Genomic DNA, 57671 nt, shown 5'->3' on the forward strand with positions numbered 1-57671 from the left:
GGGGGAGCAGGGGAGGTGGGTTACTTTTTGCTAGGGGGTACACTGTTTGTTTTGCCTGCTTTGTAGTTGTCAATACTGGACTGGTTTAAGGATTATGCCAAATAGTTTAGAGACAGAAAAGATAAAACTATCTGTGATTATTCCCTTCTGGCAACAGGGGGATTTTTTATTAGATATAATTAGGAGTTTAGAGTATAATTTAGAGATCAGTTATGAATTTATTGTTTTAGTAAATCGAAATTTACTTGATTTTGAGTTAGCTGATATTCTGAATTATTTAAACTTGCAAGAGCATCAGATTTTATATTTTGAACCTGCTTTTAATAGTCAGGATATTTTTAATCAAGCCATTGCCCAAGCCCGGGGTAATTATATTGTTTGGCTACAATATCCGGTGATCTTGTATCCGAAAGGTTTGGCAGAAGCTATTAATATTTTAGATAATAATTTAGAGGTTGATGGAGTTAATCAGATTCAACAATTCATAGATTTTGAAGATGAGCGAGAAGGGGTAAAAATTGGATCTGTTTTTAGAAAGGCAATTTGGGAAACGGAAATTATATTAAAAACTCGGTTTCTTGAAGAAACTGGGTTTTTGGGATTTAGAAATAGTCAAAAAGATTTAATTATTAATCAACTTTCTGAAAAAATATGTGAGGTTAAATTTAATTATAGTTTTAATCCAGAATTACCTTTAGTTAGTGTTTGTATTCCGAGTTATAATGGAGAAAAATTTATTGCTGAAGCGATATCTAGTATTTTATCTCAAACCTATTCAGCAATAGAATTAATTATTTCTGATGATCATTCCTCCGATAATACGATCGCGATCGCCCAATCTTTTAAAAATCAAACTTCTATTCCCATTAATATTTTAACTCATCAGACTTTAGGATTAGCTGAAAATAGCAATTTTTGTATTAATCAATCCCAGGGTAAATATATTAAATTTGTCTATCAAGATGATATTTTAATGCCTAATTGTATTGAAAAAATGGTTGATTTAGCCGAAACTGATCCCGATATTGGATTAGTTTTTTCCCCTAGGGAAATGTTTTTTCTTGAGCAAGAAAATATTAATTTAGAATTAATTGCAGTTTATCAACAATTTGCTAATTTACATCAAAGTTGGTCTAATTTAAAATCAATTCAATGGGGAAAAGAACTTCTAAACGATCCGAATTTATGGCAACATCCGATTAATAAAATTGGAGAACCCAGCACCGTTTTATTAAGAAAATCCTTATTTAAAACCGTCGCAGGTTTTGACCCGCAATTAAATCAATTAGTCGATTTAGATTTATGGTGGAGAATATTGGCACAATTTAAAGTCGGTTTTGTCGAAGAAACTCTATCTTATTTTCGACTCCATACTCAACAAAAAACCTGTCAAAATATGTTTGAAGGACAAGCAAACGATCAAAATTTTTATGATAAAATCTATTCCCATCCCGATTATCAGCTATTTCCTCCCCAATTTCGAGCCTCAAGCGGTATTGATCTATAATTCTATCCCATGGGGTTTGCTAACCTAACCAAAACCCTGTAAGGTTTATTCAGAAATAACTTAGGACTGTTTTAACTATGGCTAATTTTCTCACTCCTAGCACAATTCCTGGTGTATTTGCCCTTTTAGCAAGTCCCCAAGATGATAATGTTCTTCTATTTTCTGGACAGGTTTCCGCCTATCCAGACGGTGTACTATTATTGGCAGGAAATGATAATTTACAGAGTTCTAACATCAGCGATAATTTACTAATTAATGGCAATCAAGGAAATGATACTCTGGTGGCATCCAATGGATTTGATACCCTCTTTGGTGGACAAGATAATGATCGGATTTTTGCAGGTGCTGGTAATGATTTAATCTTCGGAAATTTCGGGGATGATGTCTTAGAAGGTGGGTTTAATGCCGATAGTATTTATGGCGGTCAAGGTAATGATAGTCTTTATGGTGACGAAGATGGAGATATACTATTTGGTGACCTGGGAAATGATATTGTAGATGGGGATGCCGGGGTTGATACATTAATCGGTGGTTTAGGAAATGATACCTTTATTTTTGACCCGGGTGAAGCCAGTGTTCGGGTTCGGAATGTGGATGAAATTCAACAATTTGAACCGGGAACCAGTCCGTTTAATGGAGATAAAATTGCGGTTCCGCTAGGAACTCAAATTGATCCGAATTCCTTATTTAGAGATCGGTTTGATTTGTTACCCCAAGAAAATGATCTCAATGGCGATGGCTTAAATGATATTATCGTGGAATTATTAGACGGACGAATTTTGGGTGTAGTGATTAACGATGGATTTTTACCTGCCCAGTTAACCTTCGATTTGGATTTCGTTTTTAGTAACGGATTTGATTTTAATTTATAAACAAAATTTGGGAACTTTTTATGGAAACCAACACCAAATTTAATGGGTTTTATTCCGCAAAACTAGCATTATTATGTTTATCAATGGTGCTATTGTTTGCAGGGAAAGCTCAAACCCAAGCTATGACCACCACGGCGGTGATTGATCAGTTACAAAAATTAACTGATACTAACCGACACAACCGTTTAGAAGCCATCAAAACCTTAAAAACCTTGGGTTCTCCGGCGATTCCGATTTTAGTCGAAGCCTTGAGCGATGACCACGAAGGCATTCGTCGGGGGGCGGCTTTTGCCTTGGGGGCGATGGCCCAGGATGCGGTGGATGCGGTTCCGGCGTTGCTGGCGACCTTAAAAGATCCGGTATCGGCGGTGCGGATGGATGTTGCTGTTGCCCTGAAACAAATTACCGTAGCCTCCCCAGAGGCTTTACAGCAAGCGGTTCAGGAGTTGACAGCCGGATTAAACCATCCTGAGAGTGCCGTTCGTCAGGGGGCAGCTTTGGGCTTGGGAGTCATCGGTTCCGAGGCCCCAAATACCATCCCTCCGTTAATTCAGGCGTTACAAGATACCGATGAGGAAGTCCGACTGGCCGCCGCAATCGCCCTTAAACGCATGGGTACGGTGGCGGTTCCGGCTTTGAAAGAGGCGTTGAATGACCCGGATGCAGGAGTGCGGGCTCGGGCGGCGTTTGCTTTGGGGAATATTCAGGCGTCGGGGATTACGGGTGTAACCCAAGCCTTACAAAATAGCGATCGCCAAATTCGTCAAACGGTGGCGATGAAGTTGGATCAACTCACCTCCGATCAATTACTGGTTCAACGGCAAAATCAGCCTGGGGTCAGTCCTCAAGGAAATCAACCCGGAAATCGACCCCTGGGAAATCGACCCCTAGGAAATCGCCCTGTGCCTCTGGGGAATCAGCCCCAGCGTATGGGTTCTTAACTTTTTTGGTATAGCAGTTGCCATCAAGATTAGGACAGGGTGCGTGTACTTTTTTGACGTACCCTATGAATGGTTTTCAGAATATGAATGATCCTCGATCTAGTATTATTCAAGGGCTATATGCCTCGGCATTAGCCTTAGAACAGGCGGGATATTTTGAGTCTGCACAGGCGAAATATCAAAGTATTTTAGAGTTGGATAAGGATAATATTCAGGCGTTGCAAGGTTTGGCTAGGGTATATTTTTACTATGAGAAATATGATCAAGTATTGGAAATTTTAGAACGTTGCTTATTGTTAGATGGAACCCAAGGAAGTCAATATTATAGTCTGGGTTGGGTTTGGGAAAAACTGGGGAATATTACCGAAGCAATTTCAGCCTATAAATGGGCGATTGATTTAGACAAGGAAGGGATAGATGGGTGTTTGAAATTGGGTGATTTGTTAGCAGAATTGGGAGAATTTCAAACCGCACAATTCTATTATCAGCAAGGGATAGATCGACAACCCTATACAGCTAGGGGATATTTAAAGTTAGGGAATCTTTTTTTAGGACAAAATCGGGTAGAAGATGCGATCGCTCTTTATGAAACAGCCTTAAATATTCATCCCCATGATTCTGATTTATTATATCAGATGGGATTAGCATTCAGGGTTAATCAAAATTCTGAAAGGGCGGATTTCTATTTGGGATTGGCGGCGGAATTTCAAGATCAGTATGAAACAGCTATTCAATTTTATCATAATATTTTACAGACTCCATTAGCAACAGTTGAAATTTATTTAAGATTGGGAAACTGTTATCAAAATTTAGAGCAATGGTGGGAGGCGGTTGCTATTTATGAACAGGCTTTGCCACGGTTTCCTGATGGGATAGAATTATATTTAGCTTTAATTTCAGCTTGGCAAAATTTGGGAGAAATTCAAACGGCATTGCAAATAGCTGAACAGTCTATTGATAGGTTTCCGAATCATATTTCTGTCAAATTTGCCAAACAATCTTTGTTACCGATTTTATATGATCATTCTCCAGAAATTTTTAAGTATCGACAACATTTTACTGAAGAATTAGTTAAATTAATTGAACAAACAGATTTAGAGGATTCAGAAGTTAAACAACAGGCGTTAACCGCTATTGCTAGGGGAACTCATTTTTATTTACAATATCAGGGATATGATGATTTAGAGCTACAAAAACAATATGGTGGATTTGTCCATCGAATTATGCAAGCAAATTATCCTGAATGGACAAAACCTTTATTATTGCCCCCTTTAACTGCTAGTCAAAAAATCAAAGTTGGTTATATTTCCTCCCATTTAACCTGGCATACGGTCGGGTTAGTATTTTTAGGATGGTTGAGAGATTGCGATCGCACTAAATTTGAAATCCATTGTTATTATACCGGAAAAGAAACCGATGCCATTACTAATTTATTTCAGCTTTATAGTGATCAATTCTATCATAATTATGGCAATTTAGAGCCGATTGTTGAGCAAATTTTAGCGGATCAAGTCCAGATTCTGGTATTTTTAGATATTGGGATGTGCCCTCAACTAACCCAGATAGCCGGGTTACGAGTTGCTCCAATTCAATGTGCGGCTTGGGGACATCCGATTACTACGGGTTTACCGACGATTGACTATTTTATTTCTGCGGAATTATTAGAACCTCCCAGGGCTGAAAACCATTATTCAGAGCGGTTATTTTGTTTGCCGAATTTAGGAATTAATTATGCTCAACCTCCGTTATTAGAACTGCAAAAAACCCGTTTAGATTTTGGATTAAAAGAGGATGCTATTTTATACTTATCCTGTCAATCTTTATTTAAGTATTTGCCAGATTTTGATTTAATATTAGTGGCGATCGCTAAACAGATAAAATCCGCTCAATTTGTATTTATAGCCCATTGGAATGCTGCAATTACCGAAAAGTTTAAACAACGGTTAAACCGCTCTTTTGCCGAACATAACTTAGATATTCAAGAATATTGTGTGATTTTACCCCGTTTAGATAAACTAGATTATTTACAACTTAATAACTTAGCTAATATTGGCTTAGATACTCTGCAATTTACTGGTTTTTTAACCACTTTAGATAGTTTATCCTGTTGTCTTCCCCTAGTTACCTGTGAGGGAGAATGGATGAGAAGTCGTCAGTCTGCGGGCATATTAAACCGATTAGGAATCACAGAAACCATTGCCCAAAATCGAGAAGATTATATTAAAATAGCAATAAAGTTAGGATTAGATTTAGAATGGAGATTAGCAATTAGAGAAAAAATCAAACAAAATCAATGGAAACTCTATGAGGATAAAAGTTGTGTCCCAGCATTAGAAAAATTTTATCAACAAACTATTCACAATTTTAATAATATCCCCCTAAATCCCCCTAATTAAAGGAGACTTTAACAACTAATTCGCCCTATTCCCTGTTCCCTGTTCCCTGTTCCCTGTTCCCTTTTTATATGAGTCAAGCAATTTTAATTAACCTCAAAGAAGCATTTTTTCATGCTCCAGGATTTTGGCAAACTCGGTTTTTAATCAAAACTGGAAATTGGTGTAAATTAGTCGATGGTTTGGATAAAAGTCGCACCGATGGTTATTCTATTTTAGGTAGTTTTGTGAATCAATGTGATCAATTATCCACCCAACAACCCGGATTATATTTATTTTGTGAAAAAAAGAAACAAAAACAGAATGTTACGGAACGATTATATACTTTATTTATCTTAGAACCCGATGGAAGTGTGGAAGTATTAAACGAATTAAAAACCGGGAGTAAAGATTGGGGGGTGCAATTATGGCCTGAAATTGATGCCTATTTTATTAGACAGCAAGACTCTGGAGAAAAAAGACGTCAACAATTAATGCAGGAAATTCAACAACTAGAGTTTGAATTAAAACAACGTCGCGCCGAATTAGCTGCGTTAGATAGGTAAAGGATTAAATTAAACCTATTAGGGACTGGGTTGCTTTTTCAGCGTATTGACAATTGAATCCGCAACAAAATTCGATAAAATATTTTCTCCTATTTTCTGATAATGGCAACAGTTATCAATATAAGCTGGTTCTTTAGTATCATCGAGAATAGATACCCCATCAAAGAAATTAATTTGATTAGCTTTGAGTTCTTTCACCTCTTTTAACAAAAAGGGATATCCTTTTTTGACAGCATCTTGATAGGGACTATCTTGACTAAAGGCAACTTTTTTTTCCGCTTCACTAAACACTCGCTGGGTGGGATAATATTGATTAGGTTGTAAAATATGGAAATAGGGAATATTATTTTCTTTTAAAACTTCATGGATTAAAATAGAACTTTTAGCCCAATGATTAGCAATTTTTGGGAATAGTTTGGCATCGGTTAAAATGGGATATTGCATATAAAAATAAATCACACTCTCCGCCGAACTACCATCCTCCGAGGGTTTCTGGCGATACCGTTCAAATCGTGCCACATCTCGGCGATAGTTGTTAACTAAGTCTTCAACATACAGGGACATGACCGCATTACAAGAAGCCAGGGGACAATCTTTTAAGGTCTCTAAGGCATTTTTGATTTTAGGTTTATTATCTTTAATTCTTAATAGGGTTTTGAGTGCCCGAGTGGATAGACTATTATTAGCTAAACCCGTTAAGGCTTGAACATGGGATGAACTGGGCATGGCAAATTCTAATCCATTTTGATTATTAATATTAGCGAGGGCAACTTCATTAAAGCCATCAATATTAATCACCAGATCAAATTTTTGCCCCAAGGAGAGTAGATAATTTAAAGTAATTAACTGTTGGGGTTGTTTATACCCGCCAATGGCTAAAGAGATAATAATTAATTCTTTGCCTTTAAATTGAGGGAGTTGTTGGAGTTTTTTCTCTAAAATCTTATTTTGAACTTCATAAATTGAGTAATTACCCGCAACGGAGCCACCCAAAACTCCAACAATTACTTGATTTTTATTGGTTTTTATGTAGGGGTAATCGTAGGGAGAAATAAACCCATAGTTATTATACTTAAATCCGGGTCTAAAATCGGGGCCGGGTTTCTGCACATAACCAAAATAAGGATGTAATCTCTCGACTACAGATTCCCCAACTCTCACCCCTTCTAAATTAATCCCTAAGTTCTGTAAATCCTCTGTACGTTCCCGGGTATAGTAGAATTGTTTATGCTTGGAATAATAAAAAATTAATGAGCCAATTTCTAAAAGAACGAATAAAACAACTAAGTTAATTAACCCTATTTTTAGACCTTGTTTAACTTGAGGCAAGAATTTAAAATTTTTCATAGTAATAAGAGAAAATTAAAACCAAAACAATTAAAATTTTTGACGAGGCACAAACACCGTTACATTATTATATAACAATTACGAGAGCAATTTTAATTTTACGGTTGAGACTTTTGGGTTTGACCCATCAGTTGTTGACAAACTTGACTAGCCATTAATTCCCCTGCGACGCGATTTCCTTGAACGTTCCAATGTCCTCCACAGACTTCTGCATTCTCAAATCCATGTAAACAATTTCCGGTTCTTTCTGCTTCTTTTCGTAGGGGTTCTGCTAACTGTAAAACCGGAAATCCCTTTTGTTTTCCTAACGCTTCAATTCGCTTATTCGGGTAGAATAAATCTTGAATTTGATGTTTCTGCATAAATTCTTGACGTTTTTTGGGGTCGGGCAGAACTTGAAAAGAGTCACTTACCATTATTAGCATAAAATCCTTTCCCTGAGCTTTAACTTCATCCTTGAGTAGTGTAATTAACTGTTCTGTAATTTTCCAAGCTTGTTGCCAATTTTGATCGGGGGGTTCCTTATAAAAATTAATCTCCGTTTCCCGATAGTCTTTTTGCAACTGACGACGTTTAGATTCCATTTCCGCTTGTCTCATCACTTGTAATATTCGAGAATTTGTCATTAATGGATAAGGTAATTGATCCATTTTAGAAAATAAATAATAATCTCGTTCAATACTATTAGGGTTTAATTTTCTAAAGGATACATCTTCCACAAGCTGACCATTTGTTTCCACAAAATAGGGACGTAAATGATCATGTTCTAAGGCACGAAAATTATTGGTGATATCATTCCCAGGATAGAAACCCAAAATTACTAAATCGGGAGAAAATTGTTGGGCATGATGTCGCCAAGTCATTAATTCTTGGGCAGTCCCGTAACCCTGAACTCCAAAATTTAAGACTTCAATGTTTTTTCCCTTTAAAATGGGGCAGGTTTTTAATTGAGTCTCCATGATTGATAATGCCGTTTTTTCTAGGGGAACGTGCAATGCTTCCATAAAAGAATCCCCTAGTACAGCAATGCGATAACTATTAGTGGGTTTTTCTAAAGTTCGTTCGCGATCGCGCATTCCAAAACTGTTCATTTTCACTTCTGAAACCTCTCCTTCCCCCGCCCAAACTGTTTTAGCATTCGGTCGAGGTGACCAACCCCGCTCGGGATCATTGACGGTGTAAGCGAGAGATTTTGAGTCCGCCGGAAGGGGCGGTTGATGTTCAATTCCCGCAATTCTTAATCCCACTTCTCCCAAAACAATTGCTAAGACTAAACTCCCAAAAACTAGGCTCGTATTTAAAATTAACGATTTCCAAATCTTCATAATCCAGTTTTATTTTCACACAATTGATTAGCAATTAATTCTGCGGCTAAACGATGTCCCTCTGGATTCCAATGTCCCCCACAAAGCGTACCATTTTTTTCAAACCCATGTAAACAGGTTTGATTTTTGGTGGCATAGGATTGAAAAGCGGGGGCTAAGTCTAAAACAGGGAAATTATGCCGTTTCCCGATATCTTTTAATCGTTGATTGGGATAATATAAATTATCAATTTTATTAGAGACTTGAAAGAATTTTCTTGTGGCTTCATCTTTATAAACTTGCATCGGATCGGCAATAATGACTAATAAAAAATTAGCTTCTTTATTTTTGACTTCTTGCTGCATTGAGGTGAGTAAATCTTCTGTAATTTGCCATGCTTCTTTCCAATTCGCATCTTTAGGTTCTCGAAAGGTGCTAACACTTAATTCGTTAGAGTGTTTAACTAAATTATTTTTGCGATATTCTAATTCGGCTTTTTTTGCCACCTGTAAAATTCGAGAGTTATTGACTAACCAATCGGGAAAATGATCAACGGTTGTAATCAAATAGCGATTACTATACCCCATTGGTAAATTACGGAACGAAAAATCCGGTTCTAATTGACCATTTTTATAGACAAAAAACGGCCGATAATAGTTATTTTCTAATTTTCGGGAATTATCAATCACATCATTGCCAATAAAAAAGGAAACAATTACTAAATCGGGGTGATATTTTCCTACTTTTTCCCGCAAGGTGATTAATTCTTGGGCTGTGCCATAGCCATCGACTCCAAAATTGAGAACTTCAATGTTTTTACCTTGGAATTTGGAGCAGTTACTCAAGGTTTTTTCTAATACCGAAGTATAGTTTTTTTCGGCGGGAACTTGGGATGCCAAGGTAAAAGAATCTCCTAAAATTGCAATTCTAAAGGTGTTTTTAGGTTTAGCGATCGCATATTCCTTATCCCTCAAACCATCACTATTAACTTCAACATAGGATTCACCTTCATACTGCCACAATCCCCTAGCCCCAGGTCGATTCGACCAACCGCGATCAGGATCGGATTGGGTAAAAAAGGAAGGAGAAAAAACTGCATGACCCGGTTCAGGAAGTTTTTTTAATCCCTGAATATTGGCTAACCGTAAACCGATTTCTCCGACCGCAAGACCTAGGACTAAACTACCTAAAGCTAGTCCTAGATTTGATGCCCATGTTTTCCAATGCCCCATCGTTTAGAACAAAGTATAAATAAATGGTGCGATCGCAGAACCATGGCTTAGAACAATCAAAGCCCCTAATAAAACCAGTGTGATAATTAGAGGCAATAACCAATACTTTTTGCGTTCTCTCATGAACGCCCAAATATCCTTCAAAAAATCTAATGTTGCTTCAAACACTAGAACGGTCGCTCCATACTTTCTTTGGGTCTGACTTTACTCGCAACCCGATAGGTTGAGAGGCTGGGATTTAATTCACGCTGCATCGCATCAGAACCGAATAGGCGTTTAATAAATCCCATCGGAGCCATCATAACGTAAAAGACGACACCGAGAATAATCTTGCTGTTAATTGCTCCCATGAATAACCCAAACTTCATCCAGAGGTGATACACGGGATTTAAGGTTTTGGGGGAAATTAAGGCCCAAAGGATCAGGACGGTTCCCAATACCCAAGGCCAAGTGCGGGGGGGCCAATGTCCCAATAATAAGGGGAACAGTAAACCAAATAAGCCAATAATAATGGCTCCGGTGGTTATTCCGAATTCGCGTAATCCTTTGGCGTCAAGTTGAGGAATATCGTGATCAGTCATAATGTTAATTAAATTCAACCGTAGTGAGGCGTTCACGCCTCCTATCTAAAGGGTCGTAGTAAGGCGTTCACGCCTTCTCTATAGAGGGTGGCAGAGCCACCAATAAAGCATTTCTAGGTAGAACCTAGAAACGAGAGGGACGAGGGAAACGCTAATCTAATTCAAATTCTTTTTGCCAAGAATCATCTTTTTGCCAGGGGGTTTGTTCCGTTTTAGCTAATAGGAAATTCTCCAAAACCAGATAATCCATTTCCGTTCGCATAAAACAACGGTAGGCATCTTCGGGACTACCAACAATCGGTTCCCCCCGCACGTTAAAAGAGGTATTCACGATTACAGGACAGCCCGTTTGTTTTTCAAAATGATGGATTAAATCATAATAACGAGGATTGGTTTCTTTGTGAATGGTTTGTACCCGGGCGGAATAATCAACGTGGGTAATAGAGGGAAGTTCTGAACGGGGAACATTAAGTTTTTCAATCCCAAATAGTTGTTCCTGTTCCGGGGTCATGGGAATTCTTAAACGCTCTTGAACCGGAGCCACAATTAACATATAGGGACTGGGGCGATCCAATTCAAAATAATCAGAAACTCGTTCCGCCCTCACCGATGGGGCAAAGGGTCGGAAAGACTCTCTGTATTTGATTTTTAGGTTCATCACCGACTGCATTTTCTGATTGCGCGGATCACCAATAATTGAACGTCCGCCCAAGGCTCTCGGCCCAAATTCCATCCGTCCTTGAAACCATCCCACCACGTTTCCTGCGGCTAAAATTTCTGCTAGACGGGGCATTAATTCGGGATCATCTAAGCGTAAATAGTTCGCCCCAACCTTGTCTAAATACTCCTGAATTTCAGCATCACTAAATTTCGGCCCCAGATAGGAACCTTGCATATAATCCAAGCGTTTTTGATGGGTTTTTAACGCCACAACCGCAGGTTTTGATCCGGCACTGGTTTCTAATTGTTTTTCCGCCGAAACATCGAAGGCTAGATCGGTTTCTACATGGCGCGGTTGCTGATGATATTGATACCAAACCGCTAAGGCTGCCCCTAACGCCCCTCCCGCATCTCCCGCGGCTGGTTGAATCCAAATATCCTTAAAGGGGCCTTCCCGCAAAATCCGGCCGTTAGCCACGCAGTTGAGGGCTACCCCTCCAGCTAAACACAGGTAATCAACGTTTAATTCCTTCTGCACACTGCGGGTTAGACGCAACACCACTTCTTCGGTGACCACTTGAATCGAGGCAGCAATGTCCATTTCCCGTTGGCTAATGGGGGTTTCCGGCTTGCGAGGCGGGCCACCAAACAGTTGATCAAACTTGGTATTGGTCATGGTCAGACCGACGGCATAATTAAAATATTCCAGATTTAATCGGAATGTACCATCGTCTTTTAAATCAATTAAATGGGTGAGGATTTTATCAACATAAATGGGTTCCCCGTAAGGAGCTAATCCCATTAATTTATATTCCCCGGAGTTGACTTTGAACCCGGTATAATAGGTAAAAGCTGAATAAAGTAACCCTAAAGAATGGGGAAAATCGATTTCCCAAACCGGGGTTAAACTATTACCATCCCCTAACCAAACGGAGGTTGTTGCCCATTCTCCCACACCATCTAAACACATCACCGCCGCTTTTTGAAAGGGACTGGGAAAGAAGGCAGAAGCCGCGTGGGATTGATGATGTTCAGTAAATAATAAGGGGGGAAGTTTGGCTTTTTTAGCCCCTGCGATCGCGCATAATTCTTTTTTTAATACGGATTTTAGGTAAAGTTTTTCTTTTAACCAAACGGGCATAGCCTTAATAAAAGAACGAAACCCGCGAGGTGCGTAGCTGAGGTAGGTTTCCAGGAGTCGTTCAAATTTCACCAGGGGTTTATCATAAAAAACCACCTGATCAATTTCAAAAAAGGTGATGTTCGCTTCCTGAAGACAATAGCGGATGGCGTTGGCGGGAAATCCTGGGTCGTGCTTTTTGCGCGTAAACCGTTCTTCCTGGGCCGCGGCCACAATCTTACCATCACAGACGAGCGCCGCGGCGCTGTCATGGTAGTAGGCTGAAATTCCAAGTATGTTCATCGGTGTCTCCTCACTAGGCGCAGTCGAGCCTGTCTGTGATTATAAAGAAAAAAGAAATAATCAAGAGATTATAGCGTTAAGTGGACAATCTGCCGCATATCTTCTGCTGGAATGGGAAATTTTCAACAATAAAAGCTATTTGTTCGGTATAATAAATGTTTAGGCTTAAAAGATTTCACCTACATAGAATCAGGCAAAAATGACATTTACGGAACTAAGATCATGCTAACCTGATATTGATCTTCAAAAAAATCTAGCTTTATAAATTAAATTGACTATGATCAATATCACGATTCAAAACTTTGATGATGACCTGAAAAATCGCCTGCAAAAGCGAGCCGAATCCTATGGGCGTTCTCTCGAAGAAGAAGCCAAAGAAATCCTCCGGGTTGTCTTGACAGAAAATGCTATGGAACCCCTAAATCTTGCCTTAGCTATCGAGCGACGTTTTGCCCATTTTGGTAATTTTGAACTTCCAACTATTCCTAGGGAGCCTTTACGCGAACCCCCTAATTTTGAGGATTTATATGATTGTACTTGATACCAATGTATTGTCTGAACTGATGCACTCAAAAGGTTCGTTAGTGGTTCGTCAATGGGTAGCAGCACAACCGATAATGAATCTTTTTACAACAACTATCACTCAAGCTGAAATTCTCTATGGAATTGCTTTGTTGCCTTCTGGAAAACGCCAAACTGAACTTAGCCAATCTGCTCAATTGATGTTTGCTGAAGATTTTGCCGGGCGGATTTTACCGTTTGATGAAACAGCAGCGAACGCTTTTGCTAGAATTGCCACGGAAAGAAGACAAATGGGTAAACCAATTTCCCAAGCTGATGCTCAAATAGCCAGTATTTGTTACACTCGCCAAGCTACTCTTGCTACTCGGAATGTTTCTGATTTTGAAGGGTGTAGTATTACAATTTTTAATCCTTGGGAACCTGATTAAACTTAGGGAAAACTCCAATTTCTCTGATTAACCCCTCTGTCTCCTATTTAATTCAATTCCGATGATTGTTAATATGTCGAAAGGATAGATATCTGGGGAAATCACGTTACTCGCAAAAGTCCAGGGAATCATACACGAATTCAATGGGATATATAAAATTATAGATTATGGATAGACTTAATTATTGGCAGTTACCAGGTTTAGAAAATATCTATCTTGAAGATAGTTATGTATTGGGTATCAAAACTGATACTTCTATAGAATTCTTTTTAGAAGCTATTTTGACAGAAAATCATTCGCTTTACACTTCTCCTTTAGTTTTGAAAAAATTAAAGACAGTTATCCCACTTTAATTGATGAAAATGTTAAATCTTTATCAATTAATTTTTCCGTGTTAGCAATGCGTTAAATCATTGATCAATAATAATAAAATAGGAGTTTTGTTATGCGTTTTTTCCTCCTGATTGTGCTGATATTGGGCATATTTTTTCGCTTTACTAATCTTGACCAGAAAGTTTACTGGTACGATGAAGCCATAACATCTCTACGAGCTTCTGGTTATACTGAACAAGAAGTTGTTCAGCACTTTTCCCAAAAGTCAGTGGTTAGTGTAACGGAACTCCAGCACTATCAACACCCTGATGGAACAAAAAGCTTAATTGATACAGTCAAAAGTTTAGTTAAGGAAGACCCGCAGCATCCGCCGTTATACTACATTTTGGCAAATATTTGGTTTCATATAATTGGTAGTTCACCAACATTATCGAGGTTGTTACCTGCGTTACTCAGCTTGCTGGCATTTCCCAGTGCTTATTGGCTGTGTCAAGAGATATTTATTGAAACAGGGGTTTTTACTTCCAGGTTGTCTACATATTTAATGATCGGATTAATTGCCGTTTCGCCATTTCACGTCGTTTATGCCCAGGAGTCAAGACAATACAGTCTATGGGTTGTAACAACTTTACTTTCAAACGCAGCTTTACTGCGGGCAATACGACTTAATACGGGGATGAGTTGGGGTATTTATTCCTTTACTGTGGTCATCAATTTTTATACCTTTCTTCTGAGTGTACTAACGATGATTGCTCAGGGTTTATATATTATTCTTGTTTATGGTTTTAGTCATATAAAAATCCTCAGAAACTACATTATATCATTATTGGTAAGTGCTATATTTTTTGTCCCTTATATTTGGATTCTAATTGTTAATCAGTCTCAAGCTGAAAAAGGTCTGGAGTGGTCATTTCTTTATAGCGTTAAACGCTCAGAATTGACGAATATCTGGATTCAGCACCTTGGTCGGATCTTTTTTGATGTCAATCAAGATCCCTGGGATTTTTATATTCATCGAGTGTTGTTAGTCTTGTGCGTATATGCTCTTTATTGCCTTTGTCGTCAAACGCCTATGTCAGTTTGGTTACTGATTGTCCTTCTGACTGCGAGTAGCACATTGCCTTTAATGATTCCCGACTGGATTTTAGGAGGAAGGCGCTCGATAACATTACGATATATGATTCCTGGATTATTGGGAGTTCAACTTGCTATGGCTTACTTACTAGGGAAACATTTAGCGAATCCTTCGTTAAATTTTTGGCATCATAAATTTTGGCAATTACTTTTAGTTATCCTACTTTCTGGAAGTATCTTGTCCTGCGCTGTTAGCTCTCAAGCAACAGTTTGGTATAATAAAAGTCTTGGCATTAATGGAGAAAATATAGCTATTGCTAAAATTGTTAATCAGACGACTCATCCTCTTTTGATTAGCGATGAAAGAGTAGGTCATCTTTTATCTTTAAGCCATTCACTTAAACCCACTGTACAAATTCTCCTTCAACCTTCCTGCGCTACCTGTCCAATTCATTCTTCTAGCATATTTGGATCTCAACTACCAGTAGAAGAATTTAATCGCTTTAGTGATGTTTTTTTATACCGATATCCTCCCAGTAATGAATGGCTTAAGGAATTAGCAAAACAGAAAAATTATAAATTTCAACCTGTTGTATTTGGATTTGTTGAATGGTTAAAAGATAAGCCTGTGCTTTGGAGAGTGCTCCCAATTGGTACTTAGTAGGTGTAGGACTTTTGATTCTAATTTTTCAATAGCTAATAATGACTTTCTGCAAAAAAAGATTGGTTTTGAAAAAATTAAAGACAGTTATCCCACTTTAATTGATGAAAATATTAAATCTTTATCAATTAATTTTTCTGTGTTAGCAATGCGTTAAACCATTCTTGATATAAAATCCAGAAAATATTCCTGATAACCACTATCAATTCGGTTGTTTACGATGAATATTGATCTAAATGGAACTATCGAGCGGTACCTCAACCCACTGATTAATCAATTTATTGATTTTCTATTTCATCATATAAACTTTCAACTAAATTTTCTAATTTTTCTTCAGAACAACAGTCAATTAACAGATCAAAAGCATCCAGCAGTTTGGCGGCATTTTCTCCCAAAATGGGACTCATATCCCAAACATCCTGTACCCAGTCTCTAGGGAGTTCATCATCAAAAATCATGCGTTCCAAAAGTTGTCTGGCTTCGGTTTTACTCAGAGTCATAATACTTCAAAATTATTGAGATTGGCACTTCAACTATGATATCAAATTGTGGTAATTAGTTGGGTTACAGAAGATACAACCTAACTTTATTAACCCCTAACAACCACTTTTATAAGTATACTATTAAACGCCTAATTTTAATTAGAATTAGAGGTGGGTTTGCCAAAAATTGTAAAAGACATTTTTCCGGTTAAGCCACTTTTCCAAACCAAGCCATCCCCATCTCGAAAAAAGATTTTTAGATCGGCATCCTGTAACTGGGTTTTGGGGTCAGTGGTCATCCATAACCAGTCATCCGTAAGACCCTGGGTATTATTAACAATAGATAGCAAATAACGTCCCGCTTCTAATTGAAACGGGATCACCGAACCCACATAATTAAATACGGGATGGGAAAACCGTTCAATATTAGTTTTAGTTTGGCGTACTTCCCTTAACTTCACCTCAATTTTAGGGGTAATTTCTGGGACTCTCTCAACCATTTTAAAAATTCTCAAGGAAAATTTATCCTTTAAAGGTTGACCCTCGGGGAAATATTGACCATTCCAATCAATTTGATCCACTTCAACTGTTTCATGAATGATAAACTCATAACCAATTTGTTGTTGTCCTGAAAAGTATTGACCATCAAAATCACTCAGTAATCCAAAGGAACCATTGCCTTCACCGGAACCAAAAATCATCTCAGCATTTACCGAAATTAAAGAATAGTTAGCCCAGATAAAACCACTCAAAAATCCTGTCCAAACCATCGCAGATGATTGTAAAAACTTAATTTTTTTGAACATCATAAAACTTGATCATTGACCTTAAAAACTAAAATTACGATACAATAGTGACAGTGAACTTCAACTCAATCCTCTCTATGATACCTGCTCCGATCCCAGACAACGAAAAAGAACGATTAGAGGCCCTGTATGACTATCAAATTCTCGATACCCAAGCGGAACCTTCTTTTGATGAATTAACCCTTCTAGCGACCTATATTTGCAAAACACCCATTGCTTTGATTAGTTTACTCGATCGCGATCGCCAATGGTTTAAATCGATTATTGGCCCGATGCCACCCGAAACGACTCGGGAGATTGCCTTTTCTTCCCATTGTATTTTACAGGATGATTTCATGATTGTTCCCGATACCTTAAAAGATGAACGATTTATTAATAATCCTCTGGTTATATCCGAACCTAAAATCCGTTTTTATGGCGGGTTTCCCTTAATCAATAATCAAGGTTTTGCCATTGGAAGTCTATGTGTGATGGATTTTATGCCCCGCAATTTAGCCCTAGCTCAAACCGAATCTTTAAAACTGATTAATCATCAAATTATGAGACAGTTAAACACTCGTCGCCATCTTTTTGGGATCAACCAATCTGTTGATGATTGTTTAAAATCATTGACAGCCAGCTAATTTTTATTAAGATTTTATTACCCCTTAATCTATGTATCCTAACGTTACAATTATTGAGCATCCTTTGGTTCAACATAAACTCACCTTGATGCGACGAGAACAAACCAGTACCGCTAAATTTAGGCAATTGTTGCGGGAAATTAGTATGTTATTAGCCTATGAAATTACCCGGGATTTACCCCTACGAAAAGAGTTAATTCAAACTCCCCTGGCTGCGATGGAAGCGCCAATTTTAGCCTCGGAGAAAAAAATGGTGATTGTATCGATCATGCGGGCAGGTCAGGGAATTTTAGATGGAATTTTAGAATTAATTCCTTCGGCAAGAGTCGGACATATTGGTTTATATCGAGACCCTCGAACCTTTATCCCCATTGAATATTATTTTAAACTTCCTGATGATATAGAAGAACGGGAAGTTTTAGTGGTTGATCCGATGATTGCTACGGGAAATACAGCCATTGCTGCCATCCAAAGATTGAAACAAACTAACCCTTTTTCGGTCAAATTTCTGTGTTTAATTGCCTCTCCAGAGGGGATTAAACATTTTCATTCCTATCACCCTGATGTTCCTCTATATACTGCGGCTATTGATGATCATTTGGATGAACATGGGTATATTATTCCGGGGTTGGGGGATGCGGGCGATCGCCTATTTGGAACCAAATAATAGCGGTTAATTTTAACAGCTTTTACCAGAAAAAGCTCGGTCGAAAGTAAGATTTTTTAGGAAATAGCAAAGATGAAAACAGTTAAAATTTCACCCAACTATATTAATGGACAATGGTGTTTATCCCAGGCAACAGAAACCTTAGATATCATCAACCCGGCAACCTTAGAAGTATTAGCAAAAGTTCCTCTTTCTCCAGCAAGGGAACTGCATCAGATGGCAGAAATCGCCCAAAAATCCTTTGATTCATGGCGACAAACTCCGGTTACAGAAAGGATTCGTTATCTGTTTAAACTGAGAGAATTACTTGAACAAAATCAACAGGATTTAGCGGAAACTATTACCTTAGAATGTGGAAAAACCCTGGCTGAATCTCTAGGAGAATTACAACGGGCAATTGAAAATGTGGAAGTGGCTTGTGGTGTTCCTAGCTTAATTCAAGGTTACAATTCTGAAGATATTGCCAGGGGAATTGATGAAATAATGATTCGTCAACCTTTAGGAGTTGTGGCGATTATTTCCCCATTTAATTTTCCGGGGATGATTCCGTTTTGGTTTTTTCCCTATGCGATCGCTTGCGGCAATACTTGTATTATTAAACCCTCGGAAAAAGTTCCCTTAACCATGCAAAAGGTTTTTGCTTTAATTGATCAATTAGGATTACCCCCAGGGGTGATTAATTTAGTCAATGGAGCTAAAGAAACCGTTGATGCTATTTTAGAAAATCCCCAAATTAAAGCGATTAGTTTTGTCGGTTCCACGGCCGTTGCCAAATATGTCTATAGTCGGGCGGCTGCCCATGGCAAAAGGGCGCAATGTCAGGGCGGGGCAAAAAATCCGGTGATTATTTTACCCGATGCTGATTTAGAAATGACCACAAAAATTATTGCTGATAGTGCCTTTGGTTGTGCCGGACAACGCTGTTTAGCCACCTCAATTGCGATTACAATTGGTCAAGCTAAACAGAGTTTTACCGATGCGATCGCCTCTGCGGCGGAAACTCGAATTGTCGGTTATGGATTAGATCCAGGTGTTCAAATGGGAACGGTAATTTCCGCCGAAAGTAAAACTCGAATTGAGGGATTAATTCAACAAGGAAAACAGGAAGGAGGCAAAATTTTAATTGATGGCAGAAATCCTAAAATTTCCGGTTATGAACAGGGTTATTTTATTCGCCCGACCATTTTACAAGATATTAACCCCCAGGGAGAAATTGCCCGCACCGAAATTTTTGGCCCTGTATTAAGTTTAATTCATCTGAATACTCTTGAAGAAGCGATCGCATTGATTAATCAAAGTGAATATGGCAATATGGCCTGTTTATTTACCCGTAGTGGGGCGGCGGCGCGACAGTTTCGGTATCAAGTTCAAGCGGGAAATATTGGAATTAATATTGGTGTTGCTGCACCGATGGCATTCTTTCCTTTTAGTGGTTGGAAAAATAGTTTTTTTGGGGATTTACACGGTCAAGGACAGCAGGCGGTTGAGTTTTTTACTCAAACTAAAGTTGTGGTTGAGCGGTGGTTATCCGACTGGTCACGACAATTTTAATTGTAGAGGGCGAGAAGACCTCGCCCCTACGTTTAATGGTGGTGGTGGTGATCGTGACCATGATGATGATGATCATGATCATGACTGTGATTATGGTGATCATCGTGGCTATGAACACTCACCAGGGAAGGATTAACCGCTAGGGCCATTTCATTGAATAGCGCTTCAATTTGGGGATTTGCCCAATCTGCGGCCATTTTTAAAAACTCGGGATGGTCGTTAACACACTCCATTTGTACATATTTAACATCCGTATATTTCCGACGTAAACCCTCAATAATATGCTCAACATCTAAGAGGGTTTCATGGTTTTCGGTGGCAAATCCAATGGGCATAAAGACAATCGCTTTCGCCCCTAATTCAATTAAATTATTCGCCGCTAATTGGGCGTTAGGTTGCGTCCATTCAATTAAGGGAGTATCATGGTTTAACCAACCCACAGAAATTAACGGATAACGGTTAATTAAATTTTCCCGAACCTGTTCATATAGGGCTTGACTTTCATCAATTCCAGAAGTAAATCCTTTAGCTTTGTGAGGACAACCATGATTCATTAAAACAATCCCAATTTGAGAGGGGAGACAGGATTGAATCAGATCATGTTGAATTTTGTCTTCGACTAACTTTCCGAGTAGTTGAATATAGGCAGGTTCATTATAAAAAGAGGGGATATACCGTTGACCTTTTACCCAATGTTCACCTTCATCTGCTAATTTTTCCAGGGCTATATTTACCTGTTCCACGGCAATTCCACTGGTAAAAATAGAATCAACCACTAACAGAGGATAAATTAACAGTTTATCAAATCCTTCAGCTTGAATTTGAGTTAAAACCTGTTCAGGAAGGAAAGGCGCACAAAAGTTAAAGGCTTTGAACACTTTAATCTGGTTGCCCCATTTTTCTTGTAAATGTTCCTCAATTCCCGCCCGTTGTTTCTCAAAAATTGCATTATGGGGAGAAATAAAATTCCCGTGTTGATGACTCCATTCATGAAGATCAAACATTGCTAAAAGTTTAGCCAAAGGCGGATAAATCCAAGTGGGAACCGGGGCAAATTTAGCGGTTAAAAGGTTTAAAGCCTGTTCGTTATAATTGGCAAAGTCTTCATAACTTTCGACTTCACCATAGCCCATAAGCAAAACCGCAACCCGGTTTTCCCCCTTGGTATCGGTTGGGGCTGAATTAATGATGTCCAGTTTTTCAGGAGTGGCAACCAAGTTTTTGTCCTCACGTTCAAGTGCTACTATCAAGTCCTTTGATGAAACTCTCCCTCATGATATTCTCAGGGGGATATTCCATAAAATTACTCTCCCTAATAGTTTAACATCCCATACAGGGGGATAGGGGGAGGAGAGGTAGGAGCAGGGGGAGCGGGGGAGGTAGGGGGAGTAGTCACTTAACAACTATCAAAAAATGCTATTAATTTGTCCTGGAGTTCATCCATCGGAATTAACGGAATGTTTTTTAAATGGAGTTTTAGAAAATTGGAAAAACCAACAACAATTGGGAGAATTATTAATCTTTCCCACTCAAGATTATTCTGCCTATTCTAGTTTTGATATTTTAAATTTTATCGATAAAAATAATCCCAAATCTGCTATAATAATCATAGCTTTTAGTGCTGGAGTTGTCGGGGCAATGGGGGCGGCTTTAGTTTGGCAACAATGGGGAAAGGAAATTCAAGGATTAATTGCGATCGATGGTTGGGGGGTTCCTTTAGGGGGAAATTTCCCCATTTATCGCATCAGTCATGATTATTTTACCCACTGGAGTTCGGCATTATTAGGAGGAGGAATAGAGAGCTTTTATGCCGATCCTGCTGTTGAACATTTAGAAATATGGCGATCGCCCCAAACCACAAAAGGATGGTGGATACATCAAACCTCAACAGGACTAAAAACCGCAACACCCACCAGCGCAGCAACCTTTATTCAAAAGGTATTGAATCGTTTAAACTAGAGAAACTCATTCAATATTTAGAAAGATGACTGTAGCCACAAACCTAAATAAAACCGTAATTTCTGTTAATGGAGTCGAGCATTATTGTGAATGGGTAACAACAGCCAATTCCACACCCGGAACCAAACCTATCATGGTCTTTATTCACGGTTGGGGCGGTTCGGGACGCTATTGGGAAAGCACCGCCCAAGTTTTATCTCCAGAATTTGATTGTTTAATTTATGACTTACGCGGGTTTGGACGGTCTAATGCACCAGAAGTCACGGATAAACCCCCATCAAAACGGTATGAATTAATCGAATATGCCGAAGATTTAGTCACTTTATTAGACCAGTTAAATTTAGACAAAGTTTATATCAATGCCCACTCCATGGGCGGCTCTATTGCCATGTTATTTTTAAATCGATATCCCCAGCGAGTTGAACGAGCTATTCTAACCTGTAGTGGCATCTTTGAATATGACGAAAAAACCTTTAATACCTTTCACAAATTTAGTCGTTATGTCGTCATGTTTCGCCCTAAATGGTTAACCCTAATTCCCGGAATGGATAAAATGTTTATGGCTCGGTTTCTCCACCGTCCAATTCCTCGTCCCTTGAGTCAAGCCTTTTTAGAAGATTTTCTCCTAGCAGATTTTGATGCCGCCTATGGAACCGTATTAACCTCTGTTTCTAAAGAAGCAACGGAATGGCTCCCCGCAGAATTTAAAAAATTAACTGTTCCCACTTTATTAGTCGCCGGAGAATACGACCAAATTATTCCCGCAGAAATGGGACGACAAGCCGCCACTTTAAACCCTAACGTTCAGTTAGCAATTCTTAAAGATACTGCCCATTTTCCCATGCTTGAAGATCCCGAAACCTACTTAGAAAAACTGCGAGAATTCCTAGGAATTTGAGTCTGAGGGGAATTAAAGTGACAAGTTTTGGGTTGGCGGTTGTCGCAAACGGATTAGAATACATTAAAATATAAAGAAACCCTGTTTTTGGTTAAAAACTTAGTTGAGCCGGAACTATGACATCCTATGCAACCTCCACAGCCAGAGCCGAAATGAGCGAACTCCGGCGACTAAAAGGCTTACTTCCTCCTGAGTTGCAGAGTTGGGTGACGGTGGAAAAAACCGTTGAAGTCAACCCGCCCCTCGTCCGTTGCGAAGAAATTGGCAAGGATCAAGTCGAAATTCAAATTGACTTGGTTCGTTGGGAACAGTTGGCAATGGATCAACGCAACCTACTATTTTGGCATGAAGTCGCCCGCATTCAAAATGATACGATTCCTAGAGATGGTTGGGAAATGGCCGCCCTCGCCATTGGTTTAGGGGGAGCCGTCGGGGAACTCTGGGTACAAGACGGACTACTACTCTTATTAGCCCTAGCATTATGTGGGGTTTCCGGTTTTCGTCTCTATCAAAAAAATAACGGAGAACGTACATTACAGGAATCCTTAGACGCTGATGAGAAAGCAATTTCTCTGGCTACCCGTTTCGGTTATACCTTACCCAACGCCTACAAAAGCCTCGGAAGTGCCCTAAAAACCTTAGTGGATCAAACCCCGAAAAAACGCCAAAAATCCCGTTATGAAGCTCGCTTACAAGCTCTCAAACGCAGTGCAACTAAAGCCAAAGCTAGAGTCAAAGGGGGAAGTGACACCGCCTCCTCAAGTTCGGAAAATGTATTTAATTAATTGATAGTGATCATTCTTTCTAGGGTGCGTTAAATGAACGTTGACGTGCCCCAAATTTTTGGTTTTAAAGTCATAGAAAATAGCGAATAAAGAGGATTACGCAGATTAACACCGATGAAAATCCGTGAAATCCGTGAAATCCGTGATCCCCATCCCCCATTATGTCTATTATTATTGCTGAACAGCTAGGTAAAGTTTATCCCGTCGCCATCAAAGAACCCGGATTTCAAGGAACCATTCGCCATTTTTTTCAACGCACCTATCAGAATATAGAAGCGGTAAAAGAAGTTTCGTTTAAAATTGAATCGGGGGAAGTGGTGGGATTTTTAGGGGCTAATGGAGCCGGGAAAACCACAACTTTAAAAATGTTAACGGGGTTAATTTATCCCTCTAGCGGATTTGTGGAAGTTGCCCATCATACTCCCTTTAAACGTCAATCTAAGTTTTTACAAAAAATTACCCTGGTTATGGGGCAAAAACAACAGTTAATCTGGGATTTACCCGCCTTAGATTCTTTAAAAATTAATGCCGCAGTTTATGGAATTTCTGATGGTGAATATCGTCAACGGGTCGGGGAATTAAGCGAGATGTTATCCCTAGAAGGAAAGTTAAAACAACCGATGCGAAAACTATCTTTAGGGGAACGAATGAAGGCGGAATTAATGGCGGCTTTATTACATCGTCCTCAAGTCTTATTTTTAGATGAACCCACCTTGGGATTAGATGTTAATGCCCAAGTCAGTGTCCGGGGGTTTTTAGCTGAATATAATCGTCGTTATCAAGCTACAATTTTGTTAACCAGTCACTACATGGCTGATATTACGGCATTGTGTAAACGGGTGATTTTAATTCATCAGGGACAATTGATTTATGATGGCAGTTTAGAGGGTTTATTAGAACAATTTTCCCCCTACCGAGAAGTTAAAATTGAATTAGAATATTCTTCTGCTGAAGTATTAGAAAGTTGTCGTCAGAAATTATTAACCTATGCAGAAATTGAATCCATGGAGGGTCAAGTTGTGCGCTTATTAGTCAAGCGCGATACCTTAACTACAACGGTCGCTAAAATATTAGCTGAATTCAATATCCTGGATTTAACCGTGAGTGACCCTCCGATTGAAAATGTAATTGGGCGAGTTTTTCGCGCTGGAGTTGTTGATTAAAATAGATTCAATATTCCCTGTTACTTCTTAAATTATCGGATTAACTCATTATTTCTTTAAAAAATGCGATCGCATCTTTTAGAGCTACAATAAAAACATCAATTTCTTGTTTAGTATTGTAGAAATATAAACTCGCTCTGGCGGTGGAACTTAAGCCTAAATAACGATGTAAAGGTTGGGTACAGTGATGTCCTGAACGAATCGCCACCCCGGAATCATCTAACATGGTGGATAAATCATTGGCATGAATCCCATCCACGCTAAAAGACGCTAAGGCGGCTCTCCCTTCTCCCTTAGCATTGGGTTGGGGGCCATAAAGTTTTAATTCAGGAATTTCTCGCAATCTTTCAAATAAATAGGCCGTTAATTCATGTTCATAATCTTCTATTTTGTCCATACCAATTGACGTTAAATAATCAATCGCTGCCCCTAAAGCAATTGCTTCTCCAATCGCCGGAGTTCCCGCTTCAAATTTATGGGGTAATTCCCCCACCGTGAAATGATCTAAAAACACCTCAGCAATCATTTCTCCTCCCCCAAAAAAGGGCGGCATGGCTTCTAATACCTCTAATTTGCCGTATAAAAAGCCGATACCCGTAGGAGCGCACATTTTATGACCCGATGCCACTAACCAATCACAATCAATTTTCTGCACATCTAAAGCCTTATGGGGCGCACTTTGGCAAGCATCAATTAATACTTTTGCACCGTATTGATGACTAATTTTAGTAATTTCTTCAATCGGATTAATACAACCCAACGTATTAGAAATATGAACAATAGAAACTAATTTGGTTTTGTCAGAAATCAATGTTTTAAAATGTTCTAAATCAAATTCTTGAGTTTCTGTTAACTCGACAAATTTAATCACCGCTCCAGTTTTTTGAGCGACCATTTGCCAAGGAACTAAATTACTATGATGTTCCATTACACTGAGAATAATTTCATCTCCGGGTTTTAAAGTATTTAAACCCCAGGAATAGGCTACAATATTAATAGCTTCACTGGCGTTGCGGGTATAGACAATTTCTTTGTAGGATTGAGCATTAATAAATTGGGCAACTTTTACTCTAGCTGCTTCATAAGCATCCGTGGCTTTTGCACTTAAAACGTGAACCCCTCGATGCACATTAGAATTATACTTTTGATAATATTCTTGAATGGCATTTAATACCGCTAAAGGTTTCTGAGAAGTGGCGGCATTATCTAAATAAACCAAGGGATAACCGTTGATTTCTTGATGTAAAATGGGGAAATCTTGACGGACGCTTTCAGCTAATGTTTTTTCTTGAGTTAACATAATTTTTAATATCCTTTAATACAATTAATAAATCCCTTCGTTGTTGGGCTTTAGCCCACTCTTTTTAGGATTAAAGCCCAACAACAGTTAACTAAAGTCGGTGCGACAGGAAACGCAACGGGATAAAACTTGGGTTAATGTTGGTGATGGTAATTTACCTAAAATTTCTGCCGCAAAAGCATCAATTAAGAGGTGACGACTCATCTGTTCACTTAACCCCCGACTCCGCAAATAGAAGACTTCATCTGCTTCTAATTGACTGACGGTAGCCCCATGGGAACATTTAACATTATCCGCCACAATTTCTAACTGGGGTTTAGTGTCTATTCTTCCTTTGGAAGATAGCAATAAATTCCGACTCAGTTGATTAGCATTGGTGAACTGTGCTGTTTGGGGTACAAACACTTTACCATTAAAAATGCCATGAGCCTTGTCGTCAATAATACATTTATGCACTTGATTAAATGTACCATGTTGATGATTGAGCATCATGGAACTGTGGGTATCCGCTAACTGTTCACCTCCAATTAATGTTAATCCATTGAGAGTGGTTTCGGTTCCTTCCCCCCGTTGATAAACTTCTAAATTGTGGCGAGATAGTTTAGATCCTAAACTAATAGCATGGCAAGTATATTGGCTATTTCGAGCTTGAAAAATAGCATTTTTACCAATATGAAATGCTGATCCTGCACCCCGTTGAACCCTTGTATGGATAACTTGGGCGTTTTCTTCTAGGTAGATTTCTGTGACTGCATTAGTAAAATATGGTTGAACTTTTACCCGATCTGAACATCCGAAAACTTCGGCGGTTGCATAATGTTCAATTAAGGTAGTTGAACTTCCGGTTTCTGCTACAATTAATGTTCTGGTTTGATTGATCACCGGCAGGTTATCCGGTAAGGCAATAAATAATAAATGAATTGGGTCTTGAATTATTTTATTTTTGTCAACCCAGAGGACGGCGGCATCATTTAACCAGGTGGAATTGAGGGTAGCAAAAACGTCTTGATTTCCCTGTTGTTGACTGAGATAGTCAGGAAGACGATCTCGAAATTGTTCAGGAAGTTCTCCTAAATTCCCAACAAAAACACCCTCGGGAATTTCTGTAATATCAGATAGATGGGGCGCATAAATTCCATTGACAAATACAATTCGTCTATGGGCGGCTTCGGGTAATATTAAAGAAGCGATCGCTTGATGCTCTAACTGAACAAAATTAGCCACCTCAAAGCGATGTTCTAATAATGGGGATAAATCGGTAAACCGCCATTCTTCATCCCGTTTAGTAGGAATTTCTAATTCCTTGATCCAAGTTAAAGCGTGATCTCGAATGTTTTGCAATTGAATGGCAATTTCCGACCCAGGGGGATAGGGAAAAGACCGTTTAGAAAGTCCCTCTTGAATTTGTTCTAACAGATGGTTTAAATAGGAGACTTCCCGTTTTTCTTTGACTGTAATATTATTCATTAAACCCCCACCATAGATTTGGCGACAACATCATCATAACCCTGTTCTTCTAACTCTAAAGCCAGTTCTTTTGTGCCTGTTTTAATAATCCGTCCGTCTGACACAACATGAACATAATCAGGTACAATATAATCCAGTAACCGTTGATAATGGGTAATCAATAATAGGGCGTTATTTTCATTCGCTAATTGATTAACTCCACTGGCAACAATTCGCAACGCATCAATATCTAAACCCGAATCTGTTTCATCTAAAATCGCCAATTTAGGCTCTAATAAAGCCATTTGTAAGATTTCATTGCGTTTTTTCTCCCCCCCGGAAAAGCCTTCGTTAACACTGCGTTCTAAAAATTCATCCCGCATTTTTACAATATCTAGTTTTTCTCGGACTAATTCATCAAAATCAAAGGCATCTAATTCTTCGAGTCCTTTGTGTTTTTGATGGGCATTATAAGCTACTCTCAAAAAGTCTAAATTACTCACCCCCGGAATTTCAATCGGATATTGAAATGCTAAGAAAATCCCTGCCAAAGCCCGTTCTTCCGGTGCTAATTCTAATAAATCTTGCCCTAGAAAGGTAATTTCGCCTCCTGTAACTTGGTAGCTAGGATGTCCGCTTAAAACCTTAGAAAAAGTGCTTTTACCCGAACCATTTAAACCCATAATTGCATGGATTTCTCCGGCTTTGACTTCTAAATTAAAGCCTTTGAGGATTTCTTTATCATCAATATTAGCCGTCAAATTTTTAACGGATAAAATCACTTCGCTGTTCTCTTTAATCATGGTTGTTTGTTGTTTGTTTTTTGTTGTTGGCGAGCGGGAACCCTCGCACTACTCGACTAAAAACTGATCACTAATAACTGATAACTGATGACTGATAACTGATAACTGATTAACCAACGGTTCCTTCTAATTTTAAGCTCAATAATTTATCCGCTTCGACGGCAAATTCCATCGGCAATTTATTGAACACATCTTTACAGAAACCGCTAATCATCATAGACACAGCATCTTCGGCGGAAATTCCCCGTTGGGAAAAATAGAAAAGTTGGTCTTCTCCAATTTTAGAAGTAGAGGCTTCGTGTTCAACTTTGGCGGTATTATTTTCCACTTGAATATAGGGAAAAGTATTGGCTTGCGCCCGATCTCCGATTAACATAGAATCACATTGGGAGTAATTTCTTGCCCCAGCCGCTTTCGGCCCCATTTTGACTAAACCGCGATAACTATTGGAGGACTTTCCAGCAGAAATTCCTTTAGAAATAATCGTGCTGCGGGTATTTTTGCCAATATGAATCATTTTAGTTCCGGTGTCTGCTTGTTGTTTATTATTTGTCAGCGCCACAGAATAAAATTCACCCACTGAATTATCCCCAACTAATAGACAACTGGGATATTTCCAAGTAATAGCAGACCCGGTTTCTACCTGTGTCCAAGAAATCTTAGAATTGACTCCTTTACATAATCCCCGTTTGGTGACAAAGTTATAAATTCCGCCCTTGCCTTCTTCATCTCCGGCGTACCAATTTTGCACCGTTGAATATTTGATTTCCGCATTATCTAAAGTCACCAATTCCACCACAGCGGCGTGCAGTTGATTCGTGTCAAACATCGGGGCAGTACAGCCTTCTAAATAGGTGACCGAACTGCCTGATTCTGCTACAATTAAGGTGCGTTCAAACTGCCCCGAATCGCCATTGTTAATCCGAAAATAGGTAGACAAATCCATCGGACATTGTACCCCTTTCGGAATATAAACAAATGACCCATCACTAAAAACAGCCGAGTTCAAAGCGGCGAAGAAATTATCGCTAATGGGAACCACACTACCCAAATATTTTTCAATCAGTTCAGGATGTTCTTTAACTGCTTCGGAAATGGAACAGAAAATCACCCCATCTTCAGCTAATTTTTCTTTAAAGGTGGTGGCAATTGAAACACTATCAAAAACCGCATCTACCGCCACATTAGATAGGCGCTTTTGTTCGTTTAAAGGGATGCCTAATTTTTCAAAGGTTTCTAATAAAGTCGGGTCAACTTCTTCTAAACTGGTTTTTTTCTTTTCAACTTTGGGCGCGGAATAGTAGATAATAGATTGATAGTCAATGGCCGGATAGTTGACATGGGGCCAAGTAGGTTCCTCCATCTTCAGCCATTGTCGATAGGCTCTCAGACGGAAGTTGAGCATAAACTCCGGCTCGTTTTTTTTAGCTGAAATCAGGCGCACAACATCCTCACTCAGTCCCCGAGGGATGGTGTCTGACTCGATATCGGTGACAAAGCCGTATTTGTACGGTTGGTTGACCAGGGTTTTAACAGAAGCACTCATAAGGTTAAATTTAGTGTTCGACGGTTCTCAAAGGATGACAGACGGGTGGTAGGCTGTAGACTTAAGCAACAGATTTGTTACTTAAGTCTATTTTAGGCTACATTAACAACAAGTGTATTGTCAAAGTCCAAATTCATTAATTTTCGTTAAGACGATGGCCACCACTCAACACCAGTCCACGAAACATGATATTCTGCAACTTCTCCTGAAACAAGCACAGGCGACGGCTCAGGAGTTAGCAGAAACCCTTGATATTAGCCCCCAAGCCATTCGTCGCCATCTCAAAGATTTAGAACAGTCGGGGTTAATTGCCTACAACTCGGTGCAGGTGGGGATGGGACGCCCTCAGCACGTTTATGAATTGACGACTCAAGGACGGGAAGGTTTTCCCAACCGTTATGATGAATTTGCAATTTCCTTTTTGGATACTTTAGCGCAAACCGTCGGACATGAACAGGTTAGTCAAATTTTACAGAAACAATGGCAACGAAAAGCAATAGAATATCGGGAAAAAGTTGGCAAGGGTTCGTTAAAAGAACGGGTGGAAAAATTGGTAGAATTAAGAAAAGCTGAAGGGTATATGGCGGAGTGGTATTTGGTGGAGTCAGAACAACCGGATATTCAGCGAGAACGTTATATTTTAACTGAACATCATTGTGCAATTTCTAATGTGGCGGAATCCTTTCCGAGTGTTTGTGGCCATGAGTTAGAAATGTTTGAGGAAATCTTAGAAGATTGTACGGTAGAAAGAACCCATTGGATTGTGAATGGGGAACATCGTTGTGGCTATTTAATTATCGGAGGGAACAGGGAACAGGGACGGGGAACACCGGAGGAAAAGACAGACACAAGCCTGGGTTTATTAAATCAGTCTTTGTCATAACCGTGTTGCCGCAATTGCTATATTAAATAATTAAGTAAAACTATGGAATTTTTAACCGAGGACGAGGCAATTCAAGTGGATGCGGCGTTATTATCTTCTAAGGAGAAGTTTTCAACGCGGTTAGCGATTTATGCGTTACGGTGTTTGAAGGAAATTGCTGAAACTCAAGATATTAAAATTGACAATATTAAACCAGAACAAGTTCAATATTGGGTTAAAAATGATGATAGTTTTAAAGAAAAATTAGAATTAGATAGTAATTTTCATGATTTTTTTAGTAAATTAGTGATTTCTTCATTAAAGCCTTTAAAACAAGCGTCTCAAGCTGAAAATATTCCTATTCAAGATTTAACAGTTAAACAGTTAATTCAATGGTTTGAGCAACAATCTAAAAATAATTTAGCTCAAGAATCACCCATATAGCAACCCTATTTATACAGGATTGCTATAGATTCAATTGCTGTTTAAATTAGTGTGTAATCCGACCTTCTAAGTGACCATATTGGGTATAATGGGAGAACGCACTGGTAATAACTCCACTGTTAATAGCTTGTGCCACATCAGGATTATGTGCTAAATAAGCTCCTGTGTTAAACTGGTTGCTGGGGTTTCGTCCTTCATCAGCCCCCGACATGACAAAATGTTCAAAACCCGAAGTAAATGCACCCGCTTGGACGGCATTTGCCACATCGGGATTTGTATTTAAGTAGTAGGATTCATCAAAGAATTGATTCGGTGAACGTCCTTCTGTTTCCCCCGATTTAAGATACTGTTGTAAACCCGAAGATAAGGTTCCTTGAGAGATGGCTGCATTGACATCAGGATTAGTATTACGATAATATTCCTCATCAAATATTTCAGTTAAATTCTGTTGATATTGAGGATTTTTCAGGACATCATCCCAATGGGTTCCAGTCAAATTATCCCAACCATTATTATCAGAAACACCCGTTATTGGATTAACACCAGTTGCGGGAGTTATTGAGGTAGCACCTGTTGCTGCAAGGGATTTATAATAATCATCTGAACTATTGTTATCCCAGCTATTATCATAATACAGACCCGTTGTTGGATTAACACCAGTTGCGGGAGTTATTGAGGTAGCACCCGTTACCGCCAGGGATTTATAATAATCATCTGAAGTGTTGTTATCCCAACTATTATCATAATAAAGACCCGTTGTTGGGTTAACGCCTGATACGGTCATGGATTTATAATTATCATCTGAACTATTGTTATCATTATTAGATTCATACAGACTCATGATGTTTTCTCCCGTTGCGTTTAAATCGAAAATATGTGAGAATTTGAGAATAAAGCCCCGATGTGTACAGAAGTTTGATAAAACTCCCCTACATTTAAATTAGATTTGGGTTAAATATCAGCCCATTTTCGCAATAAATTTGCGTGACTTTTGGCAATTAAGTCAAATTCTATAGTCTTGCCATATTGTTGGAAAATACTTCTACGGGCGGTATCTAAATCAAACAATATTTCTCGTTGGGATGGGTCACGAACTAAACTTTGAATCCAAGTAACCGCCGCCCACCGAGTCCCTTCAGTTACCGTTTCCACGCGATGCAAAGTCGAAGACGGATAAACAATCGCCGAACCTGCATCTAACTTAAAACTCTGTTCCCCTAGTGAAGTTTCAATCACTAATTCTCCTCCTTGATAGGTGTCAGGGTCAGAGAGAAATAGAGTTAATGAAACATCGGTTCGAGAGATAGATTCATCCCCCATAATCGCATTATCGAAATGGGAACCATAATACATTCCCACATCATAACGACTGAAAATAATCGGGCGGATTATTTTAGGACGTGCCGCTACTTTAAACAGTTCGTTACGTTTTAAAGCTTCGAGAACAATATTTCTCAGGTCAGAAGTAATCTCAGTATCGGTTTTAATTTGTTGATTATTTTTAACTTCTTTGACGTACCGACCAGCCGTTGTTTTCCCATCTATAAACTCAGCTTGTTGCAGTAGCGTCAAAGTTGTTTCTAGTTCTTCGGGTGTGAGAACATCTGCGATACAAAAAATCATTGGTTTTTAGCCTTCTCCACCTTCACCACTTTCTCCGCCTTCATCTTTTTTATCCCCTTTATTGTCTTTTCCTTTATCGTCTTTTTTATCATCTTTATTGTTGGTTGGAGCAGCAGCTTGTAACATTTCTGAGGAGGTAAAAGTATTCCCAGAAGTTGAAATTCCAGAGGCAATTTCTTGGATAGAATTAGATGCAGATTGGGTTGTAGAAGCATTAGCAACGTTGCCCAATCCGGCAGTTAAAACATAAGCTCCGACTCCCATCCAAATCTTAGTACGAGTAGACAGACCATTATTTTTGTTGGTATTCATGGGTTGATTCCTTTGTGATTGATTTGAAACTAACCTCAATTTGCCATGGGATAGTGACAAACTGGTGACGAGAGAAAATTCGTGTTTAGGTGGTTAGGAGGTAGAGGGAGCAGGGGGAGCAGGGGAGGCAGGGGGAGCAGGGGGGGAGCAGGAGAAGTCAACTATTACCCATTCGTAATTCGTAATTCGTAATTCGTAATTCATAATTATTCTAGGTTTTTTGAATATTAGGATTAGGTTGAACTTTAGGAACTTGAACTTCTTGTAAATCGGGTAAAATAATCGGAGAAATGGGAGAATTTGTATTTTCTGAAACACTTTCCATCAGATGAGTAATCGGTTCTGTTAATTGATTAGGGTTCATAAAGATGATTTTTGAATTAGGACTTTCACTTAATTGTTGATTCGCGTCAACATATTGTTTTGTGATTAAAAATTTTAAAAATTCCTGACTATTGGTTTTTAATCCCAAGGTATCAGCTAAGACTTTAATAGATTGAGCTTGTCCTTGAGCTTCTAAAATTTCTGCCTGTTTTTGACTCTCCGCAACCCGTTTGCGTTCCATTGACTCCTGTATAGATTTAGGAGGGGTAATATTTTGAATATCCACCCGAATGATAATAATTCCCCAGGTCTTTGTTCCTTCTGCTAAGGCATATAATAATCTTCTATTAATTTCTTTAATTTTAGATAATAATTCTTCCAGATTTGTTAATCCAATTTCTGCACGAAGTGTGGTTAAAACTAAATTAGAAATTGCTTCTTGGGTTTTATCAGTTTCAACGTTATAATAAAAGTTTTTTAAGTCTTCAATTTTCCAAAAAACCGCCGCATTAATTCTGAGGGTGATTTGATCTTTAGTAATCACTTCTTGCGGGTCAATATCCAATAAGCGTTCACGGTTAGTATCATAATAAACAATTTTCTCCGCCACAGGAATAATAAATTGGAGTCCTGGTTTTAGAGTCCGTCTATATTTACCTAATCGTTCAACAATGGCTTGGTCACTGGTACTAATCACCTTCACTGAAGAATTCAGTGTAAATCCAATGATGATGGGAAATAAAATACCCAAAATATACTGGAACATAATTTTTTGAAAAAATTATAATTGAGTCGGAGAGTATACCCTGCCATTGTAGCATAATCTTGAGGCAAATCTGTCCCTACCCCCTTAAAAAAGGGGGAGATTTTAAAGATTAGGTTGAGGATTGAATTACACCGGAATGTCCGGTCATTTCTCCGACAGGTTCAAAGCGTCCTCCTAAATATTTAGCCAGAAATTCTTCGGCTACCCCATAGAAATGTAAGCGATTTTCAGGACGGGCAAATCCATGTCCTTCATCGGTATATAACACATATTCTACAGGTTTACCAGCTTGTTTCATTGCTTCAAAAATCTGCTCACTTTCCGCTTGTTTAACCCGGGGGTCATTTGCCCCTTGACCAATCAATAAAGGTTTCTCAATGCGGTCAACAAAAAATAAGGGTGAGCGCTGTTTTAAAAATTCCGATTCCGTGTCTAAATTCCCAACTCGATGATAGAAATTCTTGCGAATTGGTTCCCAATAGGGCGGAATACTTTGCATCAAAGTAATAATATTACTCGGCCCGACAATATCCACACCACAGGCAAAAACTTCGGGAGTAAATGTTAACCCCACTAGGGTCGCATAGCCCCCATAAGACCCGCCCATGATCGCAATTTTATCCGGTTGGGAAATGCCCTTTTCCACTAACCAATTCACCCCATCAATTAAGTCCTGGTGCATTTTTCCCGCCCATTCTCGGTTGGCGGCATTCAGAAAGGCTTTCCCATAGCCCGTTGATCCCCGGAAATTGACCTGTAAGACCGCGTAACCTCGGTTCGCTAACCATTGGGCTCGGGAGTCATAACCCCAGGTATCTCGCGCCCAGGGGCCACCATGAACTAACAGCACCGTCGGGGCGGGCAGGGCAACACCAACGGGTTTAGTTAAATAACCATGAATGGTTAACCCATCAATTGCGGTGTAAGAAATGGGTTCCATGGAGGCTAAAGATAAGCCTTCTAATTTGGGTTTATTACTGAATAAAAAGCTGTGGGTTTTGGTCGGGCGATCGTAAACGTAAAAATAAACTGGGCCGTCATCGGTGACAAAACTAATTAACCATTTTTCATCAGATAATGTTCGACTAATCCCAAATTCCCCCGGACGAATTTGTTTAATTGCCTCGATATCTTCGGCAATAATAGGATCAATAATTTGCCATTCTTCCTTATCTTTATAAAAAGAAACAGCCTCAATATTGCGGGTGGTGGGATGGGCTAATAATCCACCAATATCATATTCAGGATCTTCAGCAATTACGGTTTCTTGACGGGTGGATAAATCCAATGCAATTAATCGTTCAGCGTTGGCATCATGGTTTCCCACCATATACAAAATTTTGCCATCATTAGAAAATAAAGCCGCCCCGCCTTCTTCATCCGGCCCCCAATGACGCAGGGTTTCCCAAGGATGTTCGGGGGTTTCTCGATAGAGTAAATCAAACCCACCATCATCGGTGCTAGAACTCGCAGCCCGGATATTAAACTCAGCATCAGCCGTCCAACTAACAATATTCCCCGGATTTTCGGTATGAAAATCAACGGCGCCATTTTTTAAATTCACCTGATAAACGTCAAAAACCTGCGGATCTCTCAGGTTCATTCCAACTAAAATTTGATCGGGAAAATTGTGATCTAAATTAATAACTTGTGCCCGCACTCCTTGAAATGGAGTTAAGTCTCGGACAACCTGGGTTTGGACATTCACTAAATATAAATGCCAATTTTCATCGCCATCGGAGTCCTGAACATAAATCAGTTGATCCGGGTTATATGTCCAGAAAAAAAATCGAATTCCCCGTTTCGGATCACGGGTTAAAGATTGAGTTTCTTCTTGTCCAACGGTTTTTAACCAAACCTGTAAAATATTCTTTTCATCGGGGGCAATATAGGCCAGATATTTGCCATCGGGGGACAAACTGGGGCTAGTGCGTTCCGGGTTGCCAAATAGCAGTTCCCGGGGAATCAAAGGAGGAAGTTCGGTTACAGTGGCCATACTTTATGTATTCAAAACTTAACTTTTTCTATTGTGACTTAATTTTTCTAGGTTGAGGGGGGACTACGCCACCTTATCTTAGGGTTAACCGTTGAGTGTTAAAGGGATCAGCAGCAGTTCACTACTTTTTATTTGCATCCTTGGACAGAAAGAGTATAACTATATCCCAAGACCTTAATTCCTCCGACATTCAGATTAATTTGATAGGGTTGACTATCTGATCGGGGAGTGCCACTAATTTGTTGGGACTGATTTTGATCCAGAGGAATATCGCCTTCAAAGACTTGATCCGCAGTATCATCTGCATATTTTAGGTACATTTTAATTTTAAATATTCCCGGGTCATTAGATAAAGATTTAATCGTTGCAACATACTCGGTAAAGGCAGCATTGTTCGGAACGATAAAATCTGTGTCCCAGTTTCCTTGATAACCCACGGGAATGCGAGGAATAGTTCCCACATTGGGAGCAGACACTTGTTTTGTAACACTTGTTCCGTCCCCTTTAACAACCGCTAAAGGAGTACAGGTTTGGGCATTGACCGATAAACTCATGGGGAGTAATACAGTTAAGATTCCCAAGAAAAATAGAGGTCGAATCATTATTTTTGTAATAGATTTGATCATTAATTGTGATTCTATCGTTTTTTGTATCCTATTTACTAAGGGCAAAACACAGGGAAACCGTAGGATCTATCCCTCTTTTATTACCAAGGGGAATTTGAAGGAATTTATGCCCTTTTCAGCCTACAGGAAATCAGGCTTTTCCCTCAAAGTGATAAAAGAGGGTTACTTTGAGTCGAGCGATGGATCGTCAAAATGTCACCCGTCCAGAACAAACCTATGAAGCGGTTTTACAAAGTATTTCCCATCCTGGCTTAATTATTGCCATTGACTCGGATGTTCTCTACCAGGTGGTAGAACAGCAAGAATTAGCCGATTTGATTCCCCAAGCTGAATTAGTATTTTTGGAATCCTATCACGGTCACGATGCGTTTTTAATGGACATGGAATCTTTGAATCGTCTACTCTTAGTCTTTAAAGATCAAATATAAATTTCTTCTAATTTGTTAACATGGATGAGGTTTCGGAATATCTGACTGTTTCTGGTTTTTGATGGCAAGATTATGTCTTTGATAAAACTTAAAATCAAGACCAATATCTTAGAAAATATTAATTTTTTATATAAGGGATATGAGAGATTTTTCGGTATCTATCTGTCCGGTTCCCCCTGAACAGCGTCCTGTTAATGAATATCAAGAACTCAAAGAATCTTGGTTTTTTAGCTGGGTGACACTCAACTGGCCCCAATATTTGAGAAAATTGCTCTGGGTATGGTTGATTAGCTGGATTATTTTTTGTCCTGTCGCTGCGGTTAGTTTTACACCGAGCAAATATCCGGGTCAATTAATTCTCGGTGCCGCTTCTGGAGCAACTTTTATTTTAACCTTAGTCGTGATTCGGTTATCTTTAGGCTGGTACTATATTAGATCTCGTCTACTCAGTCCTAGGATTTTCTATGAAGAATCAGGATGGTATGACGGCCAGACCTGGCTGAAAACCCCGGAATTTTTAGTCCAAGATCAGTTAATTCTCACCCATCAAGTGCAACCAATTCTAACTCGATTACGACAAACCTATTATGGAATAGCCGGATTGTTGCTTGGAGGAGGACTAATCTGGGTCTTATTGTAAACAGTTACCGACCTGATCCCATATAAACTCTAAATTTTAAAATATGACACGGGGAAAACGAACACAAGCCAAAGAACTGGAAGTTAGACTCCTGCGGGAAGGACTGGTTGAGTCTACCCATCGGGTGCAAGCGACTGTCTGTGACCACCGAGGACGGGTGTTATCCGTTGCCGGAAACTCCGACACCGCCACCTTTATCCGTTCTGCCTTAAAACCCTTTCAAGCCTTAGCCGTGACCACCACAGGCACACTGGAACGATATGATTTAACTGATATTGATTTAGCGATTATTTGTAGTTCCCATCAGGGAACCGTTGAACAGGCTCGACAGGCTTTTAATATTCTCTGGCGGGCGGATGTTGAACCCGTACAACTCCAGTGTCCGATTCCTGAAGGGAAAAATAGCCCCCTACAACATGGCTGTTCGGGAAAACACGCCGGAATGTTAGCGGTTTGTCAACAATGTCATTGGCCCTTAGAAAGCTATTTACAACGGAAACATCCTTTACAACAACTGATTATTGGTAAAGTCGGAGAATTATTAGGACTACCCCCCGATGAGTTCCTCAGCGCCAGGGATGACTGCGGCGCACCCACCTATTATCTGGAATTGGGTCAAATGGGGATACTATATGCTCAATTGGCTTCTGGAGATAACCTAGACCGGGAACGAATTGTCCGGGCGATGACCCATCATCCTGAAATGGTGGCTGGAGAGGGACATTTTGATACGGAATTAATGCGTTTAACCGAGGGAGAACTGGTCAGTAAGTCGGGGGCGGAAGGGGTGCAATGTGTGGGACGTATTGGCGAAGGTATGGGATTAGCAATTAAAGTTATGGATGGGTCACATCGCGCTAAATACGCCACGGCGATTCATCTATTAAAACAAATGGGTTGGATTACACCGACCATCGCGGAAACCCTCTCGGAAAAATTCCTGACCCTGAGTGATTTTAAGCGTTTGGATGTGATCGGCGAATTATCGTTTTTGTAAATCAGGACTTACGCATCACCGCCATCAACAGTAGGGGTAGTTCATGAATTACCCCTACATCTAGGGTTACATCCCCAAATTTGCGTAAGTCCCGATTCTTGTTACTGATTTTGACAAAAATTTAATTGGGGTTTTGAATCAAAAGCCAGAAAGTTAATTAAAATTCATCGGGAAAGTCATCCGTAGGATTTCCTAATAATTTAAGAATAGTCTCAACATTATTTAACTCTCCAACAATCCGACGGACGGGTTTCGGCCAGACTTTAATTAAGGTGGGGGTGGCGGAAATTTGGTCAGCTTCGGCTAAGTCGGGATGTTTTAAAACATCAATCACTTTTAAAGTGTAAGGATCACCAATAGAACCTTCTAAGAGTTGATGTAGGGTTTGTAAGGTTTTTTCTGTCACCAGACTATTACCGGAGACAAATAACCGCAAAATATAGCCTTTGGTTTCATGCCGTTGGGGTTGAGGAGATAAATTGAGCTTAAAAGCTGGAGATCGAAGTTCCGATTGATTTTCGGGGGTGATGGAATCATCACTTAGATTTATTTTTTTGACCTGAACAATCAAATCATGATTTTCCCACAGTTTGGGAAACTGTTCATAGTAAGTCGCAATAATTAAAGGGTTACAAACTTCTTCGGAATTTTTTGTGGGTTGCCAAACTAAATCCCCAGTATCAAACAGGGTATTTAATAAGGTTTGGTATTGCAGAACTGGGGGATAGGCTTCTGCGGAAAACTGGATCTCTTGGGTTTGGGGGTTGACCCATTGATCATAGGTGGCGGTATAGCAAGGAATTAAAAAATGAGGCGGTTCAGGCAAACCGAGAAATTCTTGTAAATAAATACAAAGATCAGAATGCCAATGACGCTGTTTATTGGGGTCGATACAGTAGGCGACATCACCCCCGGGGGTGAACAAAGCGATCGCTTTAAATGAATGATTGACCGTAGACTGAAATAAACTCAAGGTATCATTCCATCTGTAAAAAATGGGTAATGGATAATAGACTAATAACTGTTAACTGATGACTGTTAACTGATGACTGTTAACTGATGTTGTTAGACTCGCCCGCGCAACATTTGGCTCATCTCGTTGGGGAAAGGAGAAACCTCTAAACAAATCTCCTCCGTAATTCGTCCTTCCTGATAAAGTGTGTAAAGAGATTTGTTCATAGTCGTCATCCCTTCATAGGTATCTTTGAGCATAATTTGATTGATGTCTTCAAACTTATCTTTGACGATATATTCCTTAATCACATCCGTGTTGATCAGAACATCGTGAAAAGCAGCCCGTTTACCATCGGTGGTTTTACACAACAATTGAGCAATAATAGCCACCAAAGATTCGGAAATAGACACTTTAATCGAAGGTTGTTCCTCGGCGGTAAACATATCCAAAATCCGAGTTAAGGTTTTGACCGCACTATTGGTGTGTAAGGTTCCAGAAACTAAGTGACCCGTTTGTGCCGCTTTTAAGGCAATTTGCATCGTTTCTTTATCCCGAATTTCTCCCACGAGTAAGACATCTGGATCTTGGCGCAAAGCTCCTTTCAAAGCATTAAAAAACTTCAAGGTATGACGTCCGACTTCTCGGTGTTTAATCAGGGATTTTTTACTTTCGTGAACAAATTCTACCGGGTCTTCAATAGTAATAATATTGTAGGCATAGTTGCGGTTCATGTAGTCAATCATGGCCGCTAGGGTCGTAGACTTACCTGACCCCGTTGGCCCGGTAACTAGAATTAATCCCTTATGATATTGACAGATTTTTTTAAATACCTCTGGTAACTTCAACTGTTCCAAAGTCAAAATCGACGAACCAATTAACCGCAACACCAATGAAGGGCCATTGAGGGCGTCAAAAATGCTAATCCGAATTCGCACAAAACCTAAATCCGCCGCGCCGTCAAAGTCTAAGTTTTCCTGAAATTGCTGGATTTCCTCATCGCTTAATACCTCCATCAACCAACTCATGAAGGTGTTCAAGTCGGTGTTCGGCCACTCCAAAGGCACAATATCCCCCCGTTTCCGAAAGCGTGGCGGCTCATTTACCCCTAAGTGAACGTCGGAAGCTCCCTCCTCGTTGGCTCGTCTGACAATATCCACTAAAGTTGGGTTTCCCGGGCTTGGGCCCCTATTTCTGGGTGCGACCATCACCCTTGTGGTTGTCGCGGTAGCCTGAGCCGGTGCAGAAAGAGTGGTTGCAGTGGTCGCGCCCGGAGGTGGAGGTGCTTTAGGTGCGGGTGGACGGGGTGGAACCCCTGGAACTCCCGGAACAGGTGGACGAGGCACAGGTGGACGCTCTGATTGTGTCATATCGCGTGACCTTAGAATAGAAACAATTAATTCTAGCTGAAATAGTAAAATCCCATATCCCCATTTTACCCCCCAATCCTCTGTTGCAGCAAAGAATATCAACAAAAGTTTGAGAGCGAGGATGTTCAGACTCTATTCTTGTTAGTTTTACCCTGAATAATGATAAACTTCAAGCAGAATCAATGGTTGTTTATCAATAGTTTACTTGAGTTAATCAGTATGAATTCAGTGGATTTAGCCTTTACTTCTGCCCTAGAACAAGCCCAATTAATTCGCACTAAAGTTATCTCCCCTTTAGAATTAGTTAATCTTTATTTAGATCGAATTCAACGGTTAAATCCTCTGTTGGGTTGTTATTTTACCGTGATGGCAGATAGGGCTTTAGCATTGGCGAAAACCCAAACGGAACAATTAGTCCAGATTTCAGAGATTAACGATTTACCGCCTTTTTTTGGGGTTCCCATTTCTATTAAAGATCTAAATCCCGTTGCCGGAGTCCCTTGTACCTATGGCTCCCGGGCTTTAATGGATAGAATCGCCACCTATGATGATGGGGTGGTCAGCCGGATTCGTCAAGCCGGATTTAATATTTTAGGAAAAACGGCGACCTCAGAAATCGGTTCCCTACCCTACACCGAACCCGATGGTTTCCCTCCCGCGCGTAACCCTTGGAATTTAGACCACACCCCCGGAGGCTCCAGTGGCGGGGCGGCGGCGGCCGTGGCAGCCGGGTTGTCCCCTGTCGCCCATGGGTCGGATGGTGGGGGGTCGGTGCGCGGCCCAGCTTTTTGTTGTGGTTTGGTGGGGATTAAACCGACTCGGGGGCGCGTCTCCCATGCTCCGGTGGGGGACTTCCAAAGTGGGATTTCTACCGATGGCCCTTTGGCTCGTACCGTGGCCGATGCCGCGGCTTTACTTGATATTATGTCGGGATATATTTTGGGTGATCCCTATTGGATAAGCGATCCGAATCCTTCCTTTTTAGCCGCCACTCAACAACCACCCAAGGCTTTAAAAATTGCGATCGCCCCCTCTATTTTACCCGGTAGTTCCCTCTCCCCAGATTGTGAACAAGCCTTTAAAAATACTGCCCATCTCCTCGAACAATTGGGTCATCAAATCGAACCCATTAACCTGGATTTTAGTGATATTCTGGAACCCTTTATTGCGGTTTGGAAATCGGGAGTAGCCGCGGCGGGAATTCCCCCAGAATATTTAGGCTCAGTGAATCAATGGTTAATGTCAACGGAAATTACCGCCGGACAATATTTGCAAGCGGTGTCTAAAATGCAGGTCGGGGGTCGTCAAATTGTGGTGTCTTTAAGTCCCTTTGATGCGGTGCTTTTGCCCACCTATACGCACCCAGCAATTCGGGTGGGAGAATATGCCCAACTTTCCCCCCCAGAAACCTTACAACGGATTACGGAATGGATTTCTCCCTGTCCCGGTTTTAATGTCAGTGGCCAACCCGCGATCGCGATTCCCACCGGATTTACCCCAGAAGGTTTACCCCTGGGGGTGCAGTTAGTGGGAAAACCAGCCTCCGAAGCCACTTTAATCGCTTTAGCTGCCCAACTTGAAGCGGCACAACCTTTTTCCCACCACCGCCCCCCGATAGCGATCGGATAATTCGATGCTAGACTTTTGGGATTGTTTAACCTCGATCTTAGATTATGGTTCAAATTCCCCTTTCTGCTTCTGCGCAGCCCACCAAACGCCAGTGGAAACAATGGTTATTTCCCCTGAGTCTTTTCACAACTACTATTTTAAGTGGTTTTCCTCTGTTTACCCTTCCCCTGCGGGCGGCGGAATCCGTTGTAATTAGACAGGGATTTGTTTATGCAACGGTTTCCGTCAAAGACTTAAAAGAATTTGCAGAAACGGGGAAAGTTCCCGTGGGTTTATTAGGTTATTTTAGCTTTTTAAAGCCCGAACAAAAGCAACAGGCTTTAGGAGCGTTAAACATTAAAATTAAAATTAAAAATGAAACCGTTGAAGAAATTGTTAATAGTCAGGTGGGAACTAGACTGTTAACCGATATTGATACGATTATTTCTGCGGATAAATCCCAAGGCGGAACCGCGATTAAAACAGCTATTCTGTCTTCAGCTAAATCTGAACAAGGCCTATCCGTTATTAATTTTTTAGAAAACTATCCTTTGCCGACTATTGAGATTAATCTTCCCCGAGCCTTTGGGGTTTTAACACGATTAAATCAAGGATTTTGGCAAACTCAACGCTTGCTTTTAGAAGTCTTACCTAAACTCACCCATGAAGGATCTCAAGCTCCATCAATTCCTTTTGATCCGAGTCAACCCGGGCCAGGGAAAGTGGAAATTACTCGCCTAGAATTGCTGGACAAACAACGTAATCGCAATATTCCCGTTTATATTTATTCCTCCTCAACCGCCACACCCGATAAACCCTTAATTCTTTATTCCCATGGTCGAGGTTCCGATTATCAAGAATTACGATATTTAATGGAACATTTAGCCTCCCATGGCTATACGGTTATTGTTCCTGAACACCCCGGGAGTAACGCGACTTTTGTGGATAAGAATTTGTTTTTATCTCCCACGGAAATTATCGAACGTCCCCAAGATTTGATTTTTACCTTGAATGAATTAGAAAAACTAAATATAAATGATCCCAGATTTAAAGGTAAATTTAATACCAATAATACTTTAGTCTTTGGATACTCCTTTGGCGGAGCAACGGCCTTAGCTTTAGCTGGAGGCGAGTTCCAAATTGATCAATTAAGGAAAAATTGTGATCAGAGTTTTATTACCTTTAGTTTAGGAAAAGCTACCCAATGTTTAGCCGCAGAACTTCCTAAAGATCGCTATAGATTTAGTGATCCACGAATTAAACGGGCGATCGCATTTTCCCCCACCGCTTCGGTTATATTCGGAAAAACAGGATTAAATCAAGTTCAAGTTCCTACTTTAATTCTCACCCAATCATCTGATAAAGTGACTCCCGCTTTACCTGAACAAATTGCTATTTTTCCCCAAATTAAAACCGAAAAATTATTATTAGGGATTTTAGGAGCCACCCATTTAAGCGTTAGAGATCCCGGAACTATTGGGGATCAAAGCTGGATTCCTGTGACTCCCATTTCCGGTGGTGAAATCGTGGGAAATGCCTCACAAGATGTTAAAAATTACGCTAAAGCTATTGTTTTAGCCACCGCCGCCCAACTGACTCCCGAAGCCGAAAAATATAAGATATTTCTCACTCCAGAATATTATCGATATATCTCAACTCCTGCTTTTCCCGTACGTTTAATTACTGATATTCCCCCGGAAACTCAAGTTTTTATTGAAGACTTATTAAAAACTCAGTATTAATGGGTATAATTGTAATTAAGTTAAAAAACTTCGTTGTTGCGATGCGGCGCACTCTTGTTAGGGCTTTAGCAGCAACAACGAAGGGATTTCTTGATGTTGACTTATTGAGATGTACAAACCTTTCAAATCTGATTTAAATAAAATCCCATAAATATCCCTATCTTAAAAATCGCTTATGACTCCTAAAAAAATTCTAGGCTGGGGCGCCGTCGCCTTGGTTGTTTTGTTTATTTCCTCGGGCGATACATTCAAATTTTTACCCAAACCCGCCAGAGAAGCGAGCAAGACCAGCCGTGCGTTTGTTGTTAGTTTATGGCCTAAATGGTTAAAACCTAAAGATACTAACGAACAACGGGAGAAAGAAATTGAAAAACTTGATAAGGGTCAGCCAGTAAAATAGGGAGGCAGGGGGAGCAGGGGAGGCAGGGGAGGGAAGGATTTAGAGTAATTCTATTAATGAGGAGTTAGGAGTTAGGAGTTAGGAGTTAGGAGTTAGGAGTTAGGAGTTAGGAGTTAGGAGTTAGGAGTTAGGAATCATTACTCCCCCTGCTCCCCCTGCTCCCCCTGCTCCCCTGCTCCCCTGCTCCCCCTGCTCCCCCTGCTCCCCCTGCTCCCCCTGCTCCCCCTCCCCTCCCCCTACTCTAATCCTTCTTCATCCAGCTAAACATAGCGCGTAAATCTTTGCCGACTTCTTCGATGGGATGTTCGGCTTCTTGACGACGCATGGCGATGAAACCTGGTTTTCCAGCTTGATTTTCTAGGACAAAATCTCTAGCAAATTGGCCGGACTGAATTTCACTGAGAATTTTCCGCATTTCGGCGCGGGTTTCGTCGGTTACAATCCGAGGGCCGCGGGTATAATCTCCATATTCGGCCGTATTAGAAATACTATCGCGCATTTTGGCTAAACCGCCTTCCACGACTAAATCTACAATTAATTTAACTTCGTGTAAACATTCAAAATAAGCCAATTCCGGTTGATAACCTGCTTCAACTAAGGTTTCAAATCCGGCCTTAATTAGAGCACTTAAACCGCCACATAAAACCGCCTGTTCACCAAATAGGTCGGTTTCAGTTTCTTCGCGGAATGTGGTTTCTAAAACACCACCACGAGTGCCACCAATACCTTTAGCATAGGCCATGGCCCGGTCGCGGGCTTGTCCAGAGGCATCTTGATAGACCGCAAATAAGGCGGGAACTCCTTGGCCCTGTTCGTAGGTGCGACGGACTAAATGCCCTGGGCCCTTGGGCGCTACCATCACCACATCGACATTAGAGGGGGGGACAACTTGACCAAAGTGAATATTAAATCCATGGGCAAACGCTAAGGTTTTGCCTTCAGTTAAATAGGGTTCGATTTCATTTTTATAAACGGTTTTTTGCACTTCATCAGGCAGAAGAATCATAATGAAATCAGCAGCTTTTGCTGCGTCTTCCACACTATGCACTACTAAACCTGCGTCTTTGGCTTTGTGTGCTGATTTACTGCCAGGATATAGCCCGACAATCACATTCACGCCACTATCTTTTAAATTCAGGGCATGGGCATGACCTTGGGAGCCATAACCAATAATTGCAATAGTTTTGCCCGCCAAAATATCTAAATTGGCATCGGCATCATAATACATTCGAGCCATTTGGCTTCTCCTTCAAGTGCTGATTGGGTGTGTATACAAAACTTCCATCATATCATTAAAACTAATCCTGGCGCTGACAAGTTAAATAATAGGGGATGGGGAATAGTCCATGGGCTATGGGCAACATGGGGTTATGGGTTGGTCTGCATAAATCTGTCTAATCTGACAATCCTCGTTTTAAATCTATTGCTAATTTGCTAAAACTTAATTTAGAAATTGTTCCGGTCAGCACCCATTGTCTGACGACTAATCCTAACCAGATTCCGGCTAAAAAAATAATCCAAAATATTAGGATAGATTGGGATTCCAGACCACTGGTTAAGTTCATGCCAAATACACAGGAAATTGCCGTCAAGGGAAAGAAAATTGAGGCTAAAGTATTAAGCCGATGGGCGGCTTTAGTGGAGGCTTCTGTTTCTTTAGCAACTTTGAAATCCAGGGCATTTTTTGTGTTAATATAAAGGATGTCTAAGGTGCGTTCAATTTCATAAGCTCCATCTCTTAAATCAATTAGATCTCGATCTTGAGGGATGGCTTCTCTAGCAGTTTGTAAGGTAGCGTGCAGGTTTTCTATTGCTAACTGTAAGGGAGTAATCGCTTCTAAGAGTGTAAAATAATCTTCGGCAGTTTTAGCAATTTTATAGAATTGATTTAATTCTTCTTCGGCTGAATTATACTCTTTAATATGATTGGTTAATTGTTGCAGTGCCACACCACCTTTACTACATTCCCAACGACCATCGGGTTTTCGCCAAAATAATACGGCATCTCGCTCGCGATCTCCAGGTTCTGGAGCTTTATGTAATACTAATAATAGATTATCTTCCGCTATTATTGCCCGTTGCTTGCCAAAACTTTTTTGACCCAAGCGATCGGAAATTGTGACGGGAAGATTCCAAGTTAGGGGTAATTTCATAAGGAAAAGAGGTAATGGGGATCACGGATTTAAGAGGATTTCACGGATTTCACGGATTTTAATCTGCGTAATCCTCTTAAATCCTTGATAGGTAATGGGTTTTAGGAAAAGAGGGAATAATGATTACTACTCTTATTAAAATACTCGAAAAATTCATCACCATTGCCCATTGCCTATTCCCCATTCCCTATTTTAAAGTTATTTTTAAATCCTTGATAGGTAATGGGTTTTAGGAAAAGAGGGAATAATGATTACTACTCTTATTAAAATACTCGAAAAATTCATCACCATTGCCCATTGCCTATTCCCCATTCCCTATTTTAAAGTTATTTTTAAATCCTTCATAGGTAATGGGTTTTAGGAAAAGAGGGAATAATGATTACTGCTCTTATTAAAATACTCGAAAAATTCATCACCATTGCCCATTGCCTATTCCCCATTCCCTATTTTAAAGTTATTTTTTATCTTTTTTCCCGTGGGGATTATCTGGTTTGGGTTCGGGTTCGGAAGATTTTAAGGCTTCATCTAAAACGGCTCTGGCTTCTTCTGCTTTGCCCCTAGCTTCTCGATATCTAAGATTAGAAACTGCGAAATTTTTTAACACCTTAAAGCCGTCTTTTAACTCGGTTATTTCTTCCACTGTCACAGATTGATCTGTAAACAAAATATCAATAGATTCTCGAACTTTTAAGGCTTCTTCTTTTGATTCCATCACCTTCAATTTCAAAGAAGCCAAATTACTCAGAATTTGCACAGCTTCGGAAATAGCATCTTCTTCTTCCAAGGGACTATCATCGGGCTCTTTAACTTCTATGAACTGTTGGGGACTAAAGCCTTCTTCCAATTCCGTTGGTAGTTTACCCGTATCCATCAATTCCATAAGTTTGTCCATCGCTTTCTCCCTGGCTTGAGATGAATCTTTGCCACGGACGGTAAGAACGATTTCGGGACTTTGAGCTAGGGTGTAGCGAACCATATTAACACAGACTGCCTACTATAACTGCTATATTCCATTGTAACAAAGATTAGGTTAAGTTTGTCTACAAATTTTGAATTAATATTTGCAAAAAAATCCCGCTAACCCTTAAAATATAATCAAGATCAAATAGATTGATATAATTTTTAGTTGAGTTTTAACAATGAAAGAACAATTGATTAAATGGTTAAATCTAGTTTTAGTGGCAAATGTTTTTTTTGTATTATTTAGTTTTTTTTGGTTAGTCGTTGCGGTTTTAGGCCATTCTTTTAAAGTTAATCTGGGGTTGGATTTATGGTATAAACTTTGGGAACCTGTATTTACTCCTGCGATCGGAATTTTAATGGGCGGGGCAATTTTGAGTTGGGTGATTAGTAAAGTTAATCAATTATTTTTTACTCCCAAATCTGATTAATCCTAAAATCAAGGTTGGGTTTGATCATCTCTAAACCCAACCTATTGAGAAAAATTTTTATCCTTTTAAGGATAAGGAATAATTAGGAATATTCCCCAAGCTAAGAAAGAAAAAATTAAAAGAAAACCCATTCGCCAGTAAAAGCGATCGCGTTCATAGTTTGTCATAGGTTTAAACCTCCTTTTGATCTTGGGGAATTCGGGTAACTCCGTGTTAACCCAACCTTTAGAAATTCCTTATTTTTTGAGTTTTTCTCCTAAGAGTTGATTTGTGAGTTTAGGGTCAGCCCGTCCTCCAGTCTTTTTCATAATTTGACCGACAAAAAATCCTTGGAGTTTGGTTTTCCCCGCGTGATATTGCTCTAATTCCTTGGGATTTTCTAGCAAAACTTGATCAATAATTTCTGCTAGTGCTTTAGGATCGGATAATTGAATTAATCCTTTTGCTTCAACTAATGCTTTAGGAGATCCACCTTGGGTTAAGAGTTCGGGTAATAAATCCTTAGCAATTTTACCACTAATAGTTCCCGCTTCAATTAAAGCAATTAACTCCGCTAATCCTTCCGGTTTTAAAGCGACTTCAGTAACACTACATTTTTCATTTTTTATATGGGCAGTAATATCACCCATAATCCAATTTACCGCTTGTTTAATATTAGCTCCAGCGGCAATTGTGGCTTCAAAATATTTAGAAATAGGGTGATCATCCGTTAATACCCGGGTATCATAGGGTGATAATCCTAATTCTGATTCATAGCGATGGCGTTTTTCTGCCGGGAGTTCAGGTAATTGAGATTTCCAGGTTTTTAATTGTTCAGCAGATACTTGAATTGGGGGAAGATCGGGTTCAGGAAAATAGCGATAATCGCTTGATCCTTCTTTTTTCCGCATACTAATTGTGCGTTGACTTCCTTCTTCCCATAAACGGGTTTCTTGAACAATTTCTTCCCCGGTTTCAATTGCCTTAATTTGCCGTTCGATTTCATGATCAATCGCCCGTTGGATAGCACTAAAAGAGTTCATATTTTTGATTTCAACTTTAGTTCCGAACTCTTTTTGCCCCACCGGACGCACAGAAATATTCACATCACATCGCAGAGAACCCTCTTGCATATTGCCATCACTTACGCCCAAATAACGCACAATTCGACGCACTTCTTGGGCATATTCGGCTGCTTCTTGTCCTGAACGAATATCAGGTTCAGAAACAATTTCAGCTAAAGCAATTCCAGCCCGGTTATAATCCACCATAGAATAGGTGGAACCGGAAAGACGATCACTGCCACCATGAACTAATTTTCCCGCATCTTCTTCAATATGTAAGCGAGTAATCCCAATAGTTTTACGAGTTGCACTGCCATCTTCATCGACGATTTCTATTTCTAAATGACCCTTGATGGCAATGGGTAAATCATATTGAGAAATTTGATAATTTTTGGGCAAATCAGGATAAAAATATTGTTTGCGATCAAATTTACTGTAAGGGGCAATTTCACAATTTAGGGCTAACCCGGCTTTTACCGCATATTCTAAAACTTTTTCATTTAATACAGGTAGCACACCAGGTAGTCCCATACAAATGGGATCAATATTCATATTAGGATCGGCTCCAAATTTCGTCGAAGAATTGGAGAAAATCTTGGTTTCGGTGTTCAATTGACAATGGGTTTCTAACCCAATAATCGCTTCGTAATCAGTTTTAACAGGTGCAGTAGTAGTCATAGACATCCATCGGAATTTTCTTAACAACTACTCTCTATTGTATAGTAATTTTCGATAGATTGTCATATTTTATCCTAGGATTTGCCAATCCCGAATTAGGTGAGAATACCAAATTCCTAGAGCATTAATCAATTGATCCAATCTTCTCCGACTCTAATAGTTAAATCCGAGCCAATTTCCCCCGTTGAGGATGATTTAAGCTCACCTAAACCTAGGGTTTTTTGCATTAGTTTAGCCGCGCCCAAATCTCCTCCTTGAACAATGATTTGGGTCTTCAGTTGTTGAGTGGATTCAATCGGAGCTAAATAAACTTGACTAAATCCTTTATCGGCTAAAAAATTGAGCATTTTCTCGGCGGATTTGGGATTACTAGAAACATTTTGAATTGCAATTTTTAAATCCTTGGATAAAGTTTCATAAGCAGAGGGTTCGTAGGCACTTTTTAAGGTATATCCGGTTGAATCTAAGCGAAAGTATTGATACATGACTCGATCGCGTCCCCGTTCATCAATTAACCAATAACTACTCCCAAAATTATTCTCAGAACTAGAACTCCCAGGTAACATTACCATTTTAAAATTCTGAGGTTCCAGATTCAAACCAAAATTAACTAAGGTTAAAATTTCCTCAAAGTTTAAATTAGTATCAATATATTTTTGCATAATCCGAATAATTTCAGGAACACGAGGTAAAACCGTCGGATCTTTAAGTCGAACTAAAATTGCTTCCATTAACGCTTGTTGACGCTGTACCCGACCTAAATCTCCATAACCATCCCCCCGAAACCGCACAAATTGATCCGCTTGTTCGCCATTAATTGTTTGCCAACCGGGAGCTAAATCAATTTTTAATTGTTGACTTTTATCTTGATAGGACATGGGTTGAGGAATATAAACATCTACTCCTCCTAAAAAATTAACTAATTCTCGAAATGCACCGCTACTAACCCGAATATAACGGTTAACTTCAACTTTATTTAAAATATTTTGAATCACTTCCTTTGCTAATTTAGGGCCACCCCAATAATTAGCTTCATTAATTTTTCCCGTACCATAACCCGGAATTTGAACTTGAGTATCCCGGGGTATTGATAACAGACTCACGGATTTGTCTTGGGGTTGAAAATTTACAAATAACACCGTATCACTGCGACCTTTAAACAGATCGGGGGAGGAGGAAGAACTATTTGGATTGCCATCAATTCCCAAAACCAAAATATTAACTGGACGAGATAAACTATATTTAAACCGATGTTGCCATAGCCCATCTAAAATATTTGATTCTGGCTCAGTAAAATCAAATTTTTCGGGAGCCAATAGGGCTGTCATTGCCCCTAGAATTGCCGAGGTACTAGCCAGAAATAAAACCACAAAACTGAAAAAAAATAACTGGAGAACTTTAGGCTTTTTTCGAGAAGGGAATGGAGAAGTCATAGGCTGATTTAACGATAACTTTTGATTTGAACATATAAACTGAAAATCCATCGTCTAACAGTAGGGTTCATTTGTCAATACGATTGAATCATCTTTGATATTCTCCATTCCCTGTTGATCAAATCCTTAAAGTTTTAATCCCGCTTCCTGTAGCCGCTCTATAGAAATTTTAGCGGATTCAGCCACGTGGGAATGATGATCTTTGGCTAAATAATTTAAAGCAGAAAGGCTTTTAGGTGTGACTAAATTCCCCAGGGCTTCGGCTAATCGTTGCCGAACTAACCAATCTTCAGCTTGAGCAAATCGCAGAATTTTATCAACAGATTCAACATCTTTAATTTCTCCGATCGCAGCAATTGCAGCTTGATGTAAAATCACTTCATCACTATCTAATGCAGCCAATAAAACATCCCGGGCGCGAATATCTTTTAGGTTTCCCAGGGAGACCGCCGCACTAAATCTAACCAGCCAATCTGTATCCTCATAAAAAGCTCTAACTAAAGCTTCAAATGCTCGAATATCTCCCAGATATCCCAGGGCTCCTGCGGCATCGGCTCTCACCCCATAATCCGGGTCATTTTCTAATAGTTTCACCAACAGAAAATAGCATTCTTCTGTTGGTTTAATTCCCAGGGCAAAAATCGCCATAGAACGGACTTGTAAACTTTCATCATCTAGCACTTTTTTAATTAAAGGAACCGCATCCTTTGGCGGAACATTTCGCAAAGAAGCTAAGGCTAATAGACGATCTCGTAAATTTTTGCTATCTAGCTGATCGGCAATATTTTCTAAATCCAATGGTTGACTCATTTGTAAATCAGGTTTGGCTAAATCTTTACTTATTATAGTCAAATTAGAAAAAATTTGCAGAACGAATTGTTAGAGTTTTTGATCAACCGCAAAATGTCCCCAATGTTCTTCCCCTTGACGTTTAGGTGTTGATTCATTTACCAGATGCAGGGAAAGAATCTGAAATTTCCCTTGAAAATACCATCGAATTTCCGCCGGGGTGATCCCAAAAGGTGGCCCTCCGGCAAGGGAATGGGTAAAAAACAACCCGAATAATTGCCCATCGGGTTTCAGAATTGACTCCACTAAGTCTACATAATCAGCGCGTTTATCTGGGGAAATCGCACAGAAACAAGTATGTTCAATGACATAATCAAACTGTCCTAAAAACTCCTGGGGTAAGTCAAAAATATCCTGTTGTAAAAATTGCGCCGAAGTGGGTAAATATTTTCCTGCTCCCTTTAAAATTAACGATTTATTGATGAATAATTGTTGATATTCTAATGCGTCTTTAATCGCAGAATCCACAAAATCAAACCCAATTACCTGAAACCCATAACTAGCAAATAAGAGGGCATCATAACCCCGTCCACAGCCTAAAATCGCCGTTTTTCCGGGAGGTGGAGCCTCAGAAGATTGCAAAAACTTCACAAATGGCGGGGCGGGTTCTCCTAAGTCCCAGCCTGTGTTTCCTCCTTGATAGCGTTCTTCCCAAAATTTTCTTTCATTAACTGATATAATCATAATTATCTGTATTTTTGAATGGAGTTAAACTGATTAGAGATTTAATAACCTCCTCTCCTGTTAAGTTTCTAAGGTTAAAAATCTTGTGTTTCTTCCCACAAACCCTTTTAGAGTATTGTTATGGAATTTTACCAATCTGTGCGCTATTCATCTGCTTTAGAACAAGCCATTGATCGGAATCCATTTATTATAACACCAGAAACTTGTTTGGCAGACGTGATTAAAATACTGGGTCAATCTCAAAATCATTGTCTTTTAAATTCCGGTAGTTCTTTAGTGGAAGAATCCCAGGCAAGCTGTGTTTTAGTCATTGCTCAAGACTCAGAAAAAATTATTCCTGTACTTCCCGATGAACAACCTCACACGGCTTCGGTTTTAGGAATTATCACCGAACGGGATATTGTTAAGTTAATAGCAACAGAAATTTCAGATCCTGCCAGAAAAAAAACTCTTAATATAATCAGAGCCGCTGAAATTATGTCTCCAATTTCTGTTAGTTTAACAGAATCAGATGATCAAGACATTTTTACAGCTTTATCCCTATTTCGGCAATATCAAATTTTACATTTACCCGTTTTAGATATTCGAGGTCAATTAGTGGGAGTGATTACCCCAGAACGAATTCGTCGTGTTTTACAACCTGCTAATATTTTAAGATTACGACGAGTTGGAGATGAAATGATCACCCAAGTGATTACGGCTCCAGTCACAACATCCGTATTAAGTTTAGCCCAAATGATGACCGCCCATCAAGCGAGTTATGTAGTGATTTTTCAAGCTGGAACTCAGAAAAAATTAACCCCCATTGGATTAGTAACAGAACAAGATATTGTAGAGGCGCAATTTTTAGAATTAGATTTAGCCACAACTTTTGCAACAACGGTAATGAGAAATCTGTCCTTTTCTTTGAAAATCAATGATTCTCTGTGGATGGCACATCAAGAAATGCAAAAACAACAGGTACAACGACTGATTGTTTGTGGAGATGAAGGGGAGTTATTAGGAATTATTACACAGGTTAGTTTATTAAGAATGCTTGACCCGACGGAAATGTATCGAGTGGTTAAACAACTCCAACAATCGGTTCATCAATTGCAAACGGAAAAATTAGAATTGTTAAAAAGCCGGAATGCTGAACTAGAAAGACAAGTTCAAGAACGCACTTCTAAGGTGGAAGAACTGCAACAGTTAAATATTCTCAAGGATGATTTTTTGAGTACGGTTTCCCATGAACTCCGCACCCCCTTAGCTAATATGAAAATGGCAATTCATATGTTAAAAATTGTCCCCGATTCAGAGCGAGGTAAAAAATATTTAGAAATATTAGAATCTGAATGTATGCGAGAAACTAATTTAATTAATGATTTATTAGATTTACAACGTTTGGAATCTTCCGCCACACCTATTCCCCTGGAAAATTTAGATTTATTAGAATGGTTTCCTAATATTATTAATCCCTTTTACTCTCGCACTAAAGAACGGAGTCAAGTGCTAAATGTCCAGTATTATCCTAATTTACAATCGATTAAAACTCACCCGAATAGTTTAGAAAGAATTATAGCAGAATTGTTAAATAATGCCTGTAAATACACTCCCAATGGAGGAGAAATTTTCTTAGGCATTCATTATCGTTCTTTATCTAATTGGCTAGAATTAACTTCGACAACTAAAAACAAACGTAAAACGAAGACACAGAATGTTTCTTTACCCTCTCCCCCCATTTCTGACCCCTTACAAATTGTGATTCGCAACCCAGCCGAAATTCCTGAACAAGAACTTCCCCGCATTTTTGAGAAATTTTATCGAGTTCCGAATTCAGACCCCTGGAAACAGGGAGGAACGGGGTTAGGATTAGCTTTGGTTCAAAAGTTGGTGGAACAATTAAACGGGACAATTCAAGTGGAAAGTAGCCAGAATCTCACCACTTTTACGATTGAATTTCCCCGTTAAGTGACTGCTGATTAAAAACGGGGTATGATCATCATGTATGATTAAATTTAGACACAGCAACACTGAAAATTTTTATTTTTGATCCCTATGAAATATTTAGCTTTAGCAACGGATTTTGATGGAACTTTAGCAACGGATGGTAGGGTCGAGGATTCCACCTCAAAATCCTTAGAATTATGGCGGGAGTCGGGGAGAAAGTTAATCTTAATTACGGGGAGACAACTGGATAATCTTATCGATCATGTTTCCGTAATTCATCGGTTTGATTGGGTGATTGCAGAAAATGGGGCGGTTTTATATCAACCCTCGACTCAGGTAGAAAAAATATTAGCGGAGCGCCCTTCTGAAGCGTTTATAAGCTGCCTGCGCGATCGCATTCACCAAAAACAACAACAATTACAAAACCAAGCCATTCCCGAGGAATTTTCCCGAATTGTTCAAACCCAAGCCTTAGAAACATTAGGGGTTGGACGAGTAATTATTGCCACTTGGGAAGCCTATTTGGAAATCACCCAAAAAACCATTCAAGAGTTAGGGGTTAATCTTAAAATTATTGCCAATAAAGGAGCCGTGATGATCCTACCCGAAGGGATTAATAAAGCCTCTGGGTTAAAGGCTCTTGCTGAATTCATAAACCTATCCCCTGATAAAATTGTAGGGGTTGGGGATGCGGAAAATGATTGTGATTTTTTAGCAGACTGTGGTTATTCCGTAGCCGTTGCTAATGCCTTACCCCAAGTCAAAGAAAGGGTTAATTGGGTCACGAAAAATAGCCGAGGATCAGGGGTTAAAGAATTAATCGATCAAATTCTCAATTCAGATAACTGATAACTGATTATGAATCGTCGTAATTTTTTAACCGGGTTAACCTTAGCAGGAATTGCTGCTCAGTTTCCTATTCTGGCTCAATCTTCATCTTCCCAAAGATTAATTAAACCTCCGGCTTTAAAACCAGGAGATACGGTGGGGTTAGTAACTCCCGCCAGCCCTATTTTTAAAGAACATTTAAAGTGGATTCAACTGCAATTAGGACAACAGGAACTCGCCGTTAAAGTTGCTCCCCATGTCATGAGTGAATATGGCTATTTAGCCGGAACCGATCAACAACGGGTATCAGACATTAATCAAATGTTTGCTGACCCTAATATAAAGGGAATTATTGCGACGGGTGGTGGTTGGGGAAGTGGTCGAATTTTACCCTTATTAGATTATGATTTAATTCGCAAAAACCCTAAAATTTTTCTAGGTTATAGTGATATTACCGCTTTATTATTAGGATTATATAGTCAAACCGGATTAGTTACCTTTCATGGATTATTAGGAACTTCCGTCTGGAATCCCTATTCGGTCAGTTGGCTAAAAAAAGTCCTATTTGAAGGACAAGCTGTAACCTTTAAAAATACCAATAATGTTCGGGTTGAAACAATTTATCCCGGTCAAGCCCAAGGGAGGTTAATCGGAGGAAATTTATCAGTTTTATCCGCTTTAGTCGGTTCTAAATATTTACCAAATTGGCAGAATACAATCCTATTTGTGGAGGATGTCGGCGAGGATATTTACCGAGTTGATCGAATGTTAACCCATTTAAAACTAGCTGGAATTTTAGATCAAATTTCCGGGTTTATTTTTAGTCAATGTACCGCCTGCACTAAAGGCGAGGGAAATGAACCCTCTTTAACCTTATTGCAAGTATTAACTGATCTCATTCAACCGTTAGAAATTCCAGCTTGGTATGGTTCAATGATCGGCCATATTCGAGATCAATTTACAGTTCCTTTGGGAGTACCAGTAAAAATTAATACCAGTCAAGGAAGCATCGCAATGCTTGAAAATGCTGTAATCTACAAATAAAATAAAAATAAAGACGTATTAATTTTTACATTATTTGCGTTAGAATTAAAATTAAGAATTTTCCCGAATCACGACAAATTTCAAATTTTGATGAGTTTTGTTACCTATGTCGTTTCTTTTGTTCGCTTTTTGCTCGAAATTGTGAATACTTGTATCGAAAAGCGATCGGTTTCTTAAACGGAGGTTAAATTTTCTCAACAATATAATAAGTTTTGTATTTTAAAATACTAGATTTTTAGTAAAAATTTAATAAATTTAAAATCTTTCAAAAAAGTATAGAAATTCTTTATAAAAATTGGCAGACATTGTGGTTTAAGTTGACTACACTTAAGCCAGACTGTAAACCGTAGAATTTAGTTAATTACAATTCTCGCAATTCTGCTTTTGCTAATCTATTCCTAAATCCTCTAATGAACCTATATTTCAAGGAAGCGAACTTTTATGATGTTCTCCCAGTCTCAAGAACAACTGAATGCCGTACCTAGTAGTTCCGTTGATCGAACTGAAATGACACGGATGGCGGTTCAATGGGCGCAGAAATATTATGCTAAAGCAGCTGCTCATCATCCCCGGACTCCCCATCATTTCTTCTTAGAAAATCATGAAGTTGATGTTACCGAATTTGATCAGGATCGTTCCCGCACTGTGGCAGAGTTAATGAAAAATATAAGCCTGTTGGGAACCCTGGCTTGGAATA

General features: G+C 39.5%; 57 protein-coding genes (1 of these 57 only partly in view). 29 read left to right on the forward strand and 28 right to left on the reverse strand.

Annotated features, from left to right (window positions below; all coding sequences use genetic code 11):
• The first annotated feature begins 94 nt into the window (after window positions 1–94).
• The 5 genes from PL11201_RS07230 to PL11201_RS07250 all read left to right on the forward strand — a co-directional run bounded on the left by PL11201_RS07230 (window position 95) and on the right by PL11201_RS07250 (window position 6258).
• Window positions 95–1507, forward strand: a complete 1413-nt coding sequence (locus tag PL11201_RS07230; protein ID WP_079677894.1) for a glycosyltransferase — start codon at window positions 95–97, stop codon at window positions 1505–1507.
• Window positions 1508–1584: 77 nt separating this feature from the next.
• Window positions 1585–2379, forward strand: coding sequence for a calcium-binding protein (locus tag PL11201_RS07235; RefSeq protein WP_079677895.1), 795 nt, complete (start codon window positions 1585–1587; stop codon window positions 2377–2379).
• A gap of 20 nt (window positions 2380–2399) precedes the next feature.
• Window positions 2400–3320, forward strand: a complete 921-nt coding sequence (locus PL11201_RS07240) for a HEAT repeat domain-containing protein (RefSeq protein WP_079677896.1) — start codon at window positions 2400–2402, stop codon at window positions 3318–3320.
• An 83-nt stretch (window positions 3321–3403) separates the two neighbouring features.
• Complete coding sequence (locus PL11201_RS07245) at window positions 3404–5716, forward strand: tetratricopeptide repeat protein (RefSeq protein WP_079677989.1); 2313 nt, start codon at window positions 3404–3406, stop codon at window positions 5714–5716.
• Between the two features lie 68 nt (window positions 5717–5784).
• Entirely contained in the window at window positions 5785–6258 is a 474-nt protein-coding gene (locus PL11201_RS07250; RefSeq protein WP_079677897.1) for a hypothetical protein, read from the forward strand.
• An 18-nt stretch (window positions 6259–6276) separates the two neighbouring features.
• On the opposite strand, the gene PL11201_RS07255 is transcribed toward PL11201_RS07250, so the two are convergent.
• From PL11201_RS07255 to PL11201_RS07275, 6 genes are all read right to left on the reverse strand, one after another.
• Window positions 6277–7605, reverse strand: a complete 1329-nt coding sequence (locus PL11201_RS07255; RefSeq protein WP_079677898.1) for a hypothetical protein — start codon at window positions 7603–7605, stop codon at window positions 6277–6279.
• Between the two features lie 98 nt (window positions 7606–7703).
• On the reverse strand, window positions 7704–8930 hold the full coding sequence (locus PL11201_RS07260; protein WP_079677899.1) for an SGNH/GDSL hydrolase family protein: 1227 nt from the start codon (window positions 8928–8930) through the stop codon (window positions 7704–7706).
• A complete protein-coding gene (locus PL11201_RS07265) occupies window positions 8927–10141 on the reverse strand; it encodes an SGNH/GDSL hydrolase family protein (protein WP_079677900.1) in 1215 nt (404 codons plus the stop codon). Before PL11201_RS07265 ends, PL11201_RS07260 begins: the two co-directional genes overlap by 4 nt.
• 3 nt (window positions 10142–10144) lie before the next feature.
• Window positions 10145–10309 (reverse strand): DUF5989 family protein, encoded by a 165-nt coding sequence (locus PL11201_RS26755; RefSeq protein WP_087882252.1) that lies wholly within the window; start codon window positions 10307–10309, stop codon window positions 10145–10147.
• Window positions 10309–10722, reverse strand: a complete 414-nt coding sequence (locus PL11201_RS07270; protein ID WP_079677901.1) for an SxtJ family membrane protein — start codon at window positions 10720–10722, stop codon at window positions 10309–10311. Before PL11201_RS07270 ends, PL11201_RS26755 begins: the two co-directional genes overlap by 1 nt.
• 151 nt (window positions 10723–10873) lie before the next feature.
• Window positions 10874–12805: a carbamoyltransferase family protein gene (locus PL11201_RS07275; RefSeq protein WP_079677902.1), complete on the reverse strand. Its 1932-nt coding sequence runs from the start codon at window positions 12803–12805 to the stop codon at window positions 10874–10876.
• A 277-nt stretch (window positions 12806–13082) separates the two neighbouring features.
• Between PL11201_RS07275 and PL11201_RS07280 the strand changes: the two genes are divergently transcribed.
• The 4 genes from PL11201_RS07280 to PL11201_RS07295 all read left to right on the forward strand — a co-directional run bounded on the left by PL11201_RS07280 (window position 13083) and on the right by PL11201_RS07295 (window position 15823).
• Entirely contained in the window at window positions 13083–13346 is a 264-nt protein-coding gene (locus tag PL11201_RS07280; protein WP_079677903.1) for a FitA-like ribbon-helix-helix domain-containing protein, read from the forward strand.
• The gene (locus PL11201_RS07285; RefSeq protein ID WP_079677904.1) at window positions 13333–13755 is read left to right on the forward strand and encodes a type II toxin-antitoxin system VapC family toxin; all 423 of its coding nucleotides are present in this window, start codon (window positions 13333–13335) and stop codon (window positions 13753–13755) included. Before PL11201_RS07280 ends, PL11201_RS07285 begins: the two co-directional genes overlap by 14 nt.
• A 167-nt stretch (window positions 13756–13922) precedes the next feature.
• Window positions 13923–14108 carry a hypothetical protein gene (locus PL11201_RS07290; protein ID WP_079677905.1) on the forward strand — a complete coding sequence of 62 codons (186 nt, stop codon included), beginning with the start codon at window positions 13923–13925 and terminating at the stop codon, window positions 14106–14108.
• 92 nt (window positions 14109–14200) lie between these two features.
• Window positions 14201–15823: a glycosyltransferase family 39 protein gene (locus PL11201_RS07295; protein ID WP_079677906.1), complete on the forward strand. Its 1623-nt coding sequence runs from the start codon at window positions 14201–14203 to the stop codon at window positions 15821–15823.
• A 278-nt stretch (window positions 15824–16101) separates the two neighbouring features.
• Here PL11201_RS07295 and PL11201_RS07300 read toward each other — a convergent pair whose 3' ends face one another.
• Entirely contained in the window at window positions 16102–16323 is a 222-nt protein-coding gene (locus PL11201_RS07300; RefSeq protein WP_079677907.1) for a hypothetical protein, read from the reverse strand.
• Window positions 16324–16460: 137 nt separating this feature from the next.
• The gene (locus PL11201_RS07305) at window positions 16461–17114 is read right to left on the reverse strand and encodes a hypothetical protein (protein WP_079677908.1); all 654 of its coding nucleotides are present in this window, start codon (window positions 17112–17114) and stop codon (window positions 16461–16463) included.
• Window positions 17115–17188: 74 nt separating this feature from the next.
• Between PL11201_RS07305 and PL11201_RS07310 the strand changes: the two genes are divergently transcribed.
• The 3 genes from PL11201_RS07310 (at window position 17189) to PL11201_RS07320 (ending at window position 19952) form a co-directional block, all read left to right on the forward strand.
• Window positions 17189–17734 (forward strand): GAF domain-containing protein, encoded by a 546-nt coding sequence (locus PL11201_RS07310; protein ID WP_079677909.1) that lies wholly within the window; start codon window positions 17189–17191, stop codon window positions 17732–17734.
• A gap of 31 nt (window positions 17735–17765) precedes the next feature.
• Entirely contained in the window at window positions 17766–18401 is a 636-nt protein-coding gene (upp, locus tag PL11201_RS07315; protein WP_079677910.1) for a uracil phosphoribosyltransferase, read from the forward strand.
• 72 nt (window positions 18402–18473) lie between these two features.
• A complete protein-coding gene (locus tag PL11201_RS07320; RefSeq protein ID WP_079677911.1) occupies window positions 18474–19952 on the forward strand; it encodes a CoA-acylating methylmalonate-semialdehyde dehydrogenase in 1479 nt (492 codons plus the stop codon).
• Between the two features lie 32 nt (window positions 19953–19984).
• On the opposite strand, the gene PL11201_RS07325 is transcribed toward PL11201_RS07320, so the two are convergent.
• Window positions 19985–21169, reverse strand: coding sequence for a ferrochelatase (locus PL11201_RS07325; RefSeq protein ID WP_079677912.1), 1185 nt, complete (start codon window positions 21167–21169; stop codon window positions 19985–19987).
• Between the two features lie 196 nt (window positions 21170–21365).
• Here PL11201_RS07325 and PL11201_RS07330 point away from each other — a divergent pair, with 196 nt between their 5' ends.
• The 4 genes from PL11201_RS07330 to PL11201_RS07345 all read left to right on the forward strand — a co-directional run bounded on the left by PL11201_RS07330 (window position 21366) and on the right by PL11201_RS07345 (window position 24757).
• A complete protein-coding gene (locus PL11201_RS07330; RefSeq protein WP_079677913.1) occupies window positions 21366–21911 on the forward strand; it encodes a hypothetical protein in 546 nt (181 codons plus the stop codon).
• 25 nt (window positions 21912–21936) lie between these two features.
• On the forward strand, window positions 21937–22809 hold the full coding sequence (locus PL11201_RS07335) for an alpha/beta fold hydrolase (RefSeq protein ID WP_079677914.1): 873 nt from the start codon (window positions 21937–21939) through the stop codon (window positions 22807–22809).
• Window positions 22810–22925: 116 nt separating this feature from the next.
• Window positions 22926–23594: a DUF3318 domain-containing protein gene (locus PL11201_RS07340; RefSeq protein WP_079677915.1), complete on the forward strand. Its 669-nt coding sequence runs from the start codon at window positions 22926–22928 to the stop codon at window positions 23592–23594.
• A 161-nt stretch (window positions 23595–23755) separates the two neighbouring features.
• On the forward strand, window positions 23756–24757 hold the full coding sequence (locus PL11201_RS07345) for an ABC transporter ATP-binding protein (protein WP_079677916.1): 1002 nt from the start codon (window positions 23756–23758) through the stop codon (window positions 24755–24757).
• 40 nt (window positions 24758–24797) lie between these two features.
• Here PL11201_RS07345 and PL11201_RS07350 read toward each other — a convergent pair whose 3' ends face one another.
• From PL11201_RS07350 to sufB, 4 genes are all read right to left on the reverse strand, one after another.
• Window positions 24798–26060 (reverse strand): SufS family cysteine desulfurase, encoded by a 1263-nt coding sequence (locus PL11201_RS07350; protein ID WP_079677917.1) that lies wholly within the window; start codon window positions 26058–26060, stop codon window positions 24798–24800.
• Window positions 26061–26144: 84 nt separating this feature from the next.
• Complete coding sequence (gene sufD / locus PL11201_RS07355) at window positions 26145–27524, reverse strand: Fe-S cluster assembly protein SufD (RefSeq protein ID WP_079677918.1); 1380 nt, start codon at window positions 27522–27524, stop codon at window positions 26145–26147.
• Complete coding sequence (gene sufC, locus PL11201_RS07360) at window positions 27524–28306, reverse strand: Fe-S cluster assembly ATPase SufC (protein WP_079677919.1); 783 nt, start codon at window positions 28304–28306, stop codon at window positions 27524–27526. The genes sufD and sufC overlap by 1 nt, the downstream gene beginning before the upstream one ends.
• A 109-nt stretch (window positions 28307–28415) precedes the next feature.
• Window positions 28416–29852, reverse strand: coding sequence for a Fe-S cluster assembly protein SufB (gene sufB / locus PL11201_RS07365; protein WP_079677920.1), 1437 nt, complete (start codon window positions 29850–29852; stop codon window positions 28416–28418).
• A 154-nt stretch (window positions 29853–30006) separates the two neighbouring features.
• On the opposite strand from sufB, the gene sufR reads away from it, so the two are divergent.
• Window positions 30007–30735: an iron-sulfur cluster biosynthesis transcriptional regulator SufR gene (gene sufR / locus PL11201_RS07370; RefSeq protein WP_079677921.1), complete on the forward strand. Its 729-nt coding sequence runs from the start codon at window positions 30007–30009 to the stop codon at window positions 30733–30735.
• 42 nt (window positions 30736–30777) lie between these two features.
• Window positions 30778–31158 (forward strand): hypothetical protein, encoded by a 381-nt coding sequence (locus PL11201_RS07375; protein WP_079677922.1) that lies wholly within the window; start codon window positions 30778–30780, stop codon window positions 31156–31158.
• Window positions 31159–31204: 46 nt separating this feature from the next.
• On the opposite strand, the gene PL11201_RS07380 is transcribed toward PL11201_RS07375, so the two are convergent.
• The 6 genes from PL11201_RS07380 to PL11201_RS07405 form a co-directional block, all read right to left on the reverse strand.
• Window positions 31205–31999 (reverse strand): hypothetical protein, encoded by a 795-nt coding sequence (locus tag PL11201_RS07380; protein WP_079677923.1) that lies wholly within the window; start codon window positions 31997–31999, stop codon window positions 31205–31207.
• A gap of 110 nt (window positions 32000–32109) precedes the next feature.
• Complete coding sequence (locus PL11201_RS07385; RefSeq protein WP_079677924.1) at window positions 32110–32781, reverse strand: Fe2+-dependent dioxygenase; 672 nt, start codon at window positions 32779–32781, stop codon at window positions 32110–32112.
• Window positions 32782–32787: 6 nt separating this feature from the next.
• Complete coding sequence (locus PL11201_RS07390; RefSeq protein WP_079677925.1) at window positions 32788–33093, reverse strand: hypothetical protein; 306 nt, start codon at window positions 33091–33093, stop codon at window positions 32788–32790.
• Window positions 33094–33304: 211 nt separating this feature from the next.
• Complete coding sequence (locus PL11201_RS07395) at window positions 33305–34183, reverse strand: SPFH domain-containing protein (protein ID WP_079677926.1); 879 nt, start codon at window positions 34181–34183, stop codon at window positions 33305–33307.
• A gap of 109 nt (window positions 34184–34292) precedes the next feature.
• Complete coding sequence (locus PL11201_RS07400) at window positions 34293–36179, reverse strand: S9 family peptidase (protein WP_079677927.1); 1887 nt, start codon at window positions 36177–36179, stop codon at window positions 34293–34295.
• 128 nt (window positions 36180–36307) lie between these two features.
• On the reverse strand, window positions 36308–36781 hold the full coding sequence (locus PL11201_RS07405) for a hypothetical protein (RefSeq protein ID WP_144017685.1): 474 nt from the start codon (window positions 36779–36781) through the stop codon (window positions 36308–36310).
• A gap of 203 nt (window positions 36782–36984) precedes the next feature.
• On the opposite strand from PL11201_RS07405, the gene PL11201_RS07410 reads away from it, so the two are divergent.
• From PL11201_RS07410 to PL11201_RS07420, 3 genes are all read left to right on the forward strand, one after another.
• Window positions 36985–37233: an alpha/beta hydrolase family protein gene (locus tag PL11201_RS07410; protein WP_079677929.1), complete on the forward strand. Its 249-nt coding sequence runs from the start codon at window positions 36985–36987 to the stop codon at window positions 37231–37233.
• A 139-nt stretch (window positions 37234–37372) separates the two neighbouring features.
• The gene (locus PL11201_RS07415) at window positions 37373–37873 is read left to right on the forward strand and encodes a CGLD27 family protein (RefSeq protein ID WP_079677930.1); all 501 of its coding nucleotides are present in this window, start codon (window positions 37373–37375) and stop codon (window positions 37871–37873) included.
• A gap of 43 nt (window positions 37874–37916) precedes the next feature.
• On the forward strand, window positions 37917–38870 hold the full coding sequence (locus PL11201_RS07420; protein WP_079677931.1) for an asparaginase: 954 nt from the start codon (window positions 37917–37919) through the stop codon (window positions 38868–38870).
• Between the two features lie 157 nt (window positions 38871–39027).
• Here PL11201_RS07420 and PL11201_RS07425 read toward each other — a convergent pair whose 3' ends face one another.
• Complete coding sequence (locus PL11201_RS07425) at window positions 39028–39843, reverse strand: circadian clock KaiB family protein (protein ID WP_079677932.1); 816 nt, start codon at window positions 39841–39843, stop codon at window positions 39028–39030.
• 92 nt (window positions 39844–39935) lie between these two features.
• The gene (locus PL11201_RS07430; RefSeq protein ID WP_079677990.1) at window positions 39936–41192 is read right to left on the reverse strand and encodes a type IV pilus twitching motility protein PilT; all 1257 of its coding nucleotides are present in this window, start codon (window positions 41190–41192) and stop codon (window positions 39936–39938) included.
• A gap of 219 nt (window positions 41193–41411) precedes the next feature.
• On the opposite strand from PL11201_RS07430, the gene PL11201_RS07435 reads away from it, so the two are divergent.
• From PL11201_RS07435 to PL11201_RS07445, 3 genes are all read left to right on the forward strand, one after another.
• Window positions 41412–42821 (forward strand): amidase, encoded by a 1410-nt coding sequence (locus PL11201_RS07435; protein WP_079677933.1) that lies wholly within the window; start codon window positions 41412–41414, stop codon window positions 42819–42821.
• A 44-nt stretch (window positions 42822–42865) separates the two neighbouring features.
• Entirely contained in the window at window positions 42866–44542 is a 1677-nt protein-coding gene (locus PL11201_RS07440) for an alpha/beta hydrolase (RefSeq protein ID WP_079677934.1), read from the forward strand.
• 175 nt (window positions 44543–44717) lie between these two features.
• The gene (locus tag PL11201_RS07445) at window positions 44718–44942 is read left to right on the forward strand and encodes a hypothetical protein (protein WP_079677935.1); all 225 of its coding nucleotides are present in this window, start codon (window positions 44718–44720) and stop codon (window positions 44940–44942) included.
• 241 nt (window positions 44943–45183) lie between these two features.
• Here PL11201_RS07445 and ilvC read toward each other — a convergent pair whose 3' ends face one another.
• From ilvC to PL11201_RS07460, 3 genes are all read right to left on the reverse strand, one after another.
• The gene (gene ilvC / locus PL11201_RS07450; RefSeq protein ID WP_079677936.1) at window positions 45184–46179 is read right to left on the reverse strand and encodes a ketol-acid reductoisomerase; all 996 of its coding nucleotides are present in this window, start codon (window positions 46177–46179) and stop codon (window positions 45184–45186) included.
• A 157-nt stretch (window positions 46180–46336) separates the two neighbouring features.
• Window positions 46337–47095 (reverse strand): CorA family divalent cation transporter, encoded by a 759-nt coding sequence (locus PL11201_RS07455; RefSeq protein WP_079677937.1) that lies wholly within the window; start codon window positions 47093–47095, stop codon window positions 46337–46339.
• A 454-nt stretch (window positions 47096–47549) separates the two neighbouring features.
• Window positions 47550–48071 carry a hypothetical protein gene (locus tag PL11201_RS07460; protein ID WP_079677938.1) on the reverse strand — a complete coding sequence of 174 codons (522 nt, stop codon included), beginning with the start codon at window positions 48069–48071 and terminating at the stop codon, window positions 47550–47552.
• A 163-nt stretch (window positions 48072–48234) separates the two neighbouring features.
• Here PL11201_RS07460 and PL11201_RS07465 point away from each other — a divergent pair, with 163 nt between their 5' ends.
• The gene (locus tag PL11201_RS07465) at window positions 48235–48486 is read left to right on the forward strand and encodes a hypothetical protein (RefSeq protein ID WP_079677939.1); all 252 of its coding nucleotides are present in this window, start codon (window positions 48235–48237) and stop codon (window positions 48484–48486) included.
• A gap of 236 nt (window positions 48487–48722) precedes the next feature.
• On the opposite strand, the gene gatB is transcribed toward PL11201_RS07465, so the two are convergent.
• The 4 genes from gatB to PL11201_RS07485 all read right to left on the reverse strand — a co-directional run bounded on the left by gatB (window position 48723) and on the right by PL11201_RS07485 (window position 53173).
• Entirely contained in the window at window positions 48723–50207 is a 1485-nt protein-coding gene (gene gatB / locus PL11201_RS07470; RefSeq protein WP_079677940.1) for an Asp-tRNA(Asn)/Glu-tRNA(Gln) amidotransferase subunit GatB, read from the reverse strand.
• Between the two features lie 128 nt (window positions 50208–50335).
• Window positions 50336–51640, reverse strand: a complete 1305-nt coding sequence (locus tag PL11201_RS07475; RefSeq protein WP_079677991.1) for an LCP family protein — start codon at window positions 51638–51640, stop codon at window positions 50336–50338.
• Window positions 51641–51766: 126 nt separating this feature from the next.
• Window positions 51767–52450: a HEAT repeat domain-containing protein gene (locus PL11201_RS07480; RefSeq protein WP_079677941.1), complete on the reverse strand. Its 684-nt coding sequence runs from the start codon at window positions 52448–52450 to the stop codon at window positions 51767–51769.
• A 69-nt stretch (window positions 52451–52519) separates the two neighbouring features.
• A complete protein-coding gene (locus PL11201_RS07485) occupies window positions 52520–53173 on the reverse strand; it encodes a methyltransferase domain-containing protein (RefSeq protein WP_200816713.1) in 654 nt (217 codons plus the stop codon).
• A gap of 120 nt (window positions 53174–53293) precedes the next feature.
• Between PL11201_RS07485 and PL11201_RS07490 the strand changes: the two genes are divergently transcribed.
• The 4 genes from PL11201_RS07490 to PL11201_RS07505 all read left to right on the forward strand — a co-directional run.
• Complete coding sequence (locus PL11201_RS07490) at window positions 53294–55123, forward strand: CBS domain-containing protein (RefSeq protein ID WP_079677942.1); 1830 nt, start codon at window positions 53294–53296, stop codon at window positions 55121–55123.
• A gap of 87 nt (window positions 55124–55210) precedes the next feature.
• The gene (locus tag PL11201_RS07495) at window positions 55211–55951 is read left to right on the forward strand and encodes an HAD family hydrolase (protein ID WP_079677943.1); all 741 of its coding nucleotides are present in this window, start codon (window positions 55211–55213) and stop codon (window positions 55949–55951) included.
• Between the two features lie 9 nt (window positions 55952–55960).
• Window positions 55961–56974, forward strand: a complete 1014-nt coding sequence (locus PL11201_RS07500; RefSeq protein WP_079677944.1) for a S66 peptidase family protein — start codon at window positions 55961–55963, stop codon at window positions 56972–56974.
• A gap of 441 nt (window positions 56975–57415) precedes the next feature.
• On the forward strand, window positions 57416–57671 hold the 5' end (the start) of the coding sequence (locus PL11201_RS07505; RefSeq protein ID WP_079677945.1) for a hypothetical protein. It continues 788 nt past the right edge of the window; 256 of the gene's 1044 nt are visible here — the first part of the coding sequence; its start codon is at window positions 57416–57418; the stop codon falls past the right edge of the window.

Origin of the sequence: Planktothrix sp. PCC 11201 (assembly GCF_900009135.1) — a bacterium.
Classification (GTDB): domain Bacteria; phylum Cyanobacteriota; class Cyanobacteriia; order Cyanobacteriales; family Microcoleaceae; genus Planktothrix.

What these genes read in the sequence shown, in the direction of transcription:
- PL11201_RS07230 (WP_079677894.1), top strand. Translation starts at nt 95, where the DNA reads ATGCCAAATAGTTTAGAGACAGAAAAGATAAAACTATCTGTGATTATT.
- PL11201_RS07235 (WP_079677895.1), top strand. Translation starts at nt 1,585, where the DNA reads ATGGCTAATTTTCTCACTCCTAGCACAATTCCTGGTGTATTTGCCCTT.
- PL11201_RS07240 (WP_079677896.1), top strand. Translation starts at nt 2,400, where the DNA reads ATGGAAACCAACACCAAATTTAATGGGTTTTATTCCGCAAAACTAGCA.
- PL11201_RS07245 (WP_079677989.1), top strand. Translation starts at nt 3,404, where the DNA reads ATGAATGATCCTCGATCTAGTATTATTCAAGGGCTATATGCCTCGGCA.
- PL11201_RS07250 (WP_079677897.1), top strand. Translation starts at nt 5,785, where the DNA reads ATGAGTCAAGCAATTTTAATTAACCTCAAAGAAGCATTTTTTCATGCT.
- PL11201_RS07255 (WP_079677898.1), bottom strand. Translation starts at nt 7,605, where the DNA reads ATGAAAAATTTTAAATTCTTGCCTCAAGTTAAACAAGGTCTAAAAATA.
- PL11201_RS07260 (WP_079677899.1), bottom strand. Translation starts at nt 8,930, where the DNA reads ATGAAGATTTGGAAATCGTTAATTTTAAATACGAGCCTAGTTTTTGGG.
- PL11201_RS07265 (WP_079677900.1), bottom strand. Translation starts at nt 10,141, where the DNA reads ATGGGGCATTGGAAAACATGGGCATCAAATCTAGGACTAGCTTTAGGT.
- PL11201_RS07270 (WP_079677901.1), bottom strand. Translation starts at nt 10,722, where the DNA reads ATGACTGATCACGATATTCCTCAACTTGACGCCAAAGGATTACGCGAA.
- PL11201_RS07275 (WP_079677902.1), bottom strand. Translation starts at nt 12,805, where the DNA reads ATGAACATACTTGGAATTTCAGCCTACTACCATGACAGCGCCGCGGCG.
- PL11201_RS07280 (WP_079677903.1), top strand. Translation starts at nt 13,083, where the DNA reads ATGATCAATATCACGATTCAAAACTTTGATGATGACCTGAAAAATCGC.
- PL11201_RS07285 (WP_079677904.1), top strand. Translation starts at nt 13,333, where the DNA reads ATGATTGTACTTGATACCAATGTATTGTCTGAACTGATGCACTCAAAA.
- PL11201_RS07290 (WP_079677905.1), top strand. Translation starts at nt 13,923, where the DNA reads ATGGATAGACTTAATTATTGGCAGTTACCAGGTTTAGAAAATATCTAT.
- PL11201_RS07295 (WP_079677906.1), top strand. Translation starts at nt 14,201, where the DNA reads ATGCGTTTTTTCCTCCTGATTGTGCTGATATTGGGCATATTTTTTCGC.
- PL11201_RS07300 (WP_079677907.1), bottom strand. Translation starts at nt 16,323, where the DNA reads ATGACTCTGAGTAAAACCGAAGCCAGACAACTTTTGGAACGCATGATT.
- PL11201_RS07305 (WP_079677908.1), bottom strand. Translation starts at nt 17,114, where the DNA reads ATGATGTTCAAAAAAATTAAGTTTTTACAATCATCTGCGATGGTTTGG.
- PL11201_RS07310 (WP_079677909.1), top strand. Translation starts at nt 17,189, where the DNA reads ATGATACCTGCTCCGATCCCAGACAACGAAAAAGAACGATTAGAGGCC.
- upp (WP_079677910.1), top strand. Translation starts at nt 17,766, where the DNA reads ATGTATCCTAACGTTACAATTATTGAGCATCCTTTGGTTCAACATAAA.
- PL11201_RS07320 (WP_079677911.1), top strand. Translation starts at nt 18,474, where the DNA reads ATGAAAACAGTTAAAATTTCACCCAACTATATTAATGGACAATGGTGT.
- PL11201_RS07330 (WP_079677913.1), top strand. Translation starts at nt 21,366, where the DNA reads ATGCTATTAATTTGTCCTGGAGTTCATCCATCGGAATTAACGGAATGT.
- PL11201_RS07335 (WP_079677914.1), top strand. Translation starts at nt 21,937, where the DNA reads ATGACTGTAGCCACAAACCTAAATAAAACCGTAATTTCTGTTAATGGA.
- PL11201_RS07340 (WP_079677915.1), top strand. Translation starts at nt 22,926, where the DNA reads ATGACATCCTATGCAACCTCCACAGCCAGAGCCGAAATGAGCGAACTC.
- PL11201_RS07345 (WP_079677916.1), top strand. Translation starts at nt 23,756, where the DNA reads ATGTCTATTATTATTGCTGAACAGCTAGGTAAAGTTTATCCCGTCGCC.
- sufD (WP_079677918.1), bottom strand. Translation starts at nt 27,524, where the DNA reads ATGAATAATATTACAGTCAAAGAAAAACGGGAAGTCTCCTATTTAAAC.
- sufC (WP_079677919.1), bottom strand. Translation starts at nt 28,306, where the DNA reads ATGATTAAAGAGAACAGCGAAGTGATTTTATCCGTTAAAAATTTGACG.
- sufB (WP_079677920.1), bottom strand. Translation starts at nt 29,852, where the DNA reads ATGAGTGCTTCTGTTAAAACCCTGGTCAACCAACCGTACAAATACGGC.
- sufR (WP_079677921.1), top strand. Translation starts at nt 30,007, where the DNA reads ATGGCCACCACTCAACACCAGTCCACGAAACATGATATTCTGCAACTT.
- PL11201_RS07375 (WP_079677922.1), top strand. Translation starts at nt 30,778, where the DNA reads ATGGAATTTTTAACCGAGGACGAGGCAATTCAAGTGGATGCGGCGTTA.
- PL11201_RS07380 (WP_079677923.1), bottom strand. Translation starts at nt 31,999, where the DNA reads ATGAGTCTGTATGAATCTAATAATGATAACAATAGTTCAGATGATAAT.
- PL11201_RS07385 (WP_079677924.1), bottom strand. Translation starts at nt 32,781, where the DNA reads ATGATTTTTTGTATCGCAGATGTTCTCACACCCGAAGAACTAGAAACA.
- PL11201_RS07390 (WP_079677925.1), bottom strand. Translation starts at nt 33,093, where the DNA reads ATGAATACCAACAAAAATAATGGTCTGTCTACTCGTACTAAGATTTGG.
- PL11201_RS07395 (WP_079677926.1), bottom strand. Translation starts at nt 34,183, where the DNA reads ATGTTCCAGTATATTTTGGGTATTTTATTTCCCATCATCATTGGATTT.
- PL11201_RS07400 (WP_079677927.1), bottom strand. Translation starts at nt 36,179, where the DNA reads ATGGCCACTGTAACCGAACTTCCTCCTTTGATTCCCCGGGAACTGCTA.
- PL11201_RS07405 (WP_144017685.1), bottom strand. Translation starts at nt 36,781, where the DNA reads ATGATTCGACCTCTATTTTTCTTGGGAATCTTAACTGTATTACTCCCC.
- PL11201_RS07410 (WP_079677929.1), top strand. Translation starts at nt 36,985, where the DNA reads ATGGATCGTCAAAATGTCACCCGTCCAGAACAAACCTATGAAGCGGTT.
- PL11201_RS07415 (WP_079677930.1), top strand. Translation starts at nt 37,373, where the DNA reads ATGAGAGATTTTTCGGTATCTATCTGTCCGGTTCCCCCTGAACAGCGT.
- PL11201_RS07420 (WP_079677931.1), top strand. Translation starts at nt 37,917, where the DNA reads ATGACACGGGGAAAACGAACACAAGCCAAAGAACTGGAAGTTAGACTC.
- PL11201_RS07430 (WP_079677990.1), bottom strand. Translation starts at nt 41,192, where the DNA reads ATGACACAATCAGAGCGTCCACCTGTGCCTCGTCCACCTGTTCCGGGA.
- PL11201_RS07435 (WP_079677933.1), top strand. Translation starts at nt 41,412, where the DNA reads ATGAATTCAGTGGATTTAGCCTTTACTTCTGCCCTAGAACAAGCCCAA.
- PL11201_RS07440 (WP_079677934.1), top strand. Translation starts at nt 42,866, where the DNA reads ATGGTTCAAATTCCCCTTTCTGCTTCTGCGCAGCCCACCAAACGCCAG.
- PL11201_RS07445 (WP_079677935.1), top strand. Translation starts at nt 44,718, where the DNA reads ATGACTCCTAAAAAAATTCTAGGCTGGGGCGCCGTCGCCTTGGTTGTT.
- ilvC (WP_079677936.1), bottom strand. Translation starts at nt 46,179, where the DNA reads ATGGCTCGAATGTATTATGATGCCGATGCCAATTTAGATATTTTGGCG.
- PL11201_RS07455 (WP_079677937.1), bottom strand. Translation starts at nt 47,095, where the DNA reads ATGAAATTACCCCTAACTTGGAATCTTCCCGTCACAATTTCCGATCGC.
- PL11201_RS07460 (WP_079677938.1), bottom strand. Translation starts at nt 48,071, where the DNA reads ATGGTTCGCTACACCCTAGCTCAAAGTCCCGAAATCGTTCTTACCGTC.
- PL11201_RS07465 (WP_079677939.1), top strand. Translation starts at nt 48,235, where the DNA reads ATGAAAGAACAATTGATTAAATGGTTAAATCTAGTTTTAGTGGCAAAT.
- gatB (WP_079677940.1), bottom strand. Translation starts at nt 50,207, where the DNA reads ATGACTACTACTGCACCTGTTAAAACTGATTACGAAGCGATTATTGGG.
- PL11201_RS07475 (WP_079677991.1), bottom strand. Translation starts at nt 51,640, where the DNA reads ATGACTTCTCCATTCCCTTCTCGAAAAAAGCCTAAAGTTCTCCAGTTA.
- PL11201_RS07480 (WP_079677941.1), bottom strand. Translation starts at nt 52,450, where the DNA reads ATGAGTCAACCATTGGATTTAGAAAATATTGCCGATCAGCTAGATAGC.
- PL11201_RS07485 (WP_200816713.1), bottom strand. Translation starts at nt 53,173, where the DNA reads ATGATTATATCAGTTAATGAAAGAAAATTTTGGGAAGAACGCTATCAA.
- PL11201_RS07490 (WP_079677942.1), top strand. Translation starts at nt 53,294, where the DNA reads ATGGAATTTTACCAATCTGTGCGCTATTCATCTGCTTTAGAACAAGCC.
- PL11201_RS07495 (WP_079677943.1), top strand. Translation starts at nt 55,211, where the DNA reads ATGAAATATTTAGCTTTAGCAACGGATTTTGATGGAACTTTAGCAACG.
- PL11201_RS07500 (WP_079677944.1), top strand. Translation starts at nt 55,961, where the DNA reads ATGAATCGTCGTAATTTTTTAACCGGGTTAACCTTAGCAGGAATTGCT.